The sequence below is a fragment of the Streptomyces tubbatahanensis genome (genome assembly GCF_022699385.1).
Lineage (GTDB): Bacteria > Actinomycetota > Actinomycetes > Streptomycetales > Streptomycetaceae > Streptomyces > Streptomyces diacarni.
Genome location: NZ_CP093846.1, coordinates 3,760,344 through 3,816,157 on the forward strand (window position 1 = coordinate 3,760,344; position 55,814 = coordinate 3,816,157).

Annotated in this window: 55 protein-coding genes (1 of these 55 only partly in view); 33 read left to right on the top strand and 22 right to left on the bottom strand. The window is 72.7% G+C overall.

Going from position 1 to position 55,814, the window contains the following annotated elements:
• Positions 1-48: 48 nt before the first annotated feature.
• The 3 genes from MMF93_RS16075 (at position 49) to MMF93_RS16085 (ending at position 4,539) form a co-directional block, all read left to right on the top strand.
• On the top strand, positions 49-1,554 hold the full coding sequence (locus tag MMF93_RS16075; RefSeq protein WP_242752087.1) for a PP2C family protein-serine/threonine phosphatase: 1,506 nt from the start codon (positions 49-51) through the stop codon (positions 1,552-1,554).
• 232 nt (positions 1,555-1,786) lie between these two features.
• On the top strand, positions 1,787-3,229 hold the full coding sequence (locus MMF93_RS16080) for an aminopeptidase P family protein (RefSeq protein WP_242752089.1): 1,443 nt from the start codon (positions 1,787-1,789) through the stop codon (positions 3,227-3,229).
• A gap of 206 nt (positions 3,230-3,435) precedes the next feature.
• A complete protein-coding gene (locus MMF93_RS16085) occupies positions 3,436-4,539 on the top strand; it encodes a PP2C family protein-serine/threonine phosphatase (protein WP_242752091.1) in 1,104 nt (367 codons plus the stop codon).
• A 77-nt stretch (positions 4,540-4,616) separates the two neighbouring features.
• On the opposite strand, the gene MMF93_RS16090 is transcribed toward MMF93_RS16085, so the two are convergent.
• Entirely contained in the window at positions 4,617-5,060 is a 444-nt protein-coding gene (locus MMF93_RS16090; RefSeq protein ID WP_242752093.1) for an ATP-binding protein, read from the bottom strand.
• A 229-nt stretch (positions 5,061-5,289) separates the two neighbouring features.
• On the opposite strand from MMF93_RS16090, the gene MMF93_RS16095 reads away from it, so the two are divergent.
• From MMF93_RS16095 to MMF93_RS16135, 9 genes are all read left to right on the top strand, one after another.
• Positions 5,290-6,177, top strand: coding sequence for a hypothetical protein (locus tag MMF93_RS16095; RefSeq protein WP_242752095.1), 888 nt, complete (start codon positions 5,290-5,292; stop codon positions 6,175-6,177).
• Between the two features lie 274 nt (positions 6,178-6,451).
• Complete coding sequence (locus tag MMF93_RS16100) at positions 6,452-7,180, top strand: YcnI family copper-binding membrane protein (RefSeq protein WP_242752097.1); 729 nt, start codon at positions 6,452-6,454, stop codon at positions 7,178-7,180.
• A 194-nt stretch (positions 7,181-7,374) separates the two neighbouring features.
• Positions 7,375-8,040 (top strand): SCO family protein, encoded by a 666-nt coding sequence (locus MMF93_RS16105; RefSeq protein WP_242752099.1) that lies wholly within the window; start codon positions 7,375-7,377, stop codon positions 8,038-8,040.
• Positions 8,037-8,564 (top strand): copper chaperone PCu(A)C, encoded by a 528-nt coding sequence (locus MMF93_RS16110; protein WP_242752101.1) that lies wholly within the window; start codon positions 8,037-8,039, stop codon positions 8,562-8,564. The genes MMF93_RS16105 and MMF93_RS16110 overlap by 4 nt, the downstream gene beginning before the upstream one ends.
• Before the next feature lie 209 nt (positions 8,565-8,773).
• Entirely contained in the window at positions 8,774-10,900 is a 2,127-nt protein-coding gene (locus MMF93_RS16115; protein WP_242752103.1) for a copper resistance CopC/CopD family protein, read from the top strand.
• A 19-nt stretch (positions 10,901-10,919) separates the two neighbouring features.
• Entirely contained in the window at positions 10,920-12,356 is a 1,437-nt protein-coding gene (gene efeB / locus MMF93_RS16120) for an iron uptake transporter deferrochelatase/peroxidase subunit (RefSeq protein ID WP_242752105.1), read from the top strand.
• A 42-nt stretch (positions 12,357-12,398) separates the two neighbouring features.
• Entirely contained in the window at positions 12,399-13,328 is a 930-nt protein-coding gene (gene pheA / locus MMF93_RS16125; protein ID WP_242752107.1) for a prephenate dehydratase, read from the top strand.
• Positions 13,329-13,873: 545 nt separating this feature from the next.
• Positions 13,874-15,151, top strand: a complete 1,278-nt coding sequence (gene serS, locus MMF93_RS16130; protein WP_242752109.1) for a serine--tRNA ligase — start codon at positions 13,874-13,876, stop codon at positions 15,149-15,151.
• Positions 15,152-15,234: 83 nt separating this feature from the next.
• Positions 15,235-16,050, top strand: a complete 816-nt coding sequence (locus MMF93_RS16135; protein ID WP_242757603.1) for an HAD family hydrolase — start codon at positions 15,235-15,237, stop codon at positions 16,048-16,050.
• Between the two features lie 33 nt (positions 16,051-16,083).
• Here MMF93_RS16135 and MMF93_RS16140 read toward each other — a convergent pair whose 3' ends face one another.
• A complete protein-coding gene (locus MMF93_RS16140; protein WP_242752111.1) occupies positions 16,084-17,100 on the bottom strand; it encodes an Lrp/AsnC family transcriptional regulator in 1,017 nt (338 codons plus the stop codon).
• A gap of 84 nt (positions 17,101-17,184) precedes the next feature.
• On the opposite strand from MMF93_RS16140, the gene MMF93_RS16145 reads away from it, so the two are divergent.
• Positions 17,185-18,795 (top strand): MFS transporter, encoded by a 1,611-nt coding sequence (locus tag MMF93_RS16145; protein ID WP_242752113.1) that lies wholly within the window; start codon positions 17,185-17,187, stop codon positions 18,793-18,795.
• On the opposite strand, the gene MMF93_RS16150 is transcribed toward MMF93_RS16145, so the two are convergent.
• A complete protein-coding gene (locus tag MMF93_RS16150; protein ID WP_242752115.1) occupies positions 18,777-19,889 on the bottom strand; it encodes a helix-turn-helix transcriptional regulator in 1,113 nt (370 codons plus the stop codon). The two genes, MMF93_RS16145 and MMF93_RS16150, sit on opposite strands and share 19 nt — an antisense overlap.
• Positions 19,890-20,037: 148 nt before the next feature.
• Between MMF93_RS16150 and MMF93_RS16155 the strand changes: the two genes are divergently transcribed.
• The 5 genes from MMF93_RS16155 (at position 20,038) to MMF93_RS16175 (ending at position 25,245) form a co-directional block, all read left to right on the top strand.
• Positions 20,038-20,655 carry a TIGR03086 family metal-binding protein gene (locus tag MMF93_RS16155; protein ID WP_242752117.1) on the top strand — a complete coding sequence of 206 codons (618 nt, stop codon included), beginning with the start codon at positions 20,038-20,040 and terminating at the stop codon, positions 20,653-20,655.
• A 560-nt stretch (positions 20,656-21,215) separates the two neighbouring features.
• Positions 21,216-22,046: a hypothetical protein gene (locus MMF93_RS16160; RefSeq protein ID WP_242752119.1), complete on the top strand. Its 831-nt coding sequence runs from the start codon at positions 21,216-21,218 to the stop codon at positions 22,044-22,046.
• 185 nt (positions 22,047-22,231) lie between these two features.
• On the top strand, positions 22,232-22,864 hold the full coding sequence (locus MMF93_RS16165; protein ID WP_242752121.1) for a chorismate mutase: 633 nt from the start codon (positions 22,232-22,234) through the stop codon (positions 22,862-22,864).
• Between the two features lie 156 nt (positions 22,865-23,020).
• Positions 23,021-23,803 (top strand): FadR/GntR family transcriptional regulator, encoded by a 783-nt coding sequence (locus MMF93_RS16170; protein ID WP_242752123.1) that lies wholly within the window; start codon positions 23,021-23,023, stop codon positions 23,801-23,803.
• An 80-nt stretch (positions 23,804-23,883) separates the two neighbouring features.
• Positions 23,884-25,245, top strand: coding sequence for a CynX/NimT family MFS transporter (locus MMF93_RS16175; RefSeq protein ID WP_242752125.1), 1,362 nt, complete (start codon positions 23,884-23,886; stop codon positions 25,243-25,245).
• Between the two features lie 124 nt (positions 25,246-25,369).
• Here MMF93_RS16175 and MMF93_RS16180 read toward each other — a convergent pair whose 3' ends face one another.
• The 4 genes from MMF93_RS16180 to MMF93_RS16195 are packed head-to-tail and all read right to left on the bottom strand — an operon-like array spanning position 25,370 to position 28,985.
• On the bottom strand, positions 25,370-26,092 hold the full coding sequence (locus MMF93_RS16180) for an ABC transporter permease (RefSeq protein WP_242752127.1): 723 nt from the start codon (positions 26,090-26,092) through the stop codon (positions 25,370-25,372).
• 22 nt (positions 26,093-26,114) lie between these two features.
• A complete protein-coding gene (locus tag MMF93_RS16185) occupies positions 26,115-27,065 on the bottom strand; it encodes an ABC transporter ATP-binding protein (protein WP_242752129.1) in 951 nt (316 codons plus the stop codon).
• The gene (locus MMF93_RS16190) at positions 27,062-28,039 is read right to left on the bottom strand and encodes an ABC transporter permease subunit (RefSeq protein ID WP_242752131.1); all 978 of its coding nucleotides are present in this window, start codon (positions 28,037-28,039) and stop codon (positions 27,062-27,064) included. Before MMF93_RS16190 ends, MMF93_RS16185 begins: the two co-directional genes overlap by 4 nt.
• Complete coding sequence (locus MMF93_RS16195; protein WP_423835611.1) at positions 28,029-28,985, bottom strand: ABC transporter ATP-binding protein; 957 nt, start codon at positions 28,983-28,985, stop codon at positions 28,029-28,031. The genes MMF93_RS16190 and MMF93_RS16195 overlap by 11 nt, the downstream gene beginning before the upstream one ends.
• Positions 28,986-29,269: 284 nt before the next feature.
• Between MMF93_RS16195 and MMF93_RS16200 the strand changes: the two genes are divergently transcribed.
• From MMF93_RS16200 to MMF93_RS16210, 3 genes are read left to right on the top strand one after another with little or no spacing between them, the layout of a single operon-like run.
• On the top strand, positions 29,270-30,121 hold the full coding sequence (locus MMF93_RS16200) for a M24 family metallopeptidase (RefSeq protein WP_242752135.1): 852 nt from the start codon (positions 29,270-29,272) through the stop codon (positions 30,119-30,121).
• Entirely contained in the window at positions 30,118-31,950 is a 1,833-nt protein-coding gene (locus MMF93_RS16205; protein WP_242752137.1) for an SDR family oxidoreductase, read from the top strand. The genes MMF93_RS16200 and MMF93_RS16205 overlap by 4 nt, the downstream gene beginning before the upstream one ends.
• A 34-nt stretch (positions 31,951-31,984) precedes the next feature.
• The gene (locus MMF93_RS16210; protein ID WP_242752146.1) at positions 31,985-33,184 is read left to right on the top strand and encodes a MerR family transcriptional regulator; all 1,200 of its coding nucleotides are present in this window, start codon (positions 31,985-31,987) and stop codon (positions 33,182-33,184) included.
• 59 nt (positions 33,185-33,243) lie between these two features.
• Here MMF93_RS16210 and MMF93_RS16215 read toward each other — a convergent pair whose 3' ends face one another.
• Together MMF93_RS16215 and MMF93_RS16220 are read right to left on the bottom strand one after the other, a co-directional pair.
• The gene (locus MMF93_RS16215; RefSeq protein WP_242752148.1) at positions 33,244-34,005 is read right to left on the bottom strand and encodes an IclR family transcriptional regulator; all 762 of its coding nucleotides are present in this window, start codon (positions 34,003-34,005) and stop codon (positions 33,244-33,246) included.
• Positions 34,006-34,085: 80 nt separating this feature from the next.
• Positions 34,086-35,522, bottom strand: a complete 1,437-nt coding sequence (locus MMF93_RS16220; protein ID WP_242752150.1) for an MFS transporter — start codon at positions 35,520-35,522, stop codon at positions 34,086-34,088.
• A gap of 140 nt (positions 35,523-35,662) precedes the next feature.
• Here MMF93_RS16220 and MMF93_RS16225 point away from each other — a divergent pair, with 140 nt between their 5' ends.
• Together MMF93_RS16225 and MMF93_RS16230 are read left to right on the top strand one after the other, a co-directional pair.
• On the top strand, positions 35,663-36,685 hold the full coding sequence (locus MMF93_RS16225; protein ID WP_242752152.1) for a 2-hydroxyacid dehydrogenase: 1,023 nt from the start codon (positions 35,663-35,665) through the stop codon (positions 36,683-36,685).
• A 97-nt stretch (positions 36,686-36,782) separates the two neighbouring features.
• Positions 36,783-37,688, top strand: a complete 906-nt coding sequence (locus MMF93_RS16230; protein WP_242752154.1) for an LLM class flavin-dependent oxidoreductase — start codon at positions 36,783-36,785, stop codon at positions 37,686-37,688.
• Between the two features lie 107 nt (positions 37,689-37,795).
• On the opposite strand, the gene MMF93_RS16235 is transcribed toward MMF93_RS16230, so the two are convergent.
• The gene (locus tag MMF93_RS16235; protein WP_242752156.1) at positions 37,796-38,263 is read right to left on the bottom strand and encodes a Fur family transcriptional regulator; all 468 of its coding nucleotides are present in this window, start codon (positions 38,261-38,263) and stop codon (positions 37,796-37,798) included.
• Positions 38,264-38,401: 138 nt separating this feature from the next.
• Here MMF93_RS16235 and MMF93_RS16240 point away from each other — a divergent pair, with 138 nt between their 5' ends.
• Positions 38,402-38,629, top strand: a complete 228-nt coding sequence (locus MMF93_RS16240) for a DUF2180 family protein (protein WP_242752164.1) — start codon at positions 38,402-38,404, stop codon at positions 38,627-38,629.
• 216 nt (positions 38,630-38,845) lie between these two features.
• Complete coding sequence (locus MMF93_RS16245; RefSeq protein WP_242752166.1) at positions 38,846-39,295, top strand: hypothetical protein; 450 nt, start codon at positions 38,846-38,848, stop codon at positions 39,293-39,295.
• A gap of 107 nt (positions 39,296-39,402) precedes the next feature.
• On the opposite strand, the gene MMF93_RS16250 is transcribed toward MMF93_RS16245, so the two are convergent.
• Both MMF93_RS16250 and MMF93_RS16255 read right to left on the bottom strand, forming a co-directional pair.
• A complete protein-coding gene (locus tag MMF93_RS16250) occupies positions 39,403-40,422 on the bottom strand; it encodes an amidohydrolase family protein (protein ID WP_242752168.1) in 1,020 nt (339 codons plus the stop codon).
• A 121-nt stretch (positions 40,423-40,543) separates the two neighbouring features.
• A complete protein-coding gene (locus tag MMF93_RS16255) occupies positions 40,544-40,771 on the bottom strand; it encodes a hypothetical protein (protein WP_242752170.1) in 228 nt (75 codons plus the stop codon).
• A gap of 34 nt (positions 40,772-40,805) precedes the next feature.
• Between MMF93_RS16255 and MMF93_RS16260 the strand changes: the two genes are divergently transcribed.
• Positions 40,806-41,540 carry a protein kinase family protein gene (locus MMF93_RS16260; RefSeq protein ID WP_242752172.1) on the top strand — a complete coding sequence of 245 codons (735 nt, stop codon included), beginning with the start codon at positions 40,806-40,808 and terminating at the stop codon, positions 41,538-41,540.
• A 207-nt stretch (positions 41,541-41,747) separates the two neighbouring features.
• Here MMF93_RS16260 and MMF93_RS16265 read toward each other — a convergent pair whose 3' ends face one another.
• On the bottom strand, positions 41,748-42,662 hold the full coding sequence (locus MMF93_RS16265; protein ID WP_242752174.1) for a CPBP family intramembrane glutamic endopeptidase: 915 nt from the start codon (positions 42,660-42,662) through the stop codon (positions 41,748-41,750).
• An 86-nt stretch (positions 42,663-42,748) separates the two neighbouring features.
• Entirely contained in the window at positions 42,749-43,699 is a 951-nt protein-coding gene (locus MMF93_RS16270) for an alpha/beta hydrolase family protein (protein ID WP_242752176.1), read from the bottom strand.
• Between the two features lie 66 nt (positions 43,700-43,765).
• Between MMF93_RS16270 and MMF93_RS16275 the strand changes: the two genes are divergently transcribed.
• Complete coding sequence (locus MMF93_RS16275) at positions 43,766-44,323, top strand: helix-turn-helix domain-containing protein (RefSeq protein ID WP_242752178.1); 558 nt, start codon at positions 43,766-43,768, stop codon at positions 44,321-44,323.
• 192 nt (positions 44,324-44,515) lie between these two features.
• Here MMF93_RS16275 and MMF93_RS16280 read toward each other — a convergent pair whose 3' ends face one another.
• A complete protein-coding gene (locus tag MMF93_RS16280; protein WP_242752180.1) occupies positions 44,516-44,713 on the bottom strand; it encodes a hypothetical protein in 198 nt (65 codons plus the stop codon).
• The gene (locus MMF93_RS16285) at positions 44,710-44,916 is read right to left on the bottom strand and encodes a hypothetical protein (RefSeq protein ID WP_242752182.1); all 207 of its coding nucleotides are present in this window, start codon (positions 44,914-44,916) and stop codon (positions 44,710-44,712) included. Before MMF93_RS16285 ends, MMF93_RS16280 begins: the two co-directional genes overlap by 4 nt.
• Before the next feature lie 150 nt (positions 44,917-45,066).
• Here MMF93_RS16285 and MMF93_RS16290 point away from each other — a divergent pair, with 150 nt between their 5' ends.
• The 3 genes from MMF93_RS16290 to MMF93_RS16300 are packed head-to-tail and all read left to right on the top strand — an operon-like array spanning position 45,067 to position 46,375.
• Positions 45,067-45,891 (top strand): helix-turn-helix domain-containing protein, encoded by an 825-nt coding sequence (locus MMF93_RS16290; protein WP_242752191.1) that lies wholly within the window; start codon positions 45,067-45,069, stop codon positions 45,889-45,891.
• Positions 45,888-46,127, top strand: coding sequence for a DUF397 domain-containing protein (locus MMF93_RS16295; RefSeq protein ID WP_242752193.1), 240 nt, complete (start codon positions 45,888-45,890; stop codon positions 46,125-46,127). The genes MMF93_RS16290 and MMF93_RS16295 overlap by 4 nt, the downstream gene beginning before the upstream one ends.
• Before the next feature lie 11 nt (positions 46,128-46,138).
• Positions 46,139-46,375 carry a DUF397 domain-containing protein gene (locus MMF93_RS16300; protein WP_242752195.1) on the top strand — a complete coding sequence of 79 codons (237 nt, stop codon included), beginning with the start codon at positions 46,139-46,141 and terminating at the stop codon, positions 46,373-46,375.
• A 45-nt stretch (positions 46,376-46,420) separates the two neighbouring features.
• On the opposite strand, the gene arsC is transcribed toward MMF93_RS16300, so the two are convergent.
• Complete coding sequence (gene arsC, locus MMF93_RS16305; protein ID WP_242752197.1) at positions 46,421-46,783, bottom strand: arsenate reductase (glutaredoxin); 363 nt, start codon at positions 46,781-46,783, stop codon at positions 46,421-46,423.
• 43 nt (positions 46,784-46,826) lie between these two features.
• Here arsC and MMF93_RS16310 point away from each other — a divergent pair, with 43 nt between their 5' ends.
• Positions 46,827-47,456 carry an isochorismatase family protein gene (locus MMF93_RS16310; RefSeq protein ID WP_242752199.1) on the top strand — a complete coding sequence of 210 codons (630 nt, stop codon included), beginning with the start codon at positions 46,827-46,829 and terminating at the stop codon, positions 47,454-47,456.
• Between the two features lie 42 nt (positions 47,457-47,498).
• Here MMF93_RS16310 and MMF93_RS16315 read toward each other — a convergent pair whose 3' ends face one another.
• The 3 genes from MMF93_RS16315 to htpX all read right to left on the bottom strand — a co-directional run bounded on the left by MMF93_RS16315 (position 47,499) and on the right by htpX (position 49,891).
• Entirely contained in the window at positions 47,499-48,131 is a 633-nt protein-coding gene (locus tag MMF93_RS16315; protein WP_242752201.1) for a hypothetical protein, read from the bottom strand.
• A 245-nt stretch (positions 48,132-48,376) separates the two neighbouring features.
• On the bottom strand, positions 48,377-48,979 hold the full coding sequence (gene pspAB / locus MMF93_RS16320) for a PspA-associated protein PspAB (protein WP_242752204.1): 603 nt from the start codon (positions 48,977-48,979) through the stop codon (positions 48,377-48,379).
• Positions 48,980-48,985: 6 nt separating this feature from the next.
• A complete protein-coding gene (gene htpX / locus MMF93_RS16325) occupies positions 48,986-49,891 on the bottom strand; it encodes a zinc metalloprotease HtpX (RefSeq protein ID WP_242752207.1) in 906 nt (301 codons plus the stop codon).
• 207 nt (positions 49,892-50,098) lie between these two features.
• Here htpX and MMF93_RS16330 point away from each other — a divergent pair, with 207 nt between their 5' ends.
• Positions 50,099-50,980 carry a Cof-type HAD-IIB family hydrolase gene (locus MMF93_RS16330; RefSeq protein WP_242752209.1) on the top strand — a complete coding sequence of 294 codons (882 nt, stop codon included), beginning with the start codon at positions 50,099-50,101 and terminating at the stop codon, positions 50,978-50,980.
• Between the two features lie 76 nt (positions 50,981-51,056).
• On the opposite strand, the gene MMF93_RS16335 is transcribed toward MMF93_RS16330, so the two are convergent.
• Positions 51,057-51,707, bottom strand: coding sequence for a DUF4232 domain-containing protein (locus tag MMF93_RS16335; protein WP_242752212.1), 651 nt, complete (start codon positions 51,705-51,707; stop codon positions 51,057-51,059).
• Positions 51,708-51,884: 177 nt separating this feature from the next.
• Between MMF93_RS16335 and MMF93_RS16340 the strand changes: the two genes are divergently transcribed.
• Complete coding sequence (locus MMF93_RS16340) at positions 51,885-52,265, top strand: VOC family protein (RefSeq protein ID WP_242752215.1); 381 nt, start codon at positions 51,885-51,887, stop codon at positions 52,263-52,265.
• 90 nt (positions 52,266-52,355) lie between these two features.
• On the opposite strand, the gene cydD is transcribed toward MMF93_RS16340, so the two are convergent.
• A protein-coding gene (cydD, locus tag MMF93_RS16345; RefSeq protein WP_242752218.1) for a thiol reductant ABC exporter subunit CydD crosses the window boundary here: on the bottom strand, positions 52,356-55,814 show its 3' portion. It continues 147 nt past the right edge of the window; the window shows 3,459 of its 3,606 coding nt (coding positions 148-3,606); its start codon lies beyond the right edge, outside the window; its stop codon occupies positions 52,356-52,358.

Genomic DNA, 55,814 nt, shown 5'->3' on the forward strand with positions numbered 1-55,814 from the left:
GTTTGCGATGCTATTGGACCAGTTTCTCCACCTTCCGGGTCGCTGCCCATGACCTCTCCGCACTTGCCGAAAGTGGCTGGAATCGAACCAGCGGTTTCCTCGAATTCCCCGACGTCCCCTGCTTCGTCGGAGCCCGCCGAATCCGCGGCCTCGGCCGCACCAGCCGCACCGCCCGCCTCCCCCGCCCCTCCCACAGTTCCCCGGACCTCCGCCTCACCGGGCACGGACCCGCCGCCAGGGGACCCCCGCTCCCCGCAGGGCCGTCCACCCGAGGTGAACCCCGGCTCGCCGGCGGACCGCAAACGGATCTGCGACCTGTCCTGCCTGCTCGACCTCGCGACCCGGCTGGCGCGCACCGACCACTTCGACGCCGCACTGCGCGAGACGCTGCGGGCCGGCGGCACCCTCCTCGGCGCCCCGCGCGGCCTGGTCGTCCTCGAACCCGGTACGCACCCCGGCGCCGCCCACGGGCCGGTACCCGAACAGACCCTCGGCATGGGCCTGGGCCGCGCCGAGCTGGGCGAGCTGGAGACCGTCCCCGCCCCCTCCCCGCCCGCCGGAGCGCCCGACGCCGACCACGAGCCCGGCGTCGCCTGCCCCGACCTCGCCGCCGCACCCGACCTGAGCGCGCACCACCGGCAGGTCGCCGCCCGCCTCGGCTACTCCGCCACCTACACGGTGCCGCTCACCACCGGCTCCGGCGCCCGCCTGGGCACGGCCGTCTGGCTCTACGACGAGCCGGGCGAGCCCACCGCGCGCCAGCGGGAGCTGCTGGGCGGCTACCTGCGATACGCCACCGAGCACTGCGCCCACCTGAGCGAACTCGCCCGCACCCGCGAGAAGTCGGCAGCCCTCGGCGCCGAACTGCTGCCCAGCACGCTGCCCCGGCTTCCCGGCGTCACGCTCGCGGTGCGGCACCGTACGAGCCCGTCAGGCGGCGGCGACTGGTTCGACGCGCTCGCGCTGCCCGACCGGGCGGTGGGGCTGGCCGTCGGCTCCGTCACCGGGAGCGGTCCCGCGGCGGTGGCCGCCATGGGGCGGCTGCGCGCCTCCCTGCGCGCGTACGCGGTGATGGAGGGCGAGGATCCGGTCGCCGTCCTGTCCGACTTGGAACTGCTGTTGCGGCTGACCGAGCCTGCCGCCTCGGCGACAGCCCTGTTCGCGTACGCCGAGCCGGCGGCGCGCAAGGTGCTGCTCGCCGGGGCCGGGCACTGCGCGCCCCTGATCGTGGGGCCCCGCCGCGTCGAGCCGGTGGAGACGGCGGTCTCGGCGCCGCTGGGGATGCTGGCCTGCTGGGAGGCGCCCAGCGCCGAGGTCGTGCTGGGAGAGGGCGAAACGCTCCTGTGCTACACCGACGGGCTGCTGCACCGCACGGGCCAGTCCATGGACCGCGCCTTCGCGCGGCTGCGGTCGGCCGCCGCCGGTGCGCCGCGCGCCACGCGCGAGGACCCCGAGGCGCTGGTCGACCACGTGCTGCGCACCGTCCTGCCCGCGCCCCTGGCCGACCTGCCCGACCACCCCGAGGACGTCGTCCTGCTGGCCGCCCGCTTCTGAGCGCCCGCGCGCCGCACAGACCTCGCCGCCCACCGGAACCGCGCCGTACAGACCTCGCCGCCCACCGGAACCGCGCGCCCGCACAGACCTCGCTTACCCGCCCGCGGGGGCCCTCGCGGGCGGCGTGGCCCGCCGTCGCGGCCGGGGGAAGGTCACATCCGCACGGCTCTGGACCAGCCACGTGCCGCCCATACGATGGAAGGTGGTTTCATCCGTCGAACAGGAGGCAGACGTGGCAGACGACGCCGCTGACGAGCAGCCGATCAAGCAGCGGAAGAACGGCCTGTACACGGGCGTCTCCGACGAGCTGGCCGCGAACATGAAGTCCGGCTGGGCGGACACCGAGCAGCACGGCCTGGAGCCGATCGCGCAGGCCGCCGAGCTGGCCGAGCGGCGCGAGAGGCTGTCGGCGCGGTTCCCGGGCGAGCGGCTGGTCGTCCCCGCGGGCAATCTCAAGACCCGCTCCAACGACACCGAGTACCCCTTCAGGTCGTCCGTCGAGTACGCGTACCTGACCGGTGATCTGACCGAGGACGGCGTGCTCGTCCTGGAGCCGACGGGGGCGCGCGGCCACACCGCCACGCTCTACCTCCTGCCGCGCTCCGACCGTGAGAACGGCGAGTTCTGGCTGGACGGCCAGGGCGAGCTGTGGGTCGGCCGGCGGCACAGCCTCACCGAGAGCGAGAAGCTCTACGGTCTGCCGTGCGCCGACGTACGCACCGTCACCGACGCGCTGCGCAGGGCGAGCGGCCCGGTGCGCGCCGTGCGGGGGTACGACGCCGGCGTCGAGGCGGCGCTGGCGGACAAGGCGACCGCCGAGCGGGACGAGGAGCTGCGCGGCTTCCTGTCCGAGATGCGGCTGGTCAAGGACGCGTTCGAGGTCGGCGAGCTGCAGAAGGCGGTCGACTCGACGGTGCGTGGTTTCGAGGACGTCGTCCGCGTGCTCGACAAGGCGCAGGCCACCTCGGAGCGCTACATCGAGGGAACGTTCTTCCTGCGCGCCCGCGTGGAGGGCAACGACGTCGGCTACGGCTCGATCTGCGCCGCGGGCCCGCACGCCACCACGCTGCACTGGATGCGCAACGACGGCCCCGTGCGCTCGGGCGAGCTGCTGCTCCTCGACGCCGGAGTGGAGACCCACACCCTCTACACCGCCGACGTGACCCGTACCCTGCCGATCGACGGCCGCTTCACCGACCTCCAGCGCACGCTCTACGACGCGGTCTACGAGGCGCAGGAAGCGGGCATCGCCGCCGTCAAGCCGGGCGCCAAGTACCTGGACTTCCACCACGCGGCGCAGCGGGTGCTGGCCGCCAAGCTGGTCGAGTGGGGCCTGGTCGAGGGCCCGGTCGAGCGGGTGCTGGAGCTGGGTTTGCAGCGGCGCTGGACGCTGCACGGCACCGGGCACATGCTCGGCATGGACGTGCACGACTGCGCCGTCGCCCGGCGCGAGACCTACGCCGACGGCACCCTCGAGCCCGGCATGTGCCTGACCGTCGAGCCGGGGCTGTACTTCCAGGCCAACGACGAGACGGTGCCCGAGGAGTACCGGGGCATCGGCGTGCGCATCGAGGACGACATCCTGGTCACCGAGGACGGCAACCGCAATCTGTCCGCCGGGCTGCCCCGCAGCAGCTCCGCGGTGGAGAGCTGGATGGCGGAACTCAGGTCGTAACGCCCGTCGAAGTCCTAAAATCCGAGCACGGCGGCGAGGTCAGGAGACACGAGCGACGACAACGCGCCCGCTGAGCCTGTCACCGGCGAGCGGTCCCCCGGCGGCCCGGCACCCGGCACCCGGCGGGTGTCCCCGCACCGACGGGTGGCCCGCACCGACGAGTGGCCTGTCACCGACAAGGAAGAGAGCGCGCTTTGGTCTCCCGGATGAGGACCGGACTGCTGTCCGCGTTTCCCTTCCTCGCCATGGCCGTCGTCGGTGCCGCCGACATGACGGGCGGGCCCGGGATCGGGCTGCAGCCGATGATGGCGCTCGGTCCCGCGTTCGCCGGTCTGACCGGTGGCAAACGGCGCACGGCCGCCGTCGGCGCGCTGGCGCTGGTGCTGACCGTCGCGCTCAGCTTCTACAACGACCAGTTCGGGGAGCGGCGCGGCAACGCCACGCTGATCTCCGTCGCGGGCGTGTCGGTGGCGGCGCTGGTGGCCACCGCGATGCGGCAGCGGCGGGAGGCCGAGCTGGCCAACGTGCGCTCCATCGCGGAGGCCGCCCAGCGGGTGCTGCTGCGCCCGGTACCGCGCAGCGCCGGGCGGCTGCGGGTCGCCGTCTCCTACACGTCGGCCGTCGCCGAGGCCCGGATCGGCGGCGACCTGTACGAGGTGGTCACCTCGCCGCACGGCGTGCGCGTCATCATCGGGGACGTCCAGGGCAAGGGCCTGGAGGCCGTGGAGACCGCGGCCGTCGTACTCGGCGCCTTCCGGGAGGCCGCCTACGACGAGTCCGACCTGCCCGCCGTGGGCGAACGTCTGGAGCGGGCGTTGGACCGGCACCTGCTGGGCGAGAAATTCGTGACGGCGGTGCTGGTCGAAGTGGAACACAGCGAGCGGCCCCGGACGGCGACGCTGCTCAACTTCGGTCACCCGGCGCCGCTCGCGGTCCGCCACGACGGCAGCGTCCACTTCGCCGAGCCGCCCCGCCGGTGCCTGCCGCTGGGCCTGGGACTGCACGGCAGCGAACCGCCCTTCCCGCACCAGGTGCCCTTCGCCCCCGGCGACCAGCTGCTGCTCTACACCGACGGCGTCACCGAGGCCCGGGACGCCGACAACCACTTCTACCCCCTCGACCAACGCGCCCACCTGCTCAAGGACCCCGACCCCGAGGGAGCGCTGGAGGCCGTCCACCAGGACATCGAGGAACACGTGCGCTCCCCCCTCAACGACGACGCGGCGATGCTGCTGCTGCGCTACCGCAACTTCCGCGCCGGGCCCGAGCCCGCCCCCACCGAGGACCAGCAGGCAGAGCCGACCTCGTGAACCGGTCGCCCGCAACGCGCGCACCAGTCGCTCAGAAACTCGTCCACCCCTCGCTCAGAAACTCACTCACCCCTCGCTCAGAACGCGGGCAGCAGTGCTCCGTCGCGGCGGGCCAGCACCTTGTCGAAGCTGACGACCGCGCCGCCTCGCCCCGGCCGGTTGCCGAACCGCACGTGATCGGCGAGGCACTCGATCAGATGGAGGCCGCGCCCGCTCTCCGCCTCGTTCCCGCACCGCACCGGGTCGTACCCGGCGGGAAAACCGGGTCCCGTGTCGGCCACCTCGATGCGGCAGCGGTCACCCTCCAGGTAGGCGGACACACGGTAGGCACCCGCCAGATCCCCGGCCGCGCTGCCGTGCTCGACGGCGTTCGCGCACGCCTCGGACAGTGCGAGGCACATGTCGTAGGCCACGTCGGGGTCGACTCCGGCCGCCTCCATGGAGCTCAGCAGGAGGTGCCGCGCGAGCGGCACACTGGCGGCTTCGCGCCGTAGCCGGAGAGACCACCACAGGCTGCTCATGCTCACCCTCCACGCGGCTCGACACACGGGTTACCTATTGCCTGCGTGTCCGAGCACTACTCGGGCGCGTCGCGATGACCCCCGTACGGCGGAAACCGCCCGCCGTACCGACCGGCCGACCGTCTGCCCGGCCCGCACCCGCCGTACGCACGGGGCCCCCGCCTGCGGTACACCGGGGCCTGTACCTGCCGTATACCGGAAGCGGACGCGGTGAGATGATGGCGCCGCCATGACTGCCGGAGCGGACCTGAGACTGCTGCGGGCCGCGGTGTTCGCCGCGGCCTGTGTCACCGTGTCCGCGGCCGGTCACATCCTCGCCGCGGGCACGATGGTCCCGCTGGTCCCGCTCGCGCTGGGATTCGGCTGCGTGTTCGCGCTCGCCGTGGCTCTCGCCGGACGGGAGCGCTCGCTGCCGGGCATCGCCGGGCTCCTCACACTGGGCCAGTTCGCCCTGCACGTGCTCTTCTCCTTCGGCACGATGGGGGCCTCGGCCTCCGCACAGGCCGCCGCGGGCACGCGCCCCGGTTCCCCGGGCAGCCCCGGCGGGGTGCGGGCGCTGGCCGGAAAGCTGCTGTGCAACCACAGCGCGGCGGGCATGAGCGAGGCCGACGCGCGCCGGATCGTCTCCCGCGCGGGGCTCGACCCGGACACCGCCGCCTCCGCCGCGGCGGGCGGCGGCTCGGCCGGACACTCCGCACACCATGCCGCGCACGCGGCCTCCTCGGTGCCTTTCCCCGACACCCCGCTCGACTGCCTGCGGGACGCGGCGCGCGCCGCCGTCGGCATGTTCGACGCACCGATGCTCCTCGGCCACCTGTGCGCGGCACTGCTGCTCGGCTGGCTGCTGCGGCGCGGCGAGGCGGCGCTGTGGCGCCTGGTGCGGCTGTCGGCCGACGCCGCCGACACGGCCGACGAACTGGTGGCCGCGCTGGCTCTGAGCCGAGCTCTGGCCTACGTACGGGCGTTGCACGCCGGACTGCTGCCCACGACGCCGGTACGGTCCGTCTTTCCCCGGCCCCGTGACGAGCGGGCGCCGCGCTCCGTCACGCTCGACCACACCGTCCACCGGCGCGGCCCGCCCGCGCGCACGGCGGACGCCTTCGCGCTCGCGGCCTGACGGCCCCGCACACGGACGACGACCGCCCCGCGCCCCCTCTTCTCTCCGCTCCCCCACACCGGTGAGCCGCGGCGACAGAGCCGTACGCCTTGTGCGCTGCGGTGGGTACGCCTTGTGCGCTTCCGTGAGCCCTACGTGGCCGACCGGAGCGCCGTTTGAGAGAGAGGCGCGTGGTCGGGCAGCTGCGCCGTGCGGGCCGTACCGCACGCCCGCGCGCTCGCGCGCCCCGCCCGCATGCTGCCCGTCATCCGCCCTGCCCGTCAGGAGCACACTCGTGAAGATCTCCCACCGCCGTGCCGTGACCGTCGGCGCGCTCGCCGCCGGCACCCTCATGCTGGTCGCCGGACCCGCCTCGGCGCACGTCAGCGTCGACCCGCAGGAGGCGCCCAAGGGTGGTTACAGCACCGTCAACTTCAAGGTGCCCAACGAGAAGGACGACGCCTCCACCGTGAAGCTGGAGGTCACCTTCCCCACCGACCACCCGCTGGCGTCCGTGATGCCGCAGCCGGTGCCCGGCTGGGACATCAAGGTCGACAAGAAGAAGCTGGACAAGCCGATCGAGACGCACGGCGAAAAGATCACCGAAGCCGTCTCGAAGGTCACCTGGAGCGGCGGCAAGGTCGAGCCCGGCGAGTTCCAGCAGTTCCCCGTCTCCATGGGACAACTCCCCGAGGACGGGGACCAGCTCGTCTTCAAGGCCCTTCAGACCTACGACGATGACGACGTCGTACGGTGGATCGAGGAGCAGCAGAAGGGCGCGCCCGAGCCCGAGCACCCGGCGCCGGTGCTGAAGCTCGCCGCCGCCGAGGAGGACGGGAGGGCCGCGGGGTCCGCGTCGGGCGACGGCAAGGCCACGGAGCAGACGGCGGCCTCCTCCGGCACGGACGCCGACTCCGGCGACGGCTCCGACACCACCGCACGCGTCCTGGGCGTGGTGGGCATCGTCGTGGGCGTCGCCGGTATCGCCTTCGGCGTCCTGGCGGGCCGCCGCCGCGCCTCCTGACCCCTCCTGACCCCACGGTCCGAAGCGGGTGGTGCGGCCCGGCGCGTGAGCCGGGCCGCACCACCCGCGGGCCCCGCGTCCGCCTCCCCTCGCACCCTTCGCACCTTTCGACACCGGCCCCGTCACGGCCCCGACACCCATACCGACACCGACACACACACCGACCCCGAACCAGCACGAAGCGGATCACCACCATGCGCACTACCAGAACGGTCCCGGCGGCAGCCGCCCTTGTCGCGGCCGCCGCCCTCGCCCTGACCGGCTGCGGCACCGACGGCGACGACGGCGGCAAGGCCGCCGACAAGCCGGCCACGGTCGAGAAGCAGGAGAAGGGCGGCACGGTCCTCGACCAGCCCTTCGACAAGCCCGACCTGACGCTCACCGACACCCACGGCGAGAAGTACGACTTCATCGAGGAGACCAAGGGCCACCCCACGCTCCTCTACTTCGGTTACACCAACTGTCCCGACGTCTGTCCGCTGACGATGAGCAACATCGCGGTGGCCAAGGCGAAGCTGCCCAAGGAAGAGCAGAAGAAGCTGCGGGTCGTCTTCGTCACCACCGACCCGAAGCGGGACACCCCCGGGGAACTCGGCAAGTGGCTGCGCGGCCAGGACCCGTCGTTCACCGGACTGACCGGTGACTTCGACACCATCCAGGCGGGCGCCCGCAGCCTGGGCGTGAGCGTCGAGCCGTCGTACAAGAAGAAGAACGGCGACGTCGTCTCCACCCACGGCGCCCAGGTGCTCGCCTTCTCCCCCAAGGACGACAAGGCGCACGTCCTCTACACCGAGGGCAACACCGACCCGAAGATCCTCGACAGGGAACTGCCCAAGATCATCAAGGGGGAGAACCCGTGACCCCTCGTCCGCTCGGCGCCACGGCCCGCCGTTCACTCGCCGCCACCGCGCTCGGCGCCGCCTGCGTGCTCGCCCTGGGCGCCTGTTCCTCGTCCTCTCCGTCCTCTTCATCCTCCTCGTCCGGAGACAAGGAAGGGAGTGCCTCGACAACGGGGCGCCCCGAGGTGAAGGTCAGCGGCGCCTACGTGCCGCAGCCGCCCACCGACAAGATGGCCGGCGGCTTCCTGACCGTGCGCAACAGCGGCAGCAAGGCCGACAAGCTCATCTCCGTCTCCAGTGACGTGGCGGGCGAGGTCGAGATGCACGAGACGGTCGAACAACAGATGCGGCAGGTCGAATCCCTGCCGGTCCCCGCGCACGGCACCCTGAAACTGGCGCGCGGGGGCAACCACCTGATGCTCATGGAACTCAAGCACAAGCCGGTCAAGGGCCAGACAGTGACCTTCGTCCTGCACTTCGCGAAGTCCGGCTCCGTCACGGTCAAGGCTCCCGTCGAGGCGACGAACTACACACCCGAGAAGTGAGGTTCGCAGGCGTGCCGTACACCACCGAGCCCCCTCCGTCCGCTGCCGCGGCCGGCCGGCGTCACCGCCCGGCCGGCCGACCGACGCCGCTCCGCGCCGCGACAGCGCCCCCTTCCCTCCGAGCGGCCACACAGTCGTCCCGTGCGCGGACGGTCATGCCGTCGGCCCGTGCGCGGACGGTCATGCCGTCGGCCCGTGCGCGGACGGTCATGCCGACGGCCCGTGGTGCGTGGAAAGCGCTCGTGATGGCCCTGCTGACCGGTGGGCTGGCGCTGCTGGGGATCCTGGCCACCGCGGGGCCCGCCGCCGCGCACGCGGCGCTGACCGGCAGCAACCCGGCGGACGGCTCGGTGGTGCGCGACGCGCCCCGCCAGGTGACGCTCGACTTCTCCGAGGGCGTGGCCATGTCCGACGACTCGATCCGCGTCCTCGACCCGCACGGCAAGCGGGCCGACACCGGGGCGATCCGCGACACCGGCACAGGCGGGAAGACGCAGCGCGCCGTGTCGCTCAAATCCTCGCTCTCCAAGGGCACGTACACGGTCGCCTGGCAGGCCGTCTCCGCCGACAGCCACCCCGTCTCGGGCGCGTTCACCTTCTCCATCAAGGAACCGTCCGAAACCAGCGCGACCGTCCCCCAGCAGGACGAGAACACCGGCGGCGGTGCCGTGGGGACGCTCTACGGGATCGGCCGGTACGCCGCCTACGCGGGCTTCGTCCTGCTGGTCGGTGGTGCGGGCTTCGTCATGCTGTGCGCCCCGCGCGCGGCCTCCTCGCGGGCGGTACAGCGGCTGACCGTCACCGGATGGGTCACCCTGACCGCCGCCACACTGGCCCTGTTGCTGCTGCGCACCCCCTACACCGGCTCGGGCAGGCTCGCCGACGTCCTCGACCTGGGCGGGCTCAAGGACGTGGTCGCCACCAAACCGGGCGCGGCCCTGGTGTCCAGGCTGCTGCTGCTGGCGGCGGCGGCCCTGTTCGTCTCGGTGCTCTTCGGGGCGTACGCGAGGCGCCGCAAGGACGGTGCGGTGAGCACGGATGGTGTGGCGGACACGGACGGTCTGGCCGGCACGGACGAGCCGGTCGGCGCGCGGGAGCGGCACGATCTGCTGTACGGGCTCGCCATCGGTGGCACCGTCGTCGCGGCCGGGCTCGCGGCGACCTGGGCGATGGCCGAACACGCCTCCACCGGCATCCAGACGTCGCTCGCCATGCCGGTGGACATCCTGCACCTGCTGGCCGTCGCCCTGTGGCTCGGCGGACTGGCCGCGCTCTTCTGTCTGCTGCGGTGGGGGCCCTCGCCCTCGGGCACGACAGTGCGGCGTTTCTCCGCGGTGGCGCTCACGAGTGTGACCGTGCTCGCCGCGACGGGGCTGTACCAGTCGTGGCGCCAGGTGGGAACCTTCGACGCACTGACGAGTACGTCGTACGGACAGCTGCTGTTGGTGAAGGTCGCCCTGGTGGCCGTGCTGGTGGGGATCGGCTGGTTCTCCCGCCGATGGACAGCCAGGTTGTCGCAGATCCCGACGGAGGCGACGGATGTCCAGGGGGAGGGGACGGAGGTCCCGAGGGAGGCGGAAAGCGGCCGTACGGAGAGCGTCCGCACGGACGTCCCCGTCCGGACAGCGTCCCTTCCGCACACGCGCTCTCCACAGCCGCCGGTCCGCGCCTCCGCTCCGCCTTCCAGCCTCTCTTCCGACAGCGCCTCTGCTGACAGCGCCTCTTCCGAGGATCCCTCCGACGGCCGCACGGCCGACCCGGTGCGCGCCGCACAGCTCGCGCGGCAGCGGGACGCCGCCGACGCGGCACAGCGGCGCAAGCGGCGCGAGGCCGATCCGGAGCGCAGCGGGCTGCGCCGCTCGGTGCTGACGGAGGCCTCCGTCGCCGTCGTCCTGCTGGCCGTCACCACGATCCTCACCAACACCGAGCCGGGCCGCACCGAGGCGCAGGCACACGCGGCGGGGGACACGGGAACGAGCGCCTCCACCGGTCCTGTGGAGGCGAAGGTGCCGTTCGACACCGGCGGCCCAGGCGGCAAGGGCACCGCCGCGCTCACGCTCGACCCGGGCTCCCGCGGCCGCAACACCCTCCAGCTGCGCACCACCGCCCCCGACGGCCGTCCGCTCGACGCACCGGAGGTGAAGGTCACCTTCACCCTCCCCGCGAAGGACCTCGGGCCGCTGCCTGTCACCCTGAAACCGGTCGCGGGGAAGAAGGGCCACTGGAAGGCCACGGACGTCCGGTTGCCCATGGCCGGAGAATGGAAGCTCGCACTCACCGTCCGCACCTCGGACATCGACCAGGTCACCACCTACAAGACCGCCACCATCGGCTGAGCCGGAACCGAACCACACCATGAGTACGCACAGCGACCACGAATCCGCGAACCACACCACGGACGGCGGCCCCGAGCGGGGCGGCGAACCCGACCGCGGTCCCCGCGCGACCGCCGTCAACGCCCCTCGTAAGCGGCGAGAACGCCGCCGGGGGTCCCCGTCCCGGGACTCTCTCCCTCCCCCGACCACCCCGAAAGAGGAACACGGTACGCCGTCCGGTAGCGGTACGCCGCTGTCGCGGAGGCGGCTGCTGGGCACCGCCTCCGCCGCGGGCGCGGGCGGGCTGGTGCTGGGTGCCGCGGGCGGCGCGTGGGGGCACGCGGCGGCGCAGAACGAGCCGCCCGCGGCGCTGACGTCGCTGGGCTCGGCCGACGTGGCGTTCCACGGCACGCACCAGGCGGGCATCGTCACACCGGCGCAGGCGCACGGCCACCTGGTGGCGTTCGACCTCGTGTCCGGCGCCGGGCGCAGGCAGGCGGCGGCGCTGCTGCGGCGCTGGTCGGACGCGGCGCGGCGGATGATGGCGGGCGAGCCGCCGTCAGGCGGCGAGCGGGACACCGGGATCGCGCTGGACGCGGGGCCCTCGTCGCTGACGGTGACGTTCGGGTTCGGCCGTACGTTCTTCACCCGTACGGGTATGAAGAAGGAGCTGCCGCGGCAGCTGGCCCCGCTGCCGGACTTCTCCGCCGACGCGCTGGACAAGGAGCGCTCCGACGGCGATCTGTGGGTGCAGATCGGCGCGGACGACGCGCTGGTCGCCTTCCACGCGCTGCGCGCGCTCCAGCGGGAGGCCGCGGGGGTGGCGCGGCTGCGCTGGCAGATGTCCGGTTTCAACCGTTCTCCCGGGGCCACGGACCGCCCCCGTACGGTGCGCAACCTGATGGGCCAGGTGGACGGCAGCAACAATCCGAAGACCACGGACGACGACTTCGCCGAGCGCGTCTTCGTGCCGTCCTCGGGTGAGCCGTCCTGGATGGCGGGCGGCTCGTTCGTGGTGCAGCGGCGTATCAGGATGCTGCTCGACAGCTGGGACGAGCGCGCGCTGGGCGAGCAGGAGCGGGTCATCGGGCGGCGCAAGTCCGACGGCGCACCGCTGACAGGCGGGCACGAGCACACCGCCCCTGACCTGGACAAGCGCGGCAAGGACGGGCTGCCGGTGATCGCCGCCGACGCGCACGTCCGGGTCGCGGCGCCGGAGACGAACGGGGGCGCGGCGATGCTGCGCCGCCCCTTCTCCTTCCACGACGGTTTCCGGGACGACGGCGCACCGGACGCCGGGCTGCTGTTCCTGGCCTGGCAGGCGGACCCGCTGCGCGGCTTCGTACCCGTGCAGCGCAAGCTCGACCGGGGGGACGCGCTCTCGGACTTCCTGCGGCACGAGGCGAGCGGGCTGTTCGCCGTTCCGGGCGGTCCGGCGCGGGGCGAGTACGTGGGCCAGCGGCTGCTCGAGGGCTGAGACCGGCGCTCGGCGGGTGCCCGGCGCGGCTACCGTGGCGGCATGTCATCTGCGAGCCGCTACACCTACCTCGGTCCCGAGGGCACGTTCACCGAAGCCGCGCTGCACACGCTCCCCGAGGCCGCCACCCGCCAGCTCACCCCGATGGTGTCCGTTCCGGCGGCGCTGGACGCCGTGCGGAACGGGGAGGCGCAGGCGGCGTTCGTGCCGATCGAGAACTCGGTGGAGGGCGGGGTGACCGCCACGCTGGACGAGCTGGCGGGCGGCGGCCGGCTGATGATCTACCGCGAGGTGCTGCTACCGATCGCGTTCGCGCTGCTGGTGCGGCCGGGGACGACGCTGGAGACGATCAAGACGGTGACGGGGCACCCGGTCGCCCAGCCGCAGGTGCGCAACTGGCTCGCGGCGCACCTGCCGGACGCCGTGTGGGAGTCGGCGGCCTCCAACGCGGACGGTGCCCGCCTGGTGCAGGAGGGCCGGTACGACGCGGCGTTCGCGGGCGAGTTCGCGGCGGCGAGGTACGGCCTTGAGCCGCTGGTCACCGACGTCCACGACGCGGAGAACGCGACGACGCGGTTCGTGCTGCTGGGCCGTCCCGCGCGCCCCGCGGCGCCGACGGGTGCGGACAAGACGTCGGTCGTCTTCTGGCTGCAGGGGGACCAGCCGGGTGCGCTGCTGGAGGTCATGCACGAGTACGCCTCGCGGGGGGTGAACATGATGCGGATCGAGTCGCGGCCGACGGGCGAGGGCATCGGGCAGTACTGCTTCTCGGTGGACTGCGAGGGGCACGTGGAGGACCGCCGGGTGGGGGACGTACTCATGGGGCTCAAGCGCTCGTGCCGTGCCGTGCGCTTCCTGGGTTCGTATCCGCGCGCCGACGAGCAGCCGCCGACGCTGCGTCCCGGTATGGCGGACGAGGACTTCGTGGCGGCGGCGGACTGGCTGACGCGGTGCCTGGACGGGCGGGACTGAGGTCCGGGCGGCGCTGTTCCCACTGTGCACAGCTGCGGCGAAGTTATCCACAGGGGTGAGTGGCGACCTGTGAACAAGTCGACAGGCGAAACGGACTCTGTCGACAAAACGGCATGGATACCGCATCGCCGTCCACAGCCGCCAGCACCCGCCTCGTCAGCACAATTCCCTCGATGAACCCTTCGGTGTGAGCTGATCCCCCTCAAAAGAGTGGGAATTTCGGGTTTACGGCGGGAATTCCCGGAGGGCCGAGCAGGCACCGGAAGGGATCTCTCCCATTTCCACAGCATCGCTTCCCCGCCTGTGGAAAAGTCGCTCAGCACCGGAGGTCGCTGTGGATAAACCCGGTGGACACCGACGCCCAACTTCCCTGACCGGCCCCGGAGTCCTCCCGACCTCCCCCTTCCGAAAGAGAGGCGGAATTCCCGGGAGGCGCCGCCGGAGACGTCGGCAATGCGAGCCTCGCAAATCCACCAATTCGGACAAATTACACGCAAAGGGATTTCGGATCGAGAGCCGTCGGAGGTCACCGGTACCCTGGCGGGGTGATTGACCTTCGCCTGCTCCGTGAGGACCCCGACCGTGCGCGCGCCTCGCAGCGTGCCCGTGGAGAGGACGTCGACCTCGTCGACGCGGTGCTCTCCGCCGACGAGCGGCGCAGGTCCTCCAGCGTCCGCTTCGACGAGCTGCGCGCCGAGCAGAAGCAGCTCGGCAAGCTCATCCCCAAGGCCGAGGGCGAGGAGAAGGCGGAGCTGCTGCGCCGCACCGGCGAGCTGGCGACCGCGGTCAAGGCCGCCGACGCCGAGAAGGACGAGGCCGCCGCCGAGACGCAGGAACTGCTGCGCCGGCTGAGCAACCTGGTGCACCCGGACGTCCCGGTGGGCGGCGAGGAGGACTTCACCGTCCTGGAGACCCTCGGCACCCCCCGCGACTTCGGCGCCGAGGGCTTCGAGCCGAAGGACCACCTGGAGCTGGGCCAGCTGCTCGGCGCCATCGACGTCGAGCGCGGCGCCAAGGTGTCGGGCTCGCGCTTCTACTTCCTCACCGGCGTCGGCGCCCTGCTGGAGCTGGCGCTGGTCAACGCGGCCCTCGCCCAGGCGACCGAGGCGGGCTTCACGCCGATGCTCACGCCCGCGCTGGTCAAGTCGCAGGCCATGGACGGCACCGGATTCCTCGGCCAGGCGGCCCAGGACGTCTACCAGCTGGAGAAGGACGAGCTCTACCTCGTCGGCACCTCCGAGGTGGCCCTGGCCGGGTATCACATGGACGAGATCATCGAGGCGAACCGGCTGCCGCTGCGCTACGCCGCCTTCTCCCCGTGCTTCCGGCGGGAGGCCGGCTCGTACGGCAAGGACACCCGAGGCATCTTCCGCGTCCACCAGTTCGACAAGGTGGAGATGTTCTCCTACGTCGACCCCGAGGACTCGCAGGCCGAGCACCGCAGGCTGCTGGAGTGGGAGAAGCAGTGGCTCTCCTCCCTGGAGCTGCCGTTCCAGGTGATCGACGTGGCCACCGGCGACCTGGGCGCCTCGGCCGCGCGCAAGTACGACTGCGAGGCCTGGATCCCCACCCAGGGCAAGTACCGCGAGCTGACCTCCACCTCGGACTGCACCCAGTTCCAGTCGCGGCGCCTGTCCGTGCGCATGCGGGACGGCAAGCATGTGCAGCCGCTGGCCACGCTGAACGGCACCCTGTGCGCCGTACCGCGCACGATCGTCGCGCTGCTGGAGAACCACCAGCAGGAGGACGGTTCGGTGTGGGTGCCGCCGGTGCTGCGCCCCTACCTGGGCGGGCGTGAGGCGCTGGAGCCGATCGCCAAGTGAGCACCGCAGCAGACGCCAACGCCGCGGGCTCCGGTGCCGCGGACGCCGACGCCGCCGGCCCCGGGGCGGCCGCGGACGCGTCCGTGCCCGCCCCTCGGTTTCCCTACCGGCTGATCGCCACCGACCTCGACGGCACGCTTCTGCGCTCCGACGACACCATCTCCGCGCGCACCCGAGCCGCGCTGGACGCCGCCGCCGAGCGGGGTGCGGCACACATCGTGGTGACCGGACGTGCGGTGCCGTGGACCAAGCGGATACTGGCCGAACTGGACTACCGGGGCCTGGCGGTGTGCGCACAGGGCTCGCAGGTCTACGACGCGGGCGCGGGCAAGCTGCTGACCTCCGTCACGCTCGACCGCCGGGTCGGCCGGCAGGCGCTCGACCTGCTGGAGAAGGAGGTCGGCACCGTCGCGGTGGCCGCCTCCTGCGACGGTCTCGACGGCCAGGTGCTGGCCGGGCCCGGCTACCGCGTGCACGAGGGGCCGCTGCCCTACGTCCCCGTCGAGGACCGGGAGACGATCTGGCAGCAGCCGCTCAACAAGCTCTACATCCAGCACGACCAGTTGGACGACGACGGGCTGGCCAAGGCCGCGCGTGCCGCTGTCGGCGACCTGGTGGGCGTGGTGATGGCCGGCGAGGGCATCGTGGAGCTGCTGCCGCTGGGGCTCAGCAAGGCGAAGGGGCTGGCGCTGGCGGCCCGCCGCCTGAGGATCCGAGCGGCCGAGACCGTCGCGTTCGGTGACATGCCCAACGACGTTCCGATGTTCGCCTGGGCCGGGCACGGCGTCGCCATGGCCAACGCCCACGAGGAGCTGCTGGCCGTCGCCGACGAGGTGACCGCGGCCAACGACGAGGACGGCATCGCCGTGGTCCTGGAGCGGCTGCTGTCCCGCCCGTAGGGGCCGGATGCCCCTGCGGGCACGGGCCGGGCTCTACCGGAGGGGGCCCTGCCAGAACGGCCCAGGGCCCTTGAGGCTGCGGACCATCGGGTACGTCTCCATGCCGCTCACCCCGGGCAGCCGGGAGAGCGGTCCTGTCAGGTAGGCGTACAGGGCCGCCGAGTTCTTGCACACGACCGTCAGGAACAGGTTGGCCGCGCCCGTGGTGGCGCACGCGAACGCCACCTGCGGATGCGCGGCCACCGCCTGCCCGACGGCGTGCAGCCGGGCGGGCGGTACGGACAGCCAGATGGTGGCACGCAGCCCCTGGTCGAACAGGTAGGGGCCGTAGTCGAGGTCGAAGTAGAGCGCCCCGCTCGCCCGCAGCTCCGTCATGCGGCGCCGCACGGTGGACGGCGACCAGCCCGTCGCGGCGGCGAGCTCCGGCACGGGCGCGCGGCCGTCGCGCGCGAGGCAGGTGAGGAGTTTGTGGTCGCCGGCGGTCAGCCTGACGGGTTCGTCGGACAGCCGGGCCGGGGGCGGGGAGAGCGCTGCCACCTGCTCGGACGAGAGCGTCCCCGACTTGAGGATCAGCCCCTCCGCGCCACCGAAATACTGGTGCAGCTTGCAGTAGGCGCTGACCCCCAGCACGCGCGGCGTGCGCGGCAGCTCACGCAGCAACAGCGCCTCACCGCCCTCCCGCGCCCAGTCGCCGCTGGAGCGCGCGACCGCGCTGACCTCCGTGCCGCCCGCCATCAGCCCCACCCACGAGGTGTCCGTCCGGCGCGCGAGCGCCTCCGCGAGCGGCACGGCCGCGTCAGGCGTGGTCGAGACCCGCACCAGCCAGACGGTCTCCCCCAGCGCCGCGGGTTCCGTCAGGCCCAGGACGCGCATGGCGCGCCCGCCGCGCAGTTTCGCCCAGCGGCGGGCGATCGTCTGGTCCGAGACGCCCAGTACCTCGGCGATCCGGGAGAACGCCACCCGCCCGTCGAGCTGGAGGGCGTGTCCGAGCTGCCGGTCGAGATCGTCCAGCGGCGGAGGCGTGCGGAGGGCAGCTGTGTGGGTTTGCACCACAAGAACGGTAGTCGATGTCGGAATCCACCGCCCGAGGCCCACTGGTTCGGCCTGGCAGCCGACTTCTTCGAGCCTGGCGGCATGAGGAAAACAACGGGAAGCGGCCCGGGCTGGTGGCCGCTCGTCGCCCTGTCGCTGGGCGCCTTCATGCTGCTGATCGACGTGACGATCGTGAACACGGCGCTGCCGAGTATGGCGACCGCGCTAGACGCCTCGTTCACCTCCCTGCAGTGGGTGGTGGACGTCTACGCGGTCGCGCTGGCCGCGCTGCTGCTGGCCGCCGGCTCGCTGGCCGACCTGCACGGAAAGCGGCGGGTTTTCACCGCAGGTCTGGTGATCTTCGCGCTCGCCTCGCTGGCCTGCGGACTCGCCCCCGACGTCGGCTGGCTGATCGCGGCGCGCGCCGTGCAGGGTGTCGGTGCGGCGGCGATCTTCGCGGCGAACGCGCCGCTGATCACCGCCACGTACCACGGGCGGGCGCGGGGCATCGCGTTCGGTGTGTGGGGCGCGGTCAACGGCGCCGCCGCCGGGTGCGGATTCGCGCTCGGCGGTGTGCTGACCGAGTACGTCGACTGGCGCGCGATCTTCTTCGTCAACGTACCGCTGACGGTGCTGGCCCTGTGGATCACCTACCGCACGGTGCCCGCTTCCCGCCCTCCGCGGGGCGCGGGGGCGCGCGTGGACTGGGCGGGTGCCGCGCTGTTCACCCTGGGGGTGGGCGCGCTGACGTACGGGCTGGTGCGGGGCGGCGACGCGGGCTGGAGCGACCGGCTGACGGTGGCCTCGCTGATCGCCGCCGGGCTCGCCACCGTGGGGTTCGCGCTGGTGGAGCGCGCCCTGGGCGGTGCGAGGAGGCGCCGGAACCGGGCCGCGGCGCCACTGCTGGACCTGTCACTGCTGCGGAACAGGTCGTTCACCGTGCTGATGGGGGCGGCGCTGCTTACCCAGGCCGCCGCGTTCGCACACTTCGTCTACAGCGCGTTGTGGGCCCAGTCGGTGCTGGGCATGAGCCCGCTGAGCGCGGGCCTCGCCCTGCTGCCGATGTCGGTGGTCTCCTTCCTCGTCGCCGCCCTGTTCGGTGGGCGGCTGCAGCGGATGCGTCCCCAGTACCCGCTGGGTGTCGGCGTGCTCGTGATCGGCGTCGGCGTGCTGGCACAGACGCTGGTGGAGCCCGGCTCGTCCTGGACGGCGCTGCTGCCCGGGTGCCTGCTCATCGGGGTCGGCGTGGGTCTCGCGCTCACCGTCCTGATCGCCGCCGCGCTCGGCGCCGTACCGCCCGAGCGGGCGGGGCTGGCGAGCGGCGCCGTGAACACCTTCCGGCAGCTGGGCTACGCGCTGGGGGTCGCCGTGCTCGGCACCCTGTTCGCCACCCGGATACGCGAGGTGCTGACCGGTCTCGGGGTGCCGCGTGCGGCCGCGGAGGCCGCGGGGAGTGGCCGCGCCCGCGAGGCGGGGGTGCCGATGGGACTCGTTCGGGAGGCGTTCGCGGCCGGGCTCGACCGCGTCTTCGTGGTGTCCGGTCTCGCGGCGCTCGCCGCGGGGGCCGCGGTGCTGCTCTTCGTCCGGGGGCGTGCGACGACGGCGCACGCGCCGGAGCGGGTTCCGGGGCCGGAGTCGGCCCCGGAACCCGCGGGAGGTTCGGGGAGGGCTCCCGAGCACGCACGGGAGGAGGCTCATTCGGCGACGCCGTAGCCCCCGGCTGCGCCGTCGTCCGCGGGGGCGTCGCCGTCTTCCGTGGGGGCGGCGTGGCTGCTGTGCACGGGGGCGGTTTCGGCGGTGTACAGCCGCGCCACCTCTTGGGCCCGGCGGGCCAGTTCCGCGCGGGCCTCGGGTGGGTCGAGGACCTCAAGCCAGGGACCGAACTGGAGGAGTTGGGTGACGGCGGCCAGGACGGGAAAGGCGAGGCGGACGGTCACCCACGCGTCGTCCCCCTCGGAGTCGTCCCCCGCAGAGTCGGGGCCCTCGGAGTCGGGGTCCGCGGACGTCCGAGGCGGTTTGGGGACGGCGACCAGCACCGGGCCGACGATGCGGGCGAACATGTCGAAGCGGTCTCTGTGCACCAGCGCCGTCACCCGCACCGGCATGGGCCGCTCCTCCACGCGGCGGCGCAGCGGCTGCCAGACGTCGGCCAGTTCGACGCCGGGCCTGCGCCGCACCGGCTCCTGAAGCACCTCGGCGGAGGCCATCCGGTCCACCCGGAAGAGCGCGGGGGAGCGCCGCCGGTCCGCGACCAGGTACCAGACGCCGGCCTTGCTGACGAGGCCGTAGGGATCGACGGTGTAGGTGCGCAGCTCCCGCTCGCCTCCGTGCCGGTAGCGGATGCGCAGCCTGCGGTCGGCGAAGACGGCGTCGTGCAGCGCGTCGAGTTCGACGTCCGCGCGGGGCCCGCTCAGCCACCGGTCGGGGTCCACCAGGATGCGGCGGCTGGTCAGTTCGGCCGCCGGACGGTGCGGTGCCGGGAGCGCGGCCATCACTTTGCGGAGCGCGGAGACCAGCGCGTTGTCGAGTCCGAGGGCCGCGTGCGCGTCCTGCGCGGCGAGAACGAACAGGGCGCGGGCCTCGTCACCTGTCAGACCGGTGACGTCCGTGCGGTACCCCGGCAGCAGCCGGATGCCGCCGTGCCGCCCCCGTTCGGCGTACACCGGCACTCCGGCGGCCGACAGCGCTTCCACGTCGCGGTAGATGGTGCGCGGAGAGACCTCCAGCTCCGTCGCCAACTGGTCGGCCGGCACGCGGCCACGCGTCTGGAGGAGCAGCAGAACGGACAGCAGGCGATCGGATTTCACCTCCCCACAGTGCCGCAGAAAATGTTGACGGTCGATGGCAGGTTTTGACGGCAGACTCCTTCCCGGCCCGCGCCCCGGAACGTCGCACACCTGCTGCGTCCCCGTTTGCGCGTGGCCGCCTTCCGATCCGACCGAGGAGCACATCTCCATGAACAGCACCCCGCAGACCCCCGACCCACGCCCCGCCTACGCCGCGGCCGCCGAGCAGCTGTTCCAGCTGATCTCGACCATCAAGCCCGACCAGCTGGACCACCCCACCCCCTGTGACGCGTACGACGTGCGCGCGCTGCTGGGACACGTCGTCTCCGGTGCGCGGCGGATCGCCCCCGTTCCGGAGGGCGGCAACGGCACCGGAAAGGACGTCCCCGAGTGGATCGACGAGGTGCCCACGGGACGCTGGGCGGAGCTCTACGACGAGGGCCGCGCCCGGATGAACGCCGCCTGGTCGGATGACGCCGTCATGGACGCGGTCGTGACCGTCCCCTGGGGCAGCATGCCGGGCCGCATCGCCATGGCCGGCTCGGTGATGGAGACCGTCACGCACACCTGGGACCTGGCCCGCGCACTCGGCCGGGACGACACGCTGGACGAGGGGCCGGCCCACTTCGCCCTGGCGGCCGCTCAGCGGGCGCTGCCGGCCGAGGGCCGCGAGGGAGCCCCGTTCGGCGAGGCGCGACAGGTGCCCGAGGACGCCGGCGTGTACGTACGCCTCGCGGCGTGGCTGGGCCGGGACCCGGAGTGGAAGACGGCGCCCGACGGGCACTGATTCCCCGGCTGCCAGGACGGCGGAGCGGACGCGGAGGGCGGGGAAGAGATGGTGCTCAACGGACTGGACGCACTGCGCGAGGCGGTGCACGCCCCTTCCGCTCCCTCCGGATCGACCCCGCAGCCCGCACGGCCTGGGTGGAGGCGGGCGTGCGGGCGGGCGGCCTGGTCGCGGAGGCGGCACGGTACGGGCTCGCGCCGGTCAACGGCTCGGCGCCGTCCACCTGTGGAGGACCGGGCGAGGGCGTGAGACCCGGGACGCGGGAGAGAGGTGACGGCCCGGAGGGAATTCGAGCGAAAATCCTCCCATCGCGTAACCGTACGAAAGGTGCCTCGTTGCACAGGATGCGCGGAGGCGACTGGAGCAGTAGGCGACGAGAGTGCGTGAAGTGGTGGTGGCCGGTTGAGGCGCAGCCCGCAGGGGCCCCTTGCCGGTAGTGCGGTACGTGGGAAGACATGAGCTGATCTCCGCTCCTGGTTCCTGGATACGGACACCTGCCGACCCCCAGGCGATCGGGGTCTTCCGGACATGTCCGCAACCAAGACCCGAGGGGGTCACCCATGTACTCCGATTCCGTCCTCCTGGAGTCGCGCAGCGCGCGCTCCGGGCTCGCACACAAGGTCGAAGCCCTCGACAAAGTGAAGGCCCTGGCGTTTTCCACAGGCAGTGCACAGGCCACCACCCGGGATGTGGCCAACTACTTCGAAGTGCCTCCGAAAACTGTGGAAAAACTCGCCGAGCGGCACCGCGAAGAGCTCACACACAACGGGATGACCGTGCTGCGGGGCTCTGACCTGGAAGAATTTGTGACCGACAAGTTGTCGGTCACAAAACTCGAAGGGCCGAGTTATCCACAGCGCGTGCGGAGCCTGACCGTCTTCGACCGCCGCGCCGTCCTCAACGTGGCGATGCTGCTGCGGGACAGCGTCATCGCTCAGCGGGTCCGCACCTACCTTCTCAACGCCGAGGAGAGCGCCCGTACCCACACCGTCCACCCCGGCGTCGAAGCCGTGCAGCGGGCGACGGAAGAGCTGCGTCAGACGGTCCGCACGCTGGCGGCCGGGTACGGCTCGCTCGACCGCCGGGTCACCCGCCTGGAGACCTCGGGGGCCGAGCTGGGCGCCGTCCTGCAGGAGCTGGGCCCGGTGATCGGGCGGATGTCCGCGCGGATCGACCGGGTGGACCACCGGCTGACGGAGACCGACCGGCGCACCGAGCGCACCGAGCAGGTGGTGTGCGCGATGCGTCAGCGCCTCGCCGACATGGGCGAGGAGATGCGCGAGATGCGCCAGGACCTGCGCTCGGTGATGCGGGCCGTCGACGCGAGGCCCGTACCGCCACAGCTGGTGCTGCCTCGGCAGATCTCGCCCCGTCCGCGCGGTGAAAGGTGACAGGCATGACAGGCGCAGCAGTGTGACAGGCACAGCGGCGTGACACGCACGGCGCCCCCGGCTCGCGGCCCGCAACCGCCGGGGGCGCCGTCCCATTGACACAGCGCCTCCGGACACACGGAGCCACCGGCCCGCCGCACTCGAAGCCGTACCGCTCGAACCCGTATCGCTCAAGGAGCTCACCCATGCGCACACGGAAACGCCGGACGGCTGGAGCCGCTGCCGCTGCCGCGGCCCTGGCGGCGACGACCCTGCTGTGTGCTCCGGCCTCGGGAGCGGCGCCCGGACAGACGGCGGAGGCGGTCGGGACACCGCCTCCGCCGCCGGCCCGCGGCAGGGCGCTCACCGCCGTCGCGAAGGTGTCCGCCGACCGTCTGGCACTGGCGGACGTGGTGGCCGCGGCGAAGTACGGCACGGGCGAGCCGATCAGCGATCCGGCGCGCGAGCGGGTGGTGCTCGACGACGTGGCGGAGCGGTCCGCGGCCCGCGGGGTGGACCGGCGCCTGGCCACGGCCGTCTTCCGCGATCAGATCGAGGCGAGCAAGGGCGTCCAGCGGGGACTGTTCGCCCGGTGGGACCTGTATCCGTCCGAACGCCCTGCCCGGCGGCCGGATCTGGCCGGGGAGGTGCGTCCGCGGCTCGACCGGATCACCGTCAGGCTGCTGGACGGTCTCGCCGCCGCAGAGCGGCCGCGGGGCGCGTCCTCGTGTACGCCGCGGCTCATGGCCGGCGCGGTCCACGAGGCGGGGGAGCGCCGTTTCGACGCGCTGCACACACAGGCTCTGCTGAGGGCGCTGCCCTCCGTCTGCGGGGCGTGAGGGGAGTCTCCTCGCTCAGGCGTTCGGGTCCGTGCGAGTCGGTTGTAGGATGAGTGCGCTTGTAGGGTGACTGGGCAACCGGGCGAGTCGCGGAACACTCTCGTGGAATTCCGGTCGCCCGGACCTCTCGATCGCGGAACCGACAGGAGTCAGGACATGGCGCTGCGTGCCGCCGGACGGCAGTCGCTCGTCGACACGGTCGTCGGTGAGCTGCGGGCGCAGCTCACCGCGGGTGAGTGGGCGGTGGGTGAGCGCATCCCGACGGAACACGCGCTGGCCGAGCAGCTCCAGGTCGGCCGCAACACCGTGCGGGAGGCCGTGCGCGTCCTGGTGCACTCCGGAATGCTGCGCTCGCGGCAGGGCGAGGGCACGTTCGTCGTGGCCACGGCCGACCCGGGCGAGATCGTCCGGGGGGTGCAGCGCGCCGACGTACGCGACGTGCTGGAGCTGCGCATCGCGCTGGAGGCCGAGGGCGCCCGGCTGGCCGCCCTGCGGCACCAGCCCTCCGACCTGGAGCGGATGCGGGCCTCGCTGGCCGCGCAGGCGGCGTTCCGTGACAGCCGGGGGCAGTCGGCGGACGGCCAGTACGAGCTGTACGCGGAGCACGACATCGAGTTCCACGTCGCCGTCGTCGACGCGGCGCACAACGCCGCGCTGAGCGCGACGTACGCCTGGTTCAGCAGCTCGGTGCGGGACGCGCTGGTCGCTTCGCTGCACGACCGGCACATGCCCCGCATCCACGAGACCGACCACCACGACCTCGTGGACGCCATCGCGACCGGCGATCCCGAGGTCGCGGAGCGGGCCGCGAGGGAGCTGCTCGCCAAGCCCAAGCAGGCCGTCGACACGCTCCTCGGCGCGGAGCGCGTGTCCGTTCCGGAGGGCGTGTCCGCTCCGGAGGGCGTGTCCGCTCCGGACAGCGTGTCCGCTCCGGAGTGAGTGTCCGCTCCCCCTCTGCGTGAGGGCACGCCTGGCGGCGTCCCCCCGCACGCCACCGTTCGTCAGAAAGGCACCACCGCATGTCCCCGTCCCCCAGGGAAGGACTCACACCCCCCGCGGAAGGGCTGACCACCGAGGAGCTCCTTTCGGCCGAACTGATCGACGCGGAGGAGGACCTGGCACCGGCGCCACCGGTGGCGGCGGCCCGCAGGCGGCTGCGCGCGCATCCGCTGCTGCTGTTCGTCGGTATCGTCCTGGCGTCCCTCAACATGCGCGCCGCGCTCGCGGGGGTCTCTCCCGTGCTGAGCGAGATCAGCGACGACTTCCACATGACCTCGACGGTCAGCAGCCTGGTCACCACCATTCCGCTGATCTTCATGGGCGTGGTCTCGCCGCTGGCGCCGAAACTGGCGCGGCGCTGGGGCACGGAGACGGTGCTCCTCGGTGCACTCGTGCTGCTCGCGGGCGGCATAGTGCTGCGGATCGCGCCTCCGGTGGTCGCGCTGTTCGCGGGGTGCGCGGTGGTCGGTTCGGGAATCGCGCTGCTGAACGTGCTGATGCCGGGTCTGATCAAGAGGGACTTCCCGGAGAAGGCCGCCGGCATGACGGCGCTGTACTCGACGGCGATGATCCTGGGCGCGACCGTCTCGGCCGCCGCCGCCGTTCCGCTGGAGCACGCGCTGGGCGGCTGGCGCGGTTCGCTGGTCTCCTGGGCGCTGCTCGCGGCGGTCGCGGCGTGCGCGTGGCTGCCGCAGGCCGTGCTCGCGCGGCGCGGTACCCACCACGGCGAGGCCGCGGCCGTGCCGGCGCAGTCGTCGGGTTCCGCCGGGCCGGCCCCGGACGGGCAGCAGGACGGGCCGAAGCTGACCCGCTCGCCGCTGGCCTGGCAGATCACCCTGTTCATGGGTTCCCAGTCGCTGATCGCCTACGTGACGATCGCCTGGCTGCCGACGATCTTCACCGACCACGGTATGAGCAAGGCGAGCGCGGGGCTGATCTTCGCGTTCAGCACGCTGGTGCAGATGGGCGGCTCTTTCGTGGTGCCGACGCTGGCGGGGCGGATGCGTCGGCAGCGTCTGCTGTGCGCCGTGGTGGCGCTGTTCATGGCGCTGGGCATCGCCGGTCTGCTGGTCGCGCCGGTGGGCGGCGCCTGGGTGTGGGCGACGCTGCTGGGGCTGGGTCAGGGCGGTGCGCTGGGTATCGCCCTGACGCTGATGGTGCTGCGCTCCGGTGACGCGCACACCGCCGCACGGCTGTCGGGCATGGCGCAGACGTGGGGCTATCTGCTGGCCGCCGCGGGTCCGCTCGTGCTCGGCGCGGTGCATCAGGTGACGGGCGGGTGGACGCTTCCGATCGTGCTGCTGCTGTGCGTCTGCGGGGCGCTCGTGCTGCTCGGTCTGGGCGCGGGCCGCGACCGCAGGATCGGTACCTCGGCGGGCTGAACGACCGGCCTGTCGGGAGAGCAGGCGGGTGGGAGCGGAAAGCACGCTCCCACCCGCCTTTTTCACCGTCCTGGTGCGCCAGATGCTCTCTTTCGGACACGTACTCGCCCAGCAGCGCCCTCGCTCACTCCTCCCCCGCCAGCGTCAGGGTGCGCAGCTTCTGTCCGGCGAAGAGGGTGCCGCCCACGGTGACCACGACGAGGAGCACCACCGCCGTCGGCAGTCCGACGGCGGAGCTGATGTCGGCTCCGCTGCCCGCGACCTTCTCGGCCAGCGCCAGCGCCCACTGCTGCACGCTGAGGGTCTTGGCGCCTCCCACGAGGGAGCCGATGAGCGCCTCCCAGATGAGCGCGTACGCCAGGCCGATCACGACGGCGTGCCTGCTGACCGTTCCCAGCAGCAGGAACAGTGCGCTGTAGGCGATCGAGGCGACCACGGCGGCGAGCGCGTAGGCGACGGCGATCTGCTGGCTGTTGCCGTTGAGGACGAAACCCGCGATCAGCACGGGGACGGCGGAGAACACCGCGGTCACGCCGGAGGCGACGAGGAACTTGGTGAGGATGACGGAGGGGCGCGGTACCGGCTTGGACAGCAGGTAGACGACCGAACCGTCGTCGATCTCGGGGCCGATGGCGCCGGTTCCGGCGATCACGCCGACCAGTGGCACCAGGGTGGCGAGGGCGAAGCCGCCCAGCAGTTGGCTGGCGACCGCGTCGTCCGCGCCGTTCATGGCGCGTACGGCGGCGGACACGACGAGCAGCAGGGCCGGCAGTACGCACAGGATGAGGGCGCGGCGGCGGCCCAGGAGCGCGCGGTAGGTGAGCCGCGCGACCGTCGGGTTGAACATCAGGTCAGCTCCTTTCCGCCGCTCAGGCCGCGACGAGGTACGAGAAGACGCTCTCCAGGGACTCGTCGGAGGGCGAGACGGTGTAGAGCCGGATTCCGTGCTCCTGTGCGACGCGCGGGAGCAGGGTGGTGAAGCGCGTGAAATCGACGGCCTGGATGCGCAACGCGTCCTCTGTCCTGTCCAGTTCGATGCCTGCCGTGGAGGCGTCCGCGATGAGCGCGGCGGCGAGCCGCCTGTCGTCGCTGGAGCGCACCACGTAGCGGTGCGGACGGTCGGTCATCAGACGGCGGATCTTGCGGAAGTCGCCGCTGGCCGCGTGCCGTCCGGCGACGATGACCTCGATGTGGGAGGCGAGTTGTTCGACCTCCTCCAGGATGTGCGAGGAGAACAGCACGGTGCGTCCCTCGTCGCCCATCCGGCGCAGCAGTTCCATCAGCTGCATGCGCTGGCGCGGGTCCATCCCGTTGAACGGTTCGTCCAGCAGCAGCACGGAGGGGTGGTGCACCAGGGCGGACGCCATCTTCACGCGCTGCCGCATGCCCTTGGAGTAGGTGGAGATGCGGCGGTCTTGCGCGTACTCCATCTCGACGGTGGCCAGCGCCTCGGCGGCGGCCGCACGCGGGTCGGGCAGGCCGTGGAGTTCGGCGTTGGCCAGGACGAACTCGCGCCCCGTAAGAAAGTCGTACATTCCCTCCCGTTCGGGCACCAGGCCGATGTGCCGGTAGGAGTCCTCGTTGCGCCAGATCGGTGCGGCCGCGGTGCGGCTGCCGTCCGGGCCCGGGGTGGGCTCCAGGGTGACGCTGCCGTTCGAGGGGGCGAGGAATCCGCCCATCATGTGGATGAGCGTGGACTTTCCCGCGCCGTTGGGGCCGAGCAGCCCGGTGACACCGGGGCCGATGTCCATGGTGATGTCGTTGACCGCGACGACGTTGCCGAACCAGCGGGAGACGCGGTCGATGTGGATCTCGGTCACAGTCCGGCCTTTCGGTAGCGGCGCTGCAGGAGGGCGTAGAAGCACACCAGGAGCGCGGCGAGGACGACGAGGTAGACGGCGCCCTGTGCGCCGGTGAGCTCCTGCCCGCCGGGGAACTGGGAGGTGCCGCCGAGGAACCTGCTTTGGATGCCGTCCAGCAGCGTGCCGGGCGAGGCGACACCGAGCCAGCCGACGGCCTCCCTGCTGTCGGAGGTCCAGGCGATCCCCTGGAGCGCGGTGACGAGGAAGAACGGCACGGTGACGGCGACGATGATCGCCGCGATGCCGAAGCCGCGGCGCGGGGTCAGGGCCGCGATCCAGGCGGCGATCGCGGCGTGCAGCAGCGCGAACAGCACACAGAAGACGAGGCCCTGGGCCGCCGCCCCGCTCTGGTCCGCGAAGCCGAGTTTCGCCAGCAGCGCTCCGGCGTACATGATCAGGACGGGTACGGCGGTGAAGACGAAGAGCGCCGCGGCCAGTGCCGCGAACTTGGCCGCCACGTAGTCACCGCGTTCCATCGGACGCGAGAAGTACAGCGGGGTCGTCTTGAACCGCAGGTCCAGGGAGAACGCCTGGGGCGCGGCGGCGGCCAGGTAGATGCCGATGAGCGGCTGCATCATCAGCACGTACTCGGAGTAGCCGACCGGCAGGTCGTCGCTCTTGGCCACGACACTGACGGCGACGACGATCGCGGCCGGCACGCTCACCGCGGCGAACAGCAGCATCGGCAGGACCTTCGACTTCGCCGAGCGTCCCAGCCCGTAGGCGCCGCGCAGCGTCTGGCTGAACAGCGCGCGCCGCGCGTAGGAGCGGCCGAGGCGGGGGCCCTCGTAACCGCGGTAGCCGATGTTGTGGATGACGTCCTGGCCGCGCCCCGGCCTGCTGCCGCCGCCCGCGGGGGCGGGGCCCGCGCTGCCGGGGGGTGCGGGGGCGTGGGCCTGTGCGGCGTGTGCGGGGGTGCGGTCAGGCGACATCGCCGGCGCTCCTTTCCGTGAAGACCTCGGAGATCTGGTGCCTGCGCTGTTCCATGCGGACCAGCCCGAGGCCGAGGTGGGCCGCGGTGTCCCGCACGGTGTCGTAGACCGACTCGTCGGCGAGGTCGAGGGTGACCAGGTGGCCCGCGCCGGGCGCCACGGCGTCGGCGGGACCCGGGTCGTGCGGGGCGCATCCCGCCTGCCGCAGGGCCTCGCGCAGCGCCGCGGTGCCGTCAGGGTGCGCGTCGGTGTCGGTGACCTCGACGGCGAGGACGGCGGTGCGCTGGGTGAAGTCGGCGGTGGTCGAGGAGCGCAGCAGCTTGCCGCCGTCGATGACGACGATGTGGTCGCTGGTGCGCTCCAACTCGCCCAGCAGGTGGGAGGTGACCAGCACGGAGATGCCGAAGTCGGTGTGGACGCGGCGGATGAGCCCGAGCATCTCGTCACGGCCGACGGGGTCGAGGCCGTTGGTGGGCTCGTCCAGGAGGACGAGGCGCGGGTCGTGGACGAGGGCCTGGGCGAGTTTGACCCGCTGCTTCATGCCCGTCGAGTACCCGCCCATGGGACGGTAGCGCTCCTCGTACAGGCCGACGTGGCGCAGCGTGTCCGCGGTGCGCTCGCGGGCCGCCGTCGTGGGCAGCCCCGACATCCGCGCCATGTGGACGACGAACTCGGTGGCGGACACGTCCGGTGGCAGGCAGTCGTGCTCGGGCATGTAGCCGACGCGCTCCCGGATCGCGCCGCCCTGGGTGGCCACGTCCATGCCGAGTACGGAGGCCGTGCCCTCCGTGGCGGGGGCCAGCCCGAGCAGAATCTTGATCAGGGTGGACTTTCCGGCCCCGTTGGCGCCGACCAGGCCGGTGACCCCCGGCTCGACGCCGACGGTCAGCCGGTCCAGTGCGGTCACCCTGGGGTACCGCTTGCTGAGGCTTTCGATCGCGATCACAGTCACCCTTCGACGGTACGAACGGCTCGTCGCGTCCGCGTCAGACGCGGTGTCGGTTTCCCGGCCGCCGCCCGTCCTTCTCAAGTGCGTGGGGCCGTACGCCTCAGGTCGGAGAGGCCCGTAGGGGGCCACTGCACCAAGGTCATGGTCCGGGCTCCGGGGGGCCGCGCGGGAAGTTATCCACAGGCTGGGAGGCGTCCTTGACCGCGCCATGGCCCGATGTCACATTCATTGGTGTCAACGAGGCCTCGCCGGTAGGGCCCGGCACGGACGGAAGGTTGGCGATGCACCCGGCAACGAGCGAATACACTGCGGCTGACCTGCGGAGATATCGGGAAGTGCAGCAATTGGCCTACGCCTGCGCGGAGTCGGTGGCCGCCCGGCTGAAGCCGGGGGTGACCGAGCGGGAAGCCGCGCGGATGCAGCGTGAGTGGCTGCGCGGACACGGGGTGCGCGACGGGTTCCACCTGCCTTTCGCCTGGTTCGGGGACCGCACCGCGTTCGCCGGCTTCGCCGTCCCCCTCCGGTTCCTCCCGACGGACCGCAGGCTGGAGCCCGGCATGCCCTTCATCCTCGACCTCGCCCCGGTCCGCGGCGGCCGAGCCGCCGAGGCCGGCTACTCCGGCTGCCTGGGCCCCCACCCCGTGCACGAGCGGCTGACGGCGGACCTGCGCGCGTACCGCGAGCTGATCCTCGCCCGGGTGCGCGAGCGCCGCCCGCTGCGGGAGGTCTCCGCGCACGTGGACCGGCTCATGCGCACCCAGGGCTACGCAGGACGGCACCGCGCCCACCCGTTCGGCGTGCGCGCGCACCGGGTCGGCCGCGCCCCGCACCGCCGCTGGTCTCGCGCGCTCCGCGGCCGCGGCACCGGCGCCCTCCAGGGGGCGGCCCGCGAGGTCTTACGCGGACACCGGGACGGCACGCCACCGCGGTGGAACCCGTCCCGCTCCGCCGACCACCCACCGCGGGCGGGGCTGTGGGCGGTCGAACCCCACCTGGGATTCCGGGGCACGGGCGCGAAGTTCGAGGAGCTTCTGGTGGTGACCGACTCCCGGGATCCGCAGGAGAGCGCGTTCTGGCTGGACGACGATCTGCCGCATGTGCGGCGCTGGCAGGAGGAGGCACAGGCGGTATGAACGGTGGGAATCGCAACCGGTGGGGCGGCGGGCGCACCCCTCGCCCCACGACTGCCCGGCAGCAGGGCGACCTGTTGGAGGGGGCGAGGGAACGCCGCGTGGCCACCGGAGGGATCGAGCTGTGCGTCGCCGAGTTGGGGGACGCACAACAGCCGACGGTGATGCTGATGCACGGCTACCCGGACAGCAAGGAGGTCTGGTCGAAGGTGGCCGGGCTCCTCGCGGACCGCTTTCACGTGGTGCTCTACGACGTGCGGGGCCACGGCCGCTCGACGGCGCCCGTGCCGCTGCGCGGCGGCTTCACGCTGGAGAAGCTCACCGACGACTTCCTCGCGGTCGCGGACGCCGTCAGCCCGGACGCTCCCGTCCACCTGGTGGGGCACGACTGGGGCTCGGTACAGGCCTGGGAGTTCGTCACAGTGCGCCGGACCGAGGGCAGGATCGCCTCCTTCACCTCGATCTCCGGCCCTTCGCTTGACCACTTCGGCCACTGGATCAAGCGGCGGATGGCCCGGCCCACCCCGCGCCGTGCCGCCCACCTGCTCGGCCAGAGCGCCAAGTCCTGGTACGTCTACGCGCTGCACACCCCTCTCCTCCCCGAGCTGGCCTGGCGGGGCCCGCTGGGCAAGCGCTGGCCGCGCCTTCTCGAGCTGACCGAGAAGGTGCCGGGGGACGGCTATCCCACCGCGTCCCTTCCGCAGGACGCGGCACACGGCGCCTGGCTGTACCGCGACAACGTGCGCACCCGGATGCGCCGCCCGCGCACCGACGCCTACGCCCACGTCCCGGTGCAGCTCATCACCCCGACCGGCGACGCCTTCCTCAGCGAGCACCTCTACGACGACCTGGACAGGTGGGCGCCGCGGCTCACCCGCCGCACCCTGCCCGCCAAACACTGGGTCCCGCGCACCCGGCCCGACCAACTCGCCGCCTGGATCAGCGGATTCGTCAACCGGAACGAGTCGCCTGTGCCCACCGCGCAGCCCTCGCCCGCGGGAGCGCACGCCGACCGGTTCGCGGGGCAGCTCGTCCTGGTCACCGGCGCGGGCAGCGGCATCGGAAGGGCGACGGCCTTCTCGTTCGCCGAGGCGGGCGCCCGCGTGGTCGCCGTGGACCGCGACGCGGACGGCGCGGCCCGCACCGCGGAGCTGGCCCGCCTGGCGGGAGCCCCCGAGGCGTGGGCCGAGGAAGTCGACGTCGCGGACGAGGAGGCGATGGAGAAGCTGGCCGCGAAGGTCGCCACCGCGTACGGCACCGTGGACGTGCTGGTCAACAACGCGGGCATCGGGGTGGCCGGCGCCTTCCTCGACACCACCACGCAGGAGTGGAAGCGGACGCTGGATGTGAACCTGTGGGGCGTCCTGCACGGCTGCCGGCTCTTCGGACGGCAGATGGCCGAGCGGGGCCAGGGCGGCCACATCGTCAACCTCGCCTCCGCCGCCGCCTACCAGCCCTCCCGCGCCCTGCCCGCGTACTGCACCTCCAAGGCGGCCGTGCTCATGCTCAGCGAGTGCCTGCGGGCCGAGCTGGCCGGGCAGGACATCGGCGTGACGGCCGTCTGCCCCGGCTTCGTCAACACCAACATCGCCCGCACCGCACGGTTCGCGGGGATGGACGAGAAAGAGCTGCGACGCTTCCGAAACCGCACCTCGCGGCTGTACGGGTTGCGGAACTACCCGCCGGAGAAGGTTGCCGAAGCCGTCCTGCGCGCGGTCGTCACCAACCGCGCCGTGGTGCCGGTGACGCCCGAGGCCCGGGGAATACGGCTGCTCTCCCGCCTCGCACCGCGCGCCCTGCGCGGCATAGCCCGCATCCAGCCCCCGGCATGACCCGCCAGCCCGCAGCAATGAAGGAGTGAGCGCGATGGCTCCGTCCCCCCACCCACCGGCACCGGCCCTGCCGGCCTCCGCGCAGCCGCCGCCTGCCGGCCCTGACACCCCGGCGGAGTACCGGATCGAGGATCTGGCGCACCGCAGTGGTGCCACGGTGCGCACGATCCGGGCCTACCAGGACAAGGGCCTGCTCCCCAAGCCGGAGCGGCGCGGGCGGGCCAACGTGTACGGCGAAGCGCACCTGGCGCGACTGCGGCAGATCGCCGACCTGCTGGAGCGCGGCTACACCCTCGCCTCGATAAAGGAGCTGCTCCAGGCCTGGGACGAGGGCCGGGGCCTCGGCGGGGTGCTGGGCCTGGTGGCCGAGGTGGACGGGCCGTGGACGAGCGAGGAGTCGGGCCACATCACGCGCACGGAGCTGGCGGAGTTGTTCGGCGGCGGCCAGGAGGAACCGGCGGTCGCGGCGTCGGCCGTCGACGAGGCGGCTGTCGCGGCGTCGGCCGTCGACGAGGCGGCTGTCGAGGAGGCGGTGGCGCTCGGAGTGCTGGAGCCGCTGCCCGGCGGGGAGGAGGGTTTCCGGGTCCCGAGCCCACGGGAGCTGGCGGTGGCGGCGGAGCTGCACAAGGCGGGGGTGCCGCTGCCTGCCATCACCGGGCAGCTGCGGGAGCTGAGAGGTCAGGTCGAGCACATAGCCGCCCGCTTCCTGGACTTCACCGAGGAGCACGTCTTCGTCCGCTACGCCGGTGTGCGCCTCTGCGAGGCGGACGCCTCGGAGGCTGCCGCACTGGTACGCAGGCTGCGGCCGCTGGCGCAGCAGACCATGGAGGCGGAGCTGGCACGGGCCATGCAGAAGCTGGCAGCCCGCAACCTGCGCGCCCACCTGCGCTCGGCGGCCGCGGGTGCGAGCGCAGGTGCGAGCGCCGCCGAGAGAGAGGAAGGGGCCGGCACGGTCATGGCTGCGGAAGAGCCCGTTCCCCTCTCGCCGGCGCCCTCCCCCCAGGGCTCATCCCCACGGGGCTCCCCGTTGCTCGGTGCCCCGCAGGGAGGTGCGGCGGCACCGCCTACGGAGCCGGTCTCACTGCCCGCGGAGGCGGTCTCACTGCCCGCGGCAGCGGTGGCGGCGGTGCGGGAGCTGGTCGGCGAGGCCCGGGTCCCGGAGTTCATCGCGGCGGCGGCGGAACGGGAGGTGAGAGCCCGGCGGATGGACGCCATGGCGGCCGAGGCGCAGTAGAGGCGCGGGGCGGTGAAGACGCGGGGCGGTGAAGACGCGGAGCGGTGAAGGCGCGGGCCTCACGCGTGCATGCGGGCGCCCACGTCCTCCACACAGTCCCGCAGGGCGGGCAGATGCGAGCGCAGCTCCTCCGTACTGGTGAGGACCACGGTCGCCCCCAGGGAGACGGCGAGCGAGGGGGTTCCCGAGGCACGGGGGACGGTGATGGCGACGGAGCGGACGCCGATCTCATTCTCCTCGTCCACCTCGGCCCAGCCCTGGTCGCGCACCCGGTGGAGTTCCTCGCGCAGCAGCCCGGGGTCGTTACGGGTTCGGGGGGTGACGGACGCGAGGGGGGCGGCGAGCAGCTCCTCGCGGCGCGCCTCCGGCAGGGCCGCCACCAGCGCCTTGCCGAGGGAGGTGGCGTGCCACGGATTGCGGGTGCCCTCGGCGCTGCGCAGCTGGAGGTGCTGGGTGCCCTGCGCGGTCAGGACGAGCAGGACGTCCGAGCCCTGGAGGACCCCGGCGATGGCGGGCAGGCCGGTGCGTGAGGCGAGCCGTTGGAGGGGGGCCGCGGCGACGGAGTAGCCGGCGGGTGAGCGCTGGAAGCCGCGGGACAGTTCCAGGACGCGAGGCCCGAGGGCGTAGCGGCGGGCGTCCTCGTCGTAGGAGACGAAGCGTTCGGCTGCCAGTCGGCCCAGCAGGCGGTGGGCGCTGCTGACCGGGAGTCCGGCGGCGCGTGCGGCGGCGCTGACGCCGAGCCCGGCGGGGTGGTCGGCGAGGACGGTCAGCAGTCGCAGCCCGCGGCTGAGCATGTCGTCCGACGGCGCGCTCGCGCTCATGACCCAGGCCTCCCGGCGCTCAGGATGTCCCTCACGACGCCACCCTTGCGGCGACGCTCACGATGCCGACCTCCCGACGCTCACGAGGCGGCCCCTCCCGTGGAAACGGTGCCCTCTCCCCGGTGGGCGCCGCCGGCGGGAGAACCTCCGGCGGGGGTGCCTCCAGCGGGGGAGCTCTCGGTCGGGCCGCCCTCCGGTGCGGTGCGGTCTGCGCTCACCGTACCGGTGGCGTGGCTCGCGCCGGGCCCCGGCCGGGGTTCGCGTACCAGTGCCATGAGCGCGGCGGACAGCAGGGCGCAGACCGCCATCAGGGCGAAGGCTCCGGCGTCGCCGAGCGGGGTGCCGCGGACCCAGCCGACGAGGTAGGTGCCGGCGAAGGAGCCCAGCGCGCCGAGGGAGTTGACGAAGGCGACGGCCGCCCCGGAGATCCCGGGCGGGGCGAGGGCGGAGACCAGCGCGAAGTAGGGGCCGTAGGGCGCGTACATGCACAGTCCGGCCACGACCAGCAGGGCGAAGGAGAGGGGAAAGGAGGAGTGTGCGGCGTACGAGGCGAAGAGGGCGAGTCCGCCGGCGGCCAGCCAGGGCCACACGGCTGCGGTGCGCCGGCCGCTGCGGTCGGAGAGCCGGGAGTTGAGCAGCATCGCCGCGGCGGCGAAGGCGTAGGGCACGGCGGTCAGCAGTCCGGTGGCGCCGATGCCCTCGCCGGAGCCCTTCTTGACGATGGCGGGCAGCCAGAAGACGAACCCGTACATGCCGAACGACCAGGTGAAGTACTGGAGGGCCATGATCTGGACGGGCCGGGAGCGCAGTACGCGTCCGTAGTCGGTGCGCAGCGAGCCGCTGGGGGGTGAGGCGGCGAGCGCAGCGGTCCGTTCGGCGGCCAGGTCCTCGCGCAGGGCCCGGCCCTCGTCGGCGCCGAGCCAGCGGGCGTCCTGGGGCCGGTCCTTGATCAGCCACAGGCAGCACAGTCCCCACAGGATGGAGGGCACGCCCTCGGCGACGAACATGACGCGCCAGTCGGAGACGGCGATCAGCCAGCCGGAGAGGGCGGAGAGCCACATCATGGTGATCGGGTTGCCGAGGATGAGCAGGGTGTTGGCGCGTCCGCGCTCGCGCTGCGTGAACCACCGGCCGAGCAGCATCACCATCGACGGCAGTACGGCGCCCTCGACGACGCCGAGGGCGAACCGGACGGCGATGAGCTGTCCTGGGCTGCTGAGCAGGCCCTGGACGACGGCGAGTGCGCCCCACGCCACGGTGGACCAGGCGACGAGTCGGCGGGCGCTGCGCTGCTCGGCGTAGATGGTGCCGGGGATCTGGAAGAAGAAGTAGCCGAGGAAGAAGGAGGCGGCGATCAGGGAGTCGGCGGCGGCGGAGAGGTGGAGTTCCTCGGCCATGCCGCCGGCGGAGGCGATCGCGTAGTTCGACTTGTCCAGATAGGCGAGCGAGTAGGTGAGGAACGCGACGGGGATGAGGTGCCGGGCCCGCGTCGAGCTCCAGAAGCCGGATGACGTCACTGTCGCCCAACCCCTTCTTTTTCCGTGAGATGGAAAGTGTTTCACTAGGCGGGAAGACGTTACGAGCGCACGTGGCGCCGGTCAATGGGTCGTGACCGGTGCGACACGCACCGCCCCAGTCCCCTCGTGAAGGGAGCACCATGAGTCCGACCGACGCACCGGCCGATGTCACCGCTGACGCCCATGACACCGGTATCGCCGATGTCCTCGTCCCCTACAGCGGTCTCGCCGAGCGGCACGGTCCGTGGCCGGCGGGCGTGACCGTCCACGTGTGGGACGGGGCGAGCCCCGGTTCCGTCCCCGATCAGGGGGTGCTCGACGCGGTCGGCTTCTGGGTGATGCCCTACGCCGTACCGGACGCGGACCGCCTCCTGGCGCGGCTGCCTCACCTGCGTGCCGTGCAGTCGCTCAGCGCGGGCGTGGAGAAGCTCCAGCCGCTGCTGCCGCCGGGCGTCGCTCTCCACAACGGCCGCGGCCTGCACGACGCGTCGACGGCGGAGCACGCGCTGGGCCTGATCCTCGCCGCCCAGCGCGAGCTGCCCCGCTGGGCGGCCGACCAGTCGGCCGGCCGCTGGGAGCCGCACTTCACCAGGTCACTGGCGGACAGCCGCGTCGCGCTCGTCGGTTACGGCTCCATCGGCAGGGCGCTGGAGGCCAGGCTGGTGGCCTGCGAGGCGGAGGTGATCAGGGTGGCCAGCAGGGCCAGGCCCGACGAGCGGGTCCACGGGGTGGACGAGCTGCGGGACCTGCTGCCACGGGTGGACGTCCTCGTCCTGGTCCTCCCCGAGACACCGGCGACGCGGGGCCTGCTCTCCACCGCGGAGCTGGCGGCTCTTCCGGACGGCGCCCTCGTGGTGAACGTGGGGCGCGGCCGGACGCTGGACACCGACGCGCTCCTCGCCGAGACGCGCGCGGGGCGGCTGCGCGCCGCGCTGGATGTGACGGATCCGGAACCGCTGCCCGCCGAGCACCCGTTGCGGCAGGCGCCTGGTGTGCTGGTCACGCCGCACGTCGCGGGCGGTTCCGCCAGCTTCCGGCCGCGTGCCGAGCGGCTGATCGCAGAGCAGATACGGCGCTGGGGAGCGGGCGACGAGTTGCTCAACCCGGTACCGCAGCCGAGGACGGAGACCGGAGAAGAGGCGGGGCCGGCTCCTGGGGCGTGACGGGGGGGGGCGGGGGCGGCCACGCAACCACGGACAGGGCCGGGGCAAGGGGTTCCGGGTCTCGCTCCGGGCCCCCGGGCGCCGTACGCTCTGAGGTGTGAGTGTGCGTCTGAGTACCGTGATTCTGCCCGTGCGCCGTTGGCAGGAGGGCGGGCGCGGCCAGTGGGAGCGCGCCGAGGAGCTGGGCTTCCACACCGCGTACACCTATGACCACCTCTCGTGGCGGGTGCCCTTCAGGGACGGTCCCTGGTTCGGTGCGCTGCCCACCCTGACCGCCGCCGCGGCGGTGACCGGACGGATGCGGCTCGGCACGCTGGTGACCTCGCCCAACTTCCGCCACCCCGTCACGCTGGCCAAGGAGTTGCTCTCCCTCGACGACATCTCCGCGGGGCGCGTCACGCTGGGTATCGGCGCCGGAGGCAACGGCTTCGACGCCACCGTGCTGGGCCGTCAGGCGTGGACGGCGCGCGAGCGGGCGGACCGTTTCGCGGAGTTCGTGCCGCTCCTCGACCGGCTGCTCACCGAGGACGCGGTGACGTACGAGGGCACCTACTACTCCGCCCACGAGGCCCGCGGCATCCCCGGGTGCGTCCAGCGGCCCCGGCTTCCGTTCGCGGTGGCCGCGACCGGGCCGCGCGGACTGCGGCTCGCGGCGCGGCACGGGCAGGCGTGGGTCACGACGGGTGACCCGCGGCTGTCCGCGACGGGGACGCCGGAGCAGTCGCGTACGGCGCTTCGCGGGCAGCTCGCCGGGCTCGGCCGGGCGTGCGCCGAGGCCGGCCGGGACGTGGCGGAGTTGGACAAGGTATTGCTCACCGGGTTCACGCCGGAGGGGGCCGGCCCGCTGGAGTCCGTCGACGCGTTCGTCGACTTCGCGGGCAGACACGCCGAGCTGGGCTTCACCGAGTTGGCCGTGCACGCCCCGATCCCGGACTCGCCCTTCGCCGCCGACGAGACCGTGTTCGAGAAGATCGCGACGGAGGCGGCCGCCCAACTGGCGTGACCGGCGCCGCCCGGCTGGCGTGACCGGCATCCCCCAACCGGCATCGCCCGACTGGCGCGACCAGCACCGGCCACCGGCGGGACCGGGGGCCGGCCCGCCGGGGCGCGTCAGTGGCGGGGTGGGCGTTGCGTGGTGGCGGGCCGGCAGTCGGCGCACAGGCCCCACCAGGTGATCTCGGCTTCGTCGATGCTGAACCCCGCGTCGTCGCCCGGTTCGAGGCAGGGGGCCCGGCCGACGCTGCAGTCGACGTCCTTGATGCGGCCGCAGCTCCGGCAGACGAGGTGGTGGTGGTTGTCGCCGACGCGCAGTTCGTACCGGGCGGGTGAGCCCGCCGGCTCGATGCAGCGGATCAGCTCGGCCCGCGACAGGTCCTCCAGCACGTTGTAGAGCCCCTGGCGGGAGAGGCGGGGGGAGGCGCCGGAGTCGCCGCCCCCGGCGTCCGCCGACTGGATCCGGTGCTCCAGCTCGGCGGCGGTGGAGTGCGCGTGCCCGTGCAGGGCGGCCAGGACGGCGCGGCGCTGTGCGGTGCTGCGCAGCCCTCTGGTCCTGAGCAGCTCGCTCACCGGCTGATCCATGGCAGTCACGCCCCTTCTTGACTCCATCCAGTCTAGCCACGCAGACGTCCTCCCGTCAGCCGCGACGCGGGGACGCAGGTCCACCCAGCCTTCCCTCAAAATTGACTGAGTCAAAACTGTCCGGCTACTCTCGAACCCATGAAGTGCTACGACTGCGCCGTGACCGGCAACACCGGCAACACCGCCACCGAGGACACGGTCGCCATCGGGGTCTGCCGCCGCTGCGGTCTCGTGGTGTGCGCGGACCACGGACGCGTCACCCAGGTCCTCGTCCACCGGGCCAACGGCGTGGGCAAGGCGACCAGCGACCGGCCCGCCCGGCGCGTGCTGTGCAGCCCCTGCCACAGCGCGGAACGCCCCCACTGACCCCGCCCCGTCCCGCTCCTCGCCGCGCCCTCACCTCTCCCTCCCCGCCGCCCGCGTCGAGTGTCGAGTGTCGCCGCCCGCGTGGAGCGGACGGCGGGCATGCTCGGTGGTATGGACCGCACGCCTCCCCCGCCATCCGACGGCCACCGAACGCCGCCCCAGCCCCACCAGTCCCATCAGCCCCGCCAGCCCCCGCTCCCCAGCACGGAGGCGGCGGTGGAGGTCCTGTCCGCGCTCGCGGAGCGCCGGGGCCTGCCGGTGGCGGTCGAGCACGCGATCGGCGCGGACGAGTCGTCGCGGCGTACGGGGGCCGGGGCGTTCGCCGTCACCGACGAGGACGGTTCCCTGCCGCACGAGGCGCTGGTGGAGATCCCGGCGACCGACGGGCCGGGCGGCGCGCCCCGTACGCCGAGGATCGCCGTCCAGCTCTTCGAGGAGGGGGACGCGCACATCACCGTCGACGGCGTCACCTTCCACGACCTGCCCCGCGAGTCCACCCCCGCCTTTCTCGAGGCGGTCTTCGACGGGCGGGCCCATCTGCGCACGACGTGGTATCCGCCGTTCTGCCGGCTCGTGGTGACGCTGGACGGCGAGCTGTCGTACAAGGAAGTCGTTCCCCTGGCGTACGGCGGGCTCTCCCGCTGGCTGAACAGCCTCCGTTCCTGAAAGCCCCCTCTACGCCCGGCTCGCGGCCCCTGTTCGCGCTGCCCCTGTTCGCACGGCCGCTGTTCGCACGGCCGCTGTTCGCACGGCCGCTGTTCGCACGGCCGCGCTCAGCGGCGCAGGCCGAAGAGCCGGGCCGCGTTGTCGTGGCAGACCGCACGGAGCCAGGCGGGCCCCAGCCCGGTGCGCTCCTCCAGCGCTTCGAGGGCGTGGGCGTACGCGTACGGGATGTTGGGGAAGTCGGTGCCCAGCAGGACGCGGTCGCCGAGGTCGGCGAGCCGGGGCAGTTCCGCGCGGGGGAAGGGTGCGGTGGCCTCCACGAAGCCGGTGAAGACCATCGTCGTGTCCAGCAGGACGCCCGGGTAGCGCTCCGCCAGGTCGAGGAAGTCGGCGTACTCGGGCATGCCCAGGTGGGCGACGACCAGGCGGAGGCGGGGGTGGCGGGCGAGGACGGCGCCGATGGGCCCAGGCCCCGTGTGGGTGGCGGGCACCGGGCCCGAGCCGCAGTGGGTGACCACGGGGACACCGGCGTCGGCGAGTTGGCCCCACACCGGGTCCAGCAGCGGGTCGCGCGGGTCGTAGTCGCCGACCTGTACGTGGCTCTTGAAGACGCGGGCGCCCTGGTCGAGGGCGCGGCGCACGTCGTCGGCCGCGCCGGGTTCGGCGTGGAAGGTGGCGGTGTGCAGGCAGTCGGGTGTGCGGGCGGCGAAGTCGGCCGACCAGTCGTTGAGGGAGCGGGCCATGCCCGGCTTGTGGGGGTAGAGCATGGAGGTGAACGCGCGGACGCCGAATCCGCGCAGCAGGGCGAGGCGCCGTTCCTCGTCCTCCCGGTAGCCGATGGGCCAGGGACGGCCGATCAGCGGCCCGGCCGCGTCGAAGTACGCCCACACCGCGGCGAGCAGGCGTTCCGGCATGAAGTGGGTGTGGACGTCGATCAGCGAGGTCACGCCGATGCGCGAGCGGAACGCCGCCACCCGCGCCCGCTCGGCCGGCTCCGCCGGTATGTCCGCGCCCGCGTCCGCACCCGTGCCGGTGCCGGTGCCGGTGCCAGCACCCGTATCCGCGCCCGCGCCCGTATCGGCGCCCGCGCCCGCGCCCGTCTCCGTATCCGCGCCCGTGTCCGTCCCCATGCCGGACACCCTAAGGACTGCCCCATCAATGATCTACGACATGCCGGCTGCCGCCCTGCCGCCCTGCCGCCCTGCCGGTCATGACCTGCTCTTCCCAGCTGCACCGAACCGGAGAGGGCCCCTAACGCGACGTGATGTCACGGAAGTTGGGGGCGGGGCGCTGGACCGGCAGGTGGCCGTCAAGGTGATCTCCCTCCTCGCCGGCGGCGGAAGTCGCGGGGGCGAGGCGCGCGCTCGGTTTCTGCGCGAAGCGCGGATCACAGCCCGGTTGCAGCATCCGTACGTCGTGACCGTCCACGATCTCGCGCAGAGCGACACCCAGGAAGGCACCGACCGCGGACCGGCTCACCCGGACCGGGTTCCTCGTGGGCACGCCCCCGTACATGGCGCCGGAGCAGGCGCGGGGCCACCCGGAACCGCGCAGCGATCTGTACGCGCTGGGCTGCCTGCTCTTCGAGTTGGTCACCGGCAGGCTGCCGTTCCAGGCCCCGGACAGCGTCAGCTGTCTCACGGCGCACCTGAGCGTCCAGCCACCCGCGCCGAGTTCGGTGGCCGCGGGTGTGCCACAGGCATGGGATGCTCTCCTGCTCAGGCTGTTGCGCAAGGATCCCGCCGAGCGGTACGCGAGCGCCGCCGACGCCGCCGAGGCCCTGCGCGGGCTCGCGGGCGCATCCGAGCACGTGCCGGCGGCCACTGCGCGGCTGCCGGAGGCTTCGCCGTCGCCGCCCGCGGCCGGCTCCCCTCCCGGCAAGCCGGCGGTGGCGTGGTCCTGGATCGCGGTCGCGGTCTGGTTCCTCATCGCGCTGGTGGCCGCCACGGTGACCGCGGCCAACCTCGACGGAGACTTCGACGGTCGCGACCTGGTCGGCGGCGCCGGAGTGGTCGCCGTCGCCACCGGTGGGCTGATCGTATGGTTCGCCGTGCAGGCACGCCCCCGTTGGCGGGCACGTCTGGCCCTGCCGCTGCGGTTCCTCCCGCCGACGCTCCTCTTCTGCCTCTACGCCCTGGTGGTCGCGGCCGCCGTTACCGACGAGGTTTCTTCGACCGGCGAGATCGAGTGGGGCTACTGGCTGACCGCCGGTGGTGGCTCCACGCTCGTATGGGGGGTCTCCTGGTGATGGCCGCGGCCCTCACGCCGCGGACGGAACGCCGGACGCGCGGAATCGGCTACGCCCTCGTCGGCGTCAACGCCGTCGCGGTCGTCGGCACGTTCGCACTGATGGCTTCGACTGAGTCCTGGTTCCCTTACGTCTGGTTCGTCGAGCCGCACTGGGTCCCCCCTGCCGTGGGCGTGTCGGCCATCGCGCTGTACTGCGCGCGCGAGCTCACGACGCGCCGGGCGGCTCCGGCATCGGGGCGGTCGGCGCGGGCGTCGAGCGGCTGACGGTCAGCAGGAACGCGGCCACGAGGCCCATGAGGCCGACGACCAGGGCGAGCGTGACGGGGGTGTGGACGTCGAGCAGGATCATCGTCGTGTTCGCGGCGAAGTGGGTGACCATCGAGGCGACGACGCCGGCCCGCTCGTAGGCGTAGGCGGTCAGCATGGCCATGGGGATGACGCTGACGGCGAAGAGCATGCCGCTCGGGGTGGCGAGACCGAGCTCGTTCTGGACGGTGCCGTCGATGAAGAACAGCGGCAGGTGCCACACGGACCAGATGACGCCGAGCAGGAGTCCCACCTGGAGACGGCCCATCGACGCGCGCATCCTCGGGTAGGCGGTGCCCCGCCAGCCCGGCTCCTCCGAGAGCGGTCCCGAGACGATCATGCTGACGAGGAACGCGGCGGGACCGCCCGCGTCCGCCATCACGTCCCGGGCGCCGTCCAGGCTCAGCGCCGTCCCGCCCGCCGCCTGCGCCAGCAGGGCGGCGCCCAGCACCGTCGCCGAGGTGGCGACGAGGAACAGCGGCAGCCAGGCCAGTGCCCTGCTCCGGAAGCGCACCGCGTGCTCGGGTACGGGCTCGCCGCGCCGGCGGCGGCGTACGCGGACCACCAGGGCGGCGAGCAGCGGTCCGAAGGCCCCGAAGAGGTAGGGCAGCGCGGTGGGCGAGGTCATCGCCGATCCGCCGAGACCCATAGCCGTGCCCCACGACGCCCAGCTGATGCCGAAGGCCAGCGCCATGAAGAGGCCCAGGTCGCTCCGGTGCGTGCCGGTGGGGGCCCCGGCGAGCGGGGTCGACGCCGGTGACGCCGGTGACGTCGGTGACGCCGGTGACGTCGATGCCATCGATGACACAGCCATGACATGTCCTTCTCTGTGAGTGTGAGCGTGACGAGCTGTTCCAGTGCGGTGCCGGGCGCGCCGCCCTCAAGTCCGGTCGGCGGTCGTCAGGACCGGTCCGCGCGCGCCCCGGTCGGCGACTCGGGTGCCGTCGCCTCCAGTCGGGGGGCGAGCCAGGAGGTGACGAGGGCGAGGAGGTCGGGGTCGACCGGGCGGCTCAGCAGGCGGCCGTAGGAACGGATGGTGTGGTGGCCCGGGTCCCGGCGCAGCAGGTGGGTGAGGTCGGGCACGCGGTGCGTCTCGGCGGCGCCGCCGGGGACGACGCGGCGCATCTCGTCCAGGTCGCCGGGGTCGACCTGGATGTCCTTGGCGCCGGTGACGGCCAGCACGGGCACCTGGATGGCGGCGAGGTCCTCCCGGGTGTCGTGGGCGAGGTTCTCGCGCATCCAGCGGGCGTTGAGCCGCATTCCGGCGATCCGCGCCACGTCCGTCCGCGTCCGGCGTATCCGGGCGAGGGCACGCTTGCCCAGCGCTCCCAGCGGGCGCCGGAGGAGGCGTACGGGTGCGGGCATGCCCTGCATGATCGAGCGGGCCTGCCAGCGCACGGCCTCCTCCCCGGTGCGGGCGTATCCGGCCAGGAGCACCGCGGCGCGCACCTCCCGGCGCGCGGCGAGGGCCATCGCGTGCAGCGACCCTTCGCTGTGGCCGATGACGGCGACCGCGTCCGAGCGGACCGCGGGGTGGGCCGCCAGGGCGCGCACGGCGGCGATCGCGTCGTCGCAGTTGTCGGTGAAGCCCCAGGCGCGCCAGTCGCCGGGGGTGGCGCCGGTGCCGCGCCGGTCGTAGCGCAGTGTGGCGATGCCCGCCGCCGCGAGCGCTTCGGCCACCGGCCGGCCGAGGTTCGTCTTCAGCTTCTTCGAGTTGCCCTCGCGGTCGAGGGGCCCGGAACCGTGCAGCAGCAGGACGGCGGGGTGCGGGCCGGGTCCCGACGGCAAGGTCAGCGATCCCGCCAGGTCGGTCCCGTCGTGCGCGGTGACCGTCATCGCGGTGTCGGGCATGGTTCCGCCTCTCCTCGTTTTCGTTCTCAACTACGAGAACGTTATCAAACATGAGAGCATGGGGTCATGGCAAATGCGAACGAGCTCATGCACCCCGTGCGGATGCGCATCCTGCAGACCCTGCTCGGCGCCGACGAACTGACCACGGCGCAACTGCGCGACCGGCTGCCCGACGTGGCATCGGCCACCATGTACCGGCACGTCGCGGCCCTCGCGCAGGCCGGCATCATCGAGGTGGTCAGCGAACGGCCCGTTCGCGGCACCGTCGAGCGCAGCTACCGGGTCCGCCAGGAGCGCGCCCTCGTCGACCCCGACACCCGCGACGCCATGGGCACCGAAGACCACCGGCGGGCCTTCACCGTCTTCTCCGCGGCCGTGATGGGCGACTTCGAGCGATACCTCTCCCGCGAGGACGCCGAACCCGCACAGGAGAACGTCCTCTACCGGCAGGGCGCCGTGTGGGTGACGGACGAGGAGTTCGCCTCGCTCGTGGACGAGATCGAAGCGGCCGTCGCCCGCCGCACGCACACCACCCCGGGCGACGGCCGCGCCCGCCACCTCCTCAGCCTCGTCTTCGTGCCGGACAAAGCCGCGGCACACCCGGACGAGCCCGGAACCGACTGACCGGCATGCGCGATGTCGCCGTGCGCGACGTGCGCGACGGCCGACGTGCGCGACGTGCGCGACGGCGCGGTGCGCGGGCTCGCAGGCCTCCCCACGGGTCCCGCGCGGGTCCACAGGGCCGGACGGGTCTGACGTGGATCGCGGGGCGGCGGCGCCTGGGACCCCGGGCGCACACCCCGCCCCCCGCCCCGGCTACTCCCGCCGGTGCTCAGGGCACTCGCACGGCGGGTAGGCGCCCGGGCTGAACCCGCCCGGCGGGCCGAGCCACGGCCCCTTCTCCAGCACGGTGACCGACCGAACGGGCGTACGCCGCCCGGTGCCCGCCGCCACCCGGTAGACGCGGAGCGTCATCCGGTGCGTCTCCCGCCGGGGAGCCGTCTCGTCGCTCACGCCCGCTCCCTGATCCAGCGCGCCAGAGCGAAGACGGCGTCGGCCGACGCCCCTCCCAACTCCACATGGGGCCTCCCCATGACGGGGAACCCGCCGCTGAGGGAAGGCAACTTACACCCCGCCATCGCCAGCGCCTCCGCCAGCTCATCGGCCGCCTTGCGCCCGATGGCCAGCGCACTCTCAGGACTCGACTGTGCATCCATGCCCATACGGTGACCCCTCCCGGGCCACACGGGAAGTAGTCACCCACTCACAGAGAGCAGTTGTGGGATTTCGCCGACACGAACGGAACGAACCTGCCAATCTGACACGTAACCAAGCGTTCATCCCTCGCCTCGCCCCCGGGACCGCACATGTCCGAATCCGACCTCTCTCCGGTCGAACCGTCCCCGCTTGTCGCCGGCTTCGGAAAGCAGCTGCGCAAGCTGCGGGAGTACCGGCAGATCTCCCGGGAAAGCGTCGGCAAGAGAGCCGGCTTCTCCGCCTCCACCATCGGCGCCTTCGAACGTGGCGAACGCATCCCGGACCAACGCAGCGCCTGCGCCCTCGACGCGGCCCTCAACGCCCACCAGCTCCTCGCGTGCGTCGGCGAGGACCTGGAGAAGGAGCAGTACCCACGCAAGTTCGACCAGCTCTTCCGCTTGGAAGCCGAAGCCCTCAGCCTCAGCATCTACGACACGAACGTCGTCAACGGGCTTCTCCAAACCGAGGCGTACGCGCGTGCGCTATTCGAGACGCGCGTACCTCACCACGGCGAGGGCAAGGCGACGCAGCTGCTCGCTGAGCGGCTTGACCGCCAGAAGCTGCTCACCCGTGTTCCGACGCCGACTCTCGTCTTCATCCTGGACGAAGCCGTCGTGCGCCGCCGCACAGGCAGCAGAGCGATCATGCAGGCCCAGCTCGGGTGGCTACTGGAGCTGGGTCAGCTCAAGCACATCCATATTCTCGTGCTCCCATTCGACTGCGAGGAACCAGTCGGGGCGATTGGCCCTTTGACGCTGTTGGAGACTCCCGAGCGGCGCACGCTGGGATATGTCGAGGTCCAGGAACAGGGCACACTGCTGTCGGACAAGGAAACGGTCAGCGCCTTGCGGCAGCGTTTTGACATGATCCAGGTGAACGCTCTGCGGCCTGCGGACTCCGCATGCTTCATCAAACGCCGTCTGGAGGAACTGTGAGCAGCGAACTCAGCTGGTTCAAGTCGAGCTACAGCAGCGGAGAAGGCGGTCAGTGCCTCGAAGTCGCCCTCACCTGGCGCAAGTCCACACACAGCGACGGTGGAGGCGGCCAGTGCGTCGAGGTCGCCACCTGCCCCCATACCGTCCACATACGCGACTCCAAGGCAGGGACCACCGGCCCCGCCCTCACCGTCACGCCGGATGCATGGCAGGCCTTCCTCGCCGGCCGCCGGTGAGGAGGCCCTACGTGCCCCCCCTCACCTGGTACAAGTCGAGCCACAGCAGCGGTTCGGGCGGCCAATGCCTCGAAGTCGCCCTTACCTGGCGGAAGTCCACACACAGCAGCGGCGAGGGTGGCCAGTGCGTGGAGGTCGCCACCTGCCCGCACACCGTCCACGTACGCGACTCCAAAGCAGGGGACACCGGTCCCACCCTCACCGTCACGCCGGAGGCGTGGAGGGTCCTTCTCGACGGGGTGCGGTAGGCACCCCACCCGCGGGCCCCTTCACAACCACCCTCTGTGAAGGGGTCAAAGGACCTCGGAGGCGACGTCCGCCGGGCGCGCCAGGCGGGTGCCCTTCTCCGTGACGACGAAGGGCCGTTGGATGAGCGCCGGGTGGGCGACCATCGCGGCGATCAGTTCGTCGTCGGTCACGTCGGGGCGGTCGAGGCCCAGCTCCTTGTACTCGGGCTCCTTCGTACGGACCGCGTCCCGCGCGGTGACCCCCGCGTCGGTGATCAGCGTGCGCAGCGTCCCCGCGTCGGGCGGGGTCTTGAGGTACTCGACGATCTCGGGTTCGTACCCGGCTTCCTCCAGCAGGGCCAGGACCGTGCGGGAGGTCCCGCAGCGGGTGTTGTGGTAGAGCGTCGCGGTCTTCGCCATGGGGGACATGGGAGTCATCGTAGGACCGCGCGGCCGGGACACAATCGGCTGCATGAGGGATGAGTCGGAGGAGTCGAGAGGGACGGGGGCGAGGATCGCCCCCGTCGCCGCGCTGCTCGTCGTCGACATGCAGACGGCGTTCGTGACGGGCGCCGACGCCGTGCCGGACGCGGCCCGCGTCCTGTCCGCCACGCGGCGGCTGCTGGCCGCCGCCCGCGCGGCGGGCGCGCCCGTCGTGCACCTGCAGAACGACGGTGAGACGGGCAGCCCCGACGAGCCGGGAACGGCCGGTTGGGAGCTGTTCGTGCGGCCCGAGCCCGGTGAGCGCGTGGTCCGCAAGGAGGAGGACGACGGGTTCGAGGGGACCGGCCTGCGCGCCCACTTGCACCGGCAGCGGGTGCGCTCGCTCGCCGTGTGCGGGGTGCTGTCGGAGATGTGTGTGAGCGCCACCGCGCGCACCGCGCTGCGGCTGGGCCACCGTGTCGTGCTGCCGCACGATGCGCACGGCACGTACGACGTGCCGGCGGCGCCGGACATCAGCGAGGTCGTCCCGGCGGCGATGGCGGCGCGGGCGGCCGAGTGGGCGCTGGGGGACGAGATCGAGATCGTCCCGTTCGCCGCGGACGTCCGCTTCGCGGGGACCGAGGGGGCGGCAGCGGGCGGCAGCCCTCCGCATGGCTGAGGGGCCCCACACCGGGTGGGGCCCCTCGGAAAGTGCACCGTGTCAGCTGGTGGCGCGCCACTCCAGCGGCTTCTTGGTGTAACCGCGGTTGATCTCGACGGCCTCCGCCTTCTGGCCCTCGGGAATGAGGAAGGCGGTGCAGATCTTCTCCGACTGGCCAGGGCTGAGCTTCTTGTCGCGGTCCATGGCCGGGCAGTTGGGCCACTTGGCCTCGCCCATGATGACGATGAGGGCGCGGGTGCGCTGGCCCTGGTCGGTCCGCACGACCAGGTCGTCGTCCATGTCGCCGAGCTCCATGGGCTTGCCGCTCTTGTGGTTGAGCGTGGACCACACGTAGACGGGGACCTTGGGCTCGTCCTTCTCGTCCTTCTTCAGACCGGAGTTGGCCATGTCGGCCTTGGTGCCGGTCTGCACCTTCGTCGGCGTGACCGTGAACGTGGCGCCCTTGGTCTCGTCGTCGTCGCTCTTCTGGGCCGGGCTGGTCTGGCCGAGCCGGTAGGAGGTCTTCTCCTTGGAGGAGCCGGAACCGCCGGAGGAGGACGACGAGGACGACGAGTGGTCCGAGTCGGAGCCGGACTTGTGGCCCTTCTTGCCTCCGCCGTCACACCCGGTCAGTGCCAGGGCGAGCACCAGCGCGCCTGCTGTGACCGGCACGGCGCGAGTCCACGTACGCATGACTTCCTCACTTTCCCCGTGAATCCCCGTTGGATCCCGTCGGACCTACCGGATGAGCGGTTGCCACGCGCACGTCAAAGACGGGACACAGCGGCCCGGCGACCGGAGCTCATCAGGGGCAAGATATTGCCAGAGGCATGTCACGAGAGTGCGAGCAGGTGTCGCCAACGGCGTCACAGCCGCCCCACCTGTCACATTCTTCGGCGGGCCGGTCACACAGGGGCCCTGTCACAGCACAGGCCCGGTCACAACCCCGGCGCCCCCCACACGGGGAACCAGCGGCCCAGGTCCTCCTCGACCGGCAGGTCGTCCCCGAGCAGCCCGCTCACCTGGAGTTCCAGCGCGTTGTCCCGCTTCTGAGCGCCACCGGGGACGGGGACGAACGGGTAGAAGGTGCCGCGCTTGTAGAGGTAGATCAGGGCGAGGGAGCGGGGCGGGGCCGCTGCCTGATCGCCCTCTTCCCGGAAACCGACGGTCGAACACAGCAGCTGAGGGCCGAATCCGCCCTCCGCCAGCAGCGTGTTCACCGCGTGCAGGTCGTTGACGAGGGCCGCGAGATCCTCGGCCGGGTGGCGCGCCGTGAGCCAGGTGTAGCCGTAGGAGTCCCGGGTGAACTCGACGGGGATGCCGCCGCGCCCGGTGTCGGCGTCCAGCAGCTGCCGTACGTCGCTCTGCAAGCGCGTGAACGCGGCGCCCTCCACGCTGGCGAAACAGACCGCGCCGACGCCCGTCGGCGCGAACCCGGTCGCCGCCTTGAGCGTCAGCGCGGCGGAGGGGAGCGCGAAGAGCTGGTCGAGGTCCGGCCGCTTGGGCTTGCTGCGGCCCAGGAGCGCGTCGAGGAGGCCCACGGCCCGTCACCGCCCCAGCTGGGCCGAGAGGCCGCGCAGCTGTTCCAGCCGCTTGTCCAGCGACGGGTGTGAGGAGAACAGCGTGGCGAGGCTCTCGCCGGAGAAGGCGGGCACGAAGAAGAAGGCGTTGTACGGCTCGGCCCTGCGCAGGTCGCGGGTGGGGATGCGGGCCATGTCGCCGCTGATCTTGGTGAGGGCCGAGGCCAGCGTCGAGGGGCGCCCGGTGAGCAGGGCGCCGGCGCGGTCGGCCGACAGCTCGCGGTAGCGGGACAGCAGCCGGGTCAGCAGGAAGCTGACGATGTAGACGAGCGCGCTGACCAGCGGAACGACCAGCAGGAGCAGGCCCGCCGGATTGTTGTTGTTGCCGGCGCTGCGGCCGAGGTTGCTCCACAGGGCCACCCGGGTCATGATCCCGGCCAGCACCCCGAGGAACGAGGCGATCGTCATGACGGCGACGTCACGGTGCGCGACGTGCGACAGCTCGTGCGACAGGACCCCCTCCAGCTCTTCCGGCTCCAGGCGGCGCATCAGCCCCGTGGTCGCGCACACCATCGCGTTGCGCTGGTTACGCCCCGTGGCGAACGCGTTGGGAACGTCACTGTCGGCGATGGCCACCCGCGGCTTGGGCATGTCGGCCAGCGCGCAGAGCCGGTCGACGGCACCGTGCAGCGCGGGCGCCTGCTGCGGGGTGACCTCGCGGGCCCCCATGCTGAACGCGGCGATCTTGTCGCTGAACCAGAACTGGGCGACGAAGAGCGCCCCCGCGATCACCAGCACGAGGGGCCAGGCGTTCCCCAGGGCGACCACCAGCACGCCGACGAGGACGACGTAGAGCAGGCCGATGAAGAACATCGTGGTGACCATCCGGGTGGTCAGGCCACGGTCGGCGACATAGCGCGAGTGGCGTGCCATGACGACCGCTCCTTCCCGAAGCGCGGGGCCCCTCGGAGCCGGGCCGGAAGCACAGCGCCGCACTCCCGGTGTGTGAGGGCCCTCTCTTCGATTGTGCTCCGGTGCTCCGCCACGCGCCCCCTCGTGCGCCTGGTGTGCTTCTCCGCACGCGCGGTGTGCTCTCATTTGGGCGTCGCTTCGCACGCATGTTCAGGCATATGCGCGAAGATGGTGCCTGTGACTCATCCGCCTGAACACTCCGCCCCGGCAAGCCCGCGCACCCCGTCCGAGGGGGCGCGCCCCGCCCCGCGCCTGATCGCCACCGACCTGGACGGCACCCTGCTGCGGAACGACAAGACCGTCTCGGACCGCACCGTCGCGGCACTCGCCGCCGCCGAGGCCGCCGGGATCGAGGTGTTCTTCGTCACCGGGCGCCCCGCCCGCTGGATGGGCGTCGTCAGCGACCACGTCCACGGTCACGGGCTCGCCATCTGCGCCAACGGCGCCGCCGTCGTCGACCTGCACGCGGGCCGGCGCGTCGTCCGCGTACGGGAACTGACCCGCGCCGACGCCGTCGCCGTCGTCGAGGCCCTGCGCACCGTCACCCCCGGCCTCAGCTTCGCCGTCGAACGCACCGAGGGCATCCACTACGAGCCGCACTACCCGCACTTCCCCGGAGACCCCGGCGCCTCCTACGCGCCCGTCGAGGAACTGCTCACCGACAGCGACGAGGGCCACTTCGCCGAGCCCGTCGTCAAGCTGCTCGCCCACCACCCGACGATGGACCCCGACGAGTTCCTCGCGCTCGGCCGCAAGGCCGCCGGTGCCCACGCCGAGTTCACCCGCTCCAGCCCCAGCGCCCTGCTGGAGATCTCCGGGCACGGCGTGAGCAAGGCCAGCACCCTCGCCCTCGCCTGCGCCGAACGCGGCATCGGCCCCGAGCAGGTCGTCGCCTTCGGCGACATGCCCAACGACCTGGCCATGCTCAGCTGGGCCGGAACCTCCTACGCGATGGCCAACGCCCACCCCGACGTCCTGATGTGCACCACCCACACCACCGCCTCCAACGAGGACGACGGCGTCGCCAAGGTGATCGAAGGCCTGCTCTGAGGCACCGGCAGCGGGCCCACTGCGCCGCGTCGGCACGGTCGTCACAGCCGGCACGGTCGTCACAGCCGGCACGGTCTTACTGCTTGCCGGTGCCGACGGGGTCGACCGTGACCTTCTGGTCGGCGCTCTCCTCCACCGGAAGGTTGATGCGGACCGGCAGGCTCGTGGAGTGCGTCTCGTTGGGCGGAGTGACGACCATGGTGGTGACGTCCACGCCGCTGCCCCCCGTGGTGTTCGGCGGGTAGTGCAGGGTGAAGCGGGTCTCGTCACCGGACTGGAGATTGACGACCGGGGCCTCGACGTCGCTGCGCTTGGCGCTCAGCGGCCTGCCCGCTTCCTCGGACTTGAGGTCCACACCCGGGAAGCCCTTGAGCGTGCAGGCGTCGCCGCCGGTGTTCTTCATCGTGACGACGATGTCGCCCTCGCCCATGCCGTGCGAGGAGCGGAAGTCCAGGTTCGCCGTCTTGCAGGTGCCGGTGGTGATCTTCCCGCCGCCGCTGCCCGGGGCGTCGTCGGCGGACGCGGCGCTTCCGCCGGAGGTGCCGCCGTTGCCGCCACCGCTGGTGCCGCCGCTGTTGCCGCCGCTGCCGCCGGAGGTGCCGGACGAGGACGAGGAGGAGTCGGCCACGTTCGCGCTCGCGTTGGAGTCCTCGCCCTGCTGGCAGGCGGTCAGCGACAGACCCGCGGCGAGGGCCAGGGCGGCGAGAGTGAGCTTCTTGGCGCGCATCGTTTCTTCCTTCGCAGTCGGTGCCGCCGCGCGGCACGAGTGAGCGTTACTGATCACTTGGATCCGCCCGCGCCGGAAAATGTTCACGGCCGACCGCCCGTCTTACACGCCTGTTACATACGTTGCAGAACGAAACCCGATGGCACCAGACCCCCGGGGTGCCCGATAGTGCCTCGCATGGCTTCCCTGGTGCGGCACCTCACGTTCGACTGCCACGACGCCTACGCGCTCGCCCGATTCTGGGAAGAGGTACTGGAAGGAAAGCTGTCCGACGAGGACGCGCCGGGAGACCCCGAAGCGCTCGTGTACACCGAAGGCGCGGCCCTGCTGTTCGTCACCGTGCCCGAGGGCAAGGCCGTCAAGAACCGCGTCCACCTCGACCTCCAGCCCCAGGACCGCTCCAGGGACGAGGAGGTGGAGAGAATCCTCGCCCTCGGCGCCACCCTCGTCGGCGACCACCGTGTCGCGGACGGCAGGGGCTGGGTGACCCTCGCCGACCCGGAGGGCAACGAGTTCTGCGTCGAACGCGGCACGGCGGAACGGCCTCCGGCCGGCTGAGAGAGCGCCCCCGGGCGCGGGCCCCGGATGCGGCCGGCCCGGCCTCCGGGATTCGGCCGACCCGTCCTTCCGGTGGCGGACCGGGAGGTGTCAGCCCGTCGCCACGGGGGCGGCGCCCCTCGCTGCGGGGGCGGCGGCGCCCGCCGCCTCGCGCTCGCGTCGCAGCATGGCCGCGAACGGCCCTTCCGCCCGGGCCAGCCCGTCGTAGGAGCCGCGCTCGACGACGCGGCCGTGGTCGAGGACGACGATCTCGTCCACCCGGTCGAGCCCCTGGAGGCGGTGGGTGATCAGCACCGTCGTGCGGCCCTCCGTCGCCGTCAGCAGGTCCGCCGTCAGCGCGTCGGCCGTCGGCAGGTCGAGGTGCTCGGCCGGCTCGTCCAGCACGAGGACGGGGAAGTCGGCCAGCAAAGCGCGCGCCAGAGCCAGGCGCTGCCGCTGGCCGCCGGACAGCTTCGCGCCCAACTCGCCGACGAGGGTGTCAAGGCCGTCGGGCAGCGTCGCCACCCAGTCGTCGAGCCGGGCGGCGGCCAGGGCCGCGTGCAGGGCCTCGTCCGCCGACGAGGCGTCCTCGGCCACCGCTCGGGGGAGGGCCAGCAACAGGTTCTCGCGCAACGAACTGTCGAACACGTGGGCGTCCTGGGCGCAGAGCCCGACCCGGCGGCGTACGGCGTCCGTCTCCCCGTCGTACGCCGACACCGCGCCGGGCCCGAAGGTGTACGAGCCCGCCTCCGGATCCACGAACCGCAGCAGCGCGTTGGCCAGCGTCGTCTTGCCCGAACCCGAGGCGCCGACGACCGCGACGCGGCGCCCGCGCGGCAACTCCAGCCCCACGTCGACGAGCGCGGGAGGCGCCCCGTCCGGCGCGTCCGGGTAGCGGACGGTCAGGCCCTCCACGCGCACCGGGAACGGCTCTTGGGGCAGCGGGGCGGGCCGCTCGGGTTCCGCCACCGGCGCCGGCGCGTCCAGCACCTCCTGCACCCGCTGCGCCGAACGCCGCACCCGCTGCCGGAACTGCACCGCCTGCGGCAGCGGTGTGACCACCTCGAACGCGGCCAGCGGCGTGAGGACCACCGTCGCCAGCAGCAGGCCGTCCAACGCGCCGCCCGTGGTCGCGTGCGCGCCCGCCCACGCCGCCGCCGTCACGGTCCACCCCGCCGCGAGCGTGCTCAGCCCCGCCGCCAGCGCCGTACGGGACGCCGAGCGCGCGGCGATCCGCGTCAGGGCCGCGTCCGCGTCCGCCACCTCGCGGTGCCGGGCCGCGAGGGCGCCCGTGACCGGAAGCTCACCGGAGGCCGTACCGCTCAACAGGTCGACCGTGCGCGTCGCCAGCTCCGCCCGCGCCGGTGCCAGGCGGCCCTCCGTACGGCGGGACAGCACCGCGGTCAGCGCCGGTACGGCGACGCCCGCCACCACCAGGCCGACGGCCAGGGCCACCCCCGCGGCCGGCAGGAGCCACGCGGTGAAGGCCACCGCCGCGAGGCCGACCACCCCGGCGACGGTCGCGGGCAGCAGCCAGCGCAGGAAGTAGTCCTGCACCGCGTCCACGTCCGCGACCAGGCGGGTGAGCAGGTCACCGCGGCGGCGGTGGCGCAGGCCCGCGGGGGCCAGGCGCTCCAGCCGCCGGTAGACGCGCACGCGGAGCGCCGCGAGGACGCGAAGCGCGGCGTCGTGCGAGACCAGGCGCTCCGCGTACCGGAAGACGGCCCTTCCGATGCCGAACGCGCGAGTCGCTGTGACCGCCACCATGAGGTACAGGATCGGCGGCTGCTGGGCCGCCCGCGAGATCAGCCAGCCGGAGGTCGCCATCAGGCCGACCGCGCTGGCCAGGGCGAGCGCGCCCAGGGCGAGCGCCAGGGTGAACTTGCCGCCCAGCCCGCGGGCGGCTTCGCGTACGCGCGCCAGGGGGTGCCGGGTTGTGGCCGCGCCGCCTGTCGCCCGCGGCGCTTGGGGGGCGCCCACGCTGTGTGGCCGGTGCGGATCGGTGGGCGTGCGCGGGTCGCCTTGGCCCTCCCCCGACCTTCGCCCGTGGGCGCCCCCACTGCCGCCCCGGGCGGCAGCCTGCCCCGGGGCGGGGGAGGGACCCGTGGGGTCGGGGGAGAGACGGAGGACACGGTCGGCCGTGGCCAGGAGGGCGGGGCGGTGGGTGACGAGGAGGACCGTGCGGGTCTCGGTGAGGCGGCGTACCGCCGCCAGAACCGCGGCCTCCGTCGCGGAGTCGAGCGCGGCGGTCGGCTCGTCCAGCAGGACGACGGGCCGGTCGGCGAGGAACGCACGGGCGAGGGCGACGCGGCGGCCCTGGCCCGCCGAGAGCCCGGCGCCGGCCTCGCCCAGTGCGCGTGCCGGATCGAGATCCGGCGCGCCCGCGTCGGCGAGGGCCGAGGCCACCGCGGCGGCGTCCGCTTCGGGCCTGGCCAGGCGGACGTTGTCCGCCACGGTGCCCGCGAACAGATAGGGGTGCTGGGGTACCCAGGCGATCTGCTGCCGCCAGGCGGCCAGGTCGAGGGAGGCCAGCGGGACGCCGCCGACGGTCACGCGGCCCTCGCCTGGCGGAGTGAAGCCGAGGAGGACGGACAGCAGCGTGGTCTTTCCGCCGCCGGAGGGTCCGGTCAGTGCGACGGTCTCACCGGGGCGCACGGTCAGGTCGGTGGGCGGCAGCGCGTACCCGGCGCGCCCGGGGTGGCGGACGGCGACACCGTCCAGGACGAGGGAGGCGCCGCGCGCGTCGATCCGCCGGGTTCCGCTCGCCGGCAGTGGGCGCTCCAGTACGTCGAAGACGGACTCGGCGGCGGCCAGGCCCTCGGCGGCGGCGTGGTAGTGGGTGCCGACCTGGCGCAGCGGCAGGTACGCCTCGGGCGCCAGGATGAGCACCATCAGGCCGGTGTGCAGGTCGAGGCCGCCGTGCACGAGCCGGGTGCCGATGCTGACGGCGACGATGGCGACCGAAAGCGTCGCCAGGAGTTCCAGCGCGAAGGAGGAGAGGAAGGCGAGCCGCAGGGTGCGCAGGGTGGCGCGGCGGTAGTCGCCGGTGATGGCGCGGATGTTGTCGGCCTGCGCCTTGGCGCGCCCGAACACCTTGAGGGTGGGCAGCCCGGCCACGACGTCGAGGAAGTGTCCCGACAGGCGGGCGAGCAGTTTCCACTGGCGGTCCATGCGCGCCTGGGTGGCCCAGCCGATGAGCGCCATGAACAGCGGGATGAGCGGCAGGGTGGCGACGATGAGGGCGGCCGATATCCAGTCGGCGGTCACGATGCGGGCCAGGACGGCGACGGGGACGACGACGGCGAGTCCCAGTTGCGGCAGGTAGCGGGCGAAGTAGTCGTCGAGCGCGTCGATGCCGCGGGTGGCCAGTGTGGTCAGCTCGCCGGTGCGCTGGCCTGTCAGGTAGCCGGGGCCGAGCGCGGTGGCCCGCTGGAGCAGTTGGACGCGCAGCTGGGATTTGACCGCGGCGCCGCAGCGGTGCGCGGCCAGCTCCGTCAGCCAGGAGACGAGGCCCCGGGCGAGGGTGACGGCGGCGAGCAGCAGCAGCGCCTCGCGGGCGAACTCCTCGCG

Coding starts and splice junctions, on each gene's coding strand:
- pheA (WP_242752107.1), top strand. CDS start 12,399: ATGTCATCTGCGAGCCGCTACACCTACCTCGGTCCCGAGGGCACGTTC.
- efeB (WP_242752105.1), top strand. CDS start 10,920: ATGAGTACGCACAGCGACCACGAATCCGCGAACCACACCACGGACGGC.
- MMF93_RS16075 (WP_242752087.1), top strand. CDS start 49: ATGACCTCTCCGCACTTGCCGAAAGTGGCTGGAATCGAACCAGCGGTT.
- MMF93_RS16275 (WP_242752178.1), top strand. CDS start 43,766: ATGGCAAATGCGAACGAGCTCATGCACCCCGTGCGGATGCGCATCCTG.
- MMF93_RS16285 (WP_242752182.1), bottom strand. CDS start 44,916: ATGGATGCACAGTCGAGTCCTGAGAGTGCGCTGGCCATCGGGCGCAAG.
- MMF93_RS16260 (WP_242752172.1), top strand. CDS start 40,806: ATGGCGCCGGAGCAGGCGCGGGGCCACCCGGAACCGCGCAGCGATCTG.
- MMF93_RS16105 (WP_242752099.1), top strand. CDS start 7,375: ATGCGCACTACCAGAACGGTCCCGGCGGCAGCCGCCCTTGTCGCGGCC.
- MMF93_RS16340 (WP_242752215.1), top strand. CDS start 51,885: ATGGCTTCCCTGGTGCGGCACCTCACGTTCGACTGCCACGACGCCTAC.
- MMF93_RS16200 (WP_242752135.1), top strand. CDS start 29,270: ATGCACCCGGCAACGAGCGAATACACTGCGGCTGACCTGCGGAGATAT.
- MMF93_RS16330 (WP_242752209.1), top strand. CDS start 50,099: ATGGTGCCTGTGACTCATCCGCCTGAACACTCCGCCCCGGCAAGCCCG.
- MMF93_RS16290 (WP_242752191.1), top strand. CDS start 45,067: ATGTCCGAATCCGACCTCTCTCCGGTCGAACCGTCCCCGCTTGTCGCC.
- MMF93_RS16270 (WP_242752176.1), bottom strand. CDS start 43,699: ATGCCCGACACCGCGATGACGGTCACCGCGCACGACGGGACCGACCTG.
- MMF93_RS16250 (WP_242752168.1), bottom strand. CDS start 40,422: ATGGGGACGGACACGGGCGCGGATACGGAGACGGGCGCGGGCGCGGGC.
- MMF93_RS16160 (WP_242752119.1), top strand. CDS start 21,216: ATGTACTCCGATTCCGTCCTCCTGGAGTCGCGCAGCGCGCGCTCCGGG.
- MMF93_RS16155 (WP_242752117.1), top strand. CDS start 20,038: ATGAACAGCACCCCGCAGACCCCCGACCCACGCCCCGCCTACGCCGCG.
- MMF93_RS16115 (WP_242752103.1), top strand. CDS start 8,774: ATGCCGACGGCCCGTGGTGCGTGGAAAGCGCTCGTGATGGCCCTGCTG.
- MMF93_RS16175 (WP_242752125.1), top strand. CDS start 23,884: ATGTCCCCGTCCCCCAGGGAAGGACTCACACCCCCCGCGGAAGGGCTG.
- MMF93_RS16165 (WP_242752121.1), top strand. CDS start 22,232: ATGCGCACACGGAAACGCCGGACGGCTGGAGCCGCTGCCGCTGCCGCG.
- MMF93_RS16090 (WP_242752093.1), bottom strand. CDS start 5,060: ATGAGCAGCCTGTGGTGGTCTCTCCGGCTACGGCGCGAAGCCGCCAGT.
- MMF93_RS16215 (WP_242752148.1), bottom strand. CDS start 34,005: ATGAGCGCGAGCGCGCCGTCGGACGACATGCTCAGCCGCGGGCTGCGA.
- MMF93_RS16335 (WP_242752212.1), bottom strand. CDS start 51,707: ATGCGCGCCAAGAAGCTCACTCTCGCCGCCCTGGCCCTCGCCGCGGGT.
- MMF93_RS16170 (WP_242752123.1), top strand. CDS start 23,021: ATGGCGCTGCGTGCCGCCGGACGGCAGTCGCTCGTCGACACGGTCGTC.
- MMF93_RS16085 (WP_242752091.1), top strand. CDS start 3,436: ATGAGGACCGGACTGCTGTCCGCGTTTCCCTTCCTCGCCATGGCCGTC.
- MMF93_RS16210 (WP_242752146.1), top strand. CDS start 31,985: ATGGCTCCGTCCCCCCACCCACCGGCACCGGCCCTGCCGGCCTCCGCG.
- MMF93_RS16180 (WP_242752127.1), bottom strand. CDS start 26,092: ATGTTCAACCCGACGGTCGCGCGGCTCACCTACCGCGCGCTCCTGGGC.
- MMF93_RS16145 (WP_242752113.1), top strand. CDS start 17,185: ATGAGGAAAACAACGGGAAGCGGCCCGGGCTGGTGGCCGCTCGTCGCC.
- MMF93_RS16235 (WP_242752156.1), bottom strand. CDS start 38,263: ATGGATCAGCCGGTGAGCGAGCTGCTCAGGACCAGAGGGCTGCGCAGC.
- MMF93_RS16240 (WP_242752164.1), top strand. CDS start 38,402: ATGAAGTGCTACGACTGCGCCGTGACCGGCAACACCGGCAACACCGCC.
- MMF93_RS16205 (WP_242752137.1), top strand. CDS start 30,118: ATGAACGGTGGGAATCGCAACCGGTGGGGCGGCGGGCGCACCCCTCGC.
- htpX (WP_242752207.1), bottom strand. CDS start 49,891: ATGGCACGCCACTCGCGCTATGTCGCCGACCGTGGCCTGACCACCCGG.
- MMF93_RS16095 (WP_242752095.1), top strand. CDS start 5,290: ATGACTGCCGGAGCGGACCTGAGACTGCTGCGGGCCGCGGTGTTCGCC.
- arsC (WP_242752197.1), bottom strand. CDS start 46,783: ATGTCCCCCATGGCGAAGACCGCGACGCTCTACCACAACACCCGCTGC.
- MMF93_RS16315 (WP_242752201.1), bottom strand. CDS start 48,131: ATGCGTACGTGGACTCGCGCCGTGCCGGTCACAGCAGGCGCGCTGGTG.
- MMF93_RS16310 (WP_242752199.1), top strand. CDS start 46,827: ATGAGGGATGAGTCGGAGGAGTCGAGAGGGACGGGGGCGAGGATCGCC.
- MMF93_RS16190 (WP_242752131.1), bottom strand. CDS start 28,039: ATGTCGCCTGACCGCACCCCCGCACACGCCGCACAGGCCCACGCCCCC.
- MMF93_RS16265 (WP_242752174.1), bottom strand. CDS start 42,662: ATGGCTGTGTCATCGATGGCATCGACGTCACCGGCGTCACCGACGTCA.
- MMF93_RS16225 (WP_242752152.1), top strand. CDS start 35,663: ATGAGTCCGACCGACGCACCGGCCGATGTCACCGCTGACGCCCATGAC.